Origin of the sequence: Lutibacter sp. A64 (assembly GCF_022429565.1) — a bacterium.
Lineage (GTDB): Bacteria > Bacteroidota > Bacteroidia > Flavobacteriales > Flavobacteriaceae > Lutibacter.
Window position 1 is genome coordinate 1,630,001 of record NZ_CP092487.1, and the last position, 56,554, is coordinate 1,686,554.

The window sequence follows — 56,554 nt, forward strand, 5'->3', positions numbered from 1 at the left end:
AAGAAGGTGAAGAATTTTTATTAAAACCTATGAATTGCCCACATCATTGTGAAATTTATAATAACAAACCTTATTCATATAAAGATTTACCAAAACGTTTTGCTGAATTTGGCACCGTTTATAGATATGAACAAAGTGGAGAATTACACGGTTTAACACGTGTAAGAGGATTTACTCAAGATGATGCACATATCTTTTGTACACCTGATCAATTAGATGAAGAATTTAAAAGTGTAATTGATCTAGTATTATATGTATTTAAATCTTTAAGCTTCGATAACTTTACTGCACAAGTTTCTTTAAGAGATAAAGATAATAAAGAAAAGTATATTGGAAGTGATGAAAATTGGGAGAAAGCCGAAAATGCTATTATAAATGCAACCAAAGAAAAAGGTTTAGACTATGTTATAGAATATGGTGAAGCGGCATTTTATGGTCCTAAATTAGACTTTATGGTTAAAGATGCTTTAGGCAGAAGTTGGCAATTAGGAACTATTCAAGTAGACTATAATTTACCTGAACGATTTGAATTAAGTTATAAAGGTTCGGATAATCAATTACATAGACCAGTTATGATTCATAGGGCTCCTTTTGGATCTATGGAACGCTTTATCGCTGTTTTATTAGAGCATACTGGAGGTAAATTTCCACTTTGGCTTACTCCAGAGCAGGTTATTATACTACCAATCAGTGAGAAATATCAAAAATATGCCGAAAAAGTTTTACATTTGCTAGAAAATTCCGAAATTCGCGCACTTATAGATGATAGGAGTGAAAAAACCGGGCGAAAAATTAGAGATGCTGAATTGAATAAAATTCCATTTATGATTATAGTAGGTGAACAAGAGGAAAATGATGGCACGGTTTCTGTAAGAAAACAAGGAGAAGGAGATATAGGAACATTATCAAATGACGAATTTATTTCGTTTATAAAGAAAGAAATTAATAGTACATTAGAACAATTTTAGTTTAATTTAAATTTTACAGTTATAGCAATTAAAAGAAGATCAGGGGGAAGAAAACCTTGGAGAGTAATTAAGGAAGATCAACATAGGATTAATGAGAAAATCACGTATGTTGATGAAGTACGTTTAGTAGGTGATAACGTAGAAGTAGGCATATACCCTATTTCGAAAGCAAAAGCGTTAGCAAGAGAACTAGAATTAGATTTGGTAGAAATATCTCCCAAAGCTGTGCCTCCCGTTTGTAAGATTATAGATTATAAAAAATTTCTATATGAACAAAAGAAAAGAGAAAAGGCTCAGAAATCTAAAGCTTCTAAAGTAGTTGTAAAAGAAATTAGATTTGGACCTAATACCGATGAGCATGATTTTGAATTTAAAAAGAAACATGCTATTAAATTTTTACAAGACGGAGCAAAATTAAAAACATTTGTGTTTTTTAAAGGACGATCTATAATTTATAAAGATCAAGGACATATTTTACTTTTAAGACTGGCAACAGAATTAGAAGAATATGGAAAAGTAGAGCAAATGCCTAAATTAGAAGGTAAACGTATGATTATGTACATTGCTCCTAAAAAGAAATAATAACTTCAATAGTACTATTTAAACAATAGTAGTTTCAGAAGGAAAAATATTAAGCAAGATAAAATAGTAGAAGAAAGATGCCTAAAATGAAAACAAAATCTAGTGCTAAGAAGCGTTTTAAGCTTACTGGTTCTGGAAAAATTAAAAGAAAACACGCTTTTAAAAGTCACATTTTGACTAAAAAAAGTAAAAAACGTAAATTAAAGTTAACTCACGATGGTTTAGTTCATAAATCTGACGAAGCTAACATTTTACAACAGTTAACTTTAAAATAATAAAGTTACAGGGAATTTAATTATTAACCTTGGAGTTGAGCTAACAAGTGTAAATTAATTTTACCGCCAACTACAAAAAACAAATTGAAATTATGCCAAGATCAGTAAATTCAGTTGCTTCAAGAGCTAAGAGAAAAAAGATATTGAAGCAAGCAAAAGGTTACTTTGGACGTAGAAAAAACGTTTATACAGTAGCAAAAAATGCGGTTGAAAAAGGAATGTTATATTCTTATAGAGACCGTAAAAACAAAAAAAGAACTTTCCGTGCTTTATGGATTCAACGTATTAACGCTGGAGCTCGTCAGTATGGAATGTCTTACTCACAGTTTATGGGAAAAGTTAAAGCTAATAATATTGAATTGAACCGTAAGGTTCTTGCCGATTTAGCTATGAATAACCCAGAAGCTTTTAAGGCAGTTGTAGATCAAGTAAAATAGATTTTTAATTTCTTGCTTATATATAAAAACCCAATCTTACGATTGGGTTTTTTGTATTATAAAAAAGGCTGTTTTTACTTTTCAATTTCACGTAAACTTTCCATTTTCTTTAAAGCCATAAAACTAGTTATCGTTTCAAAATGCTCTTTTATACGCTTGTTTCCAAATTCAAAAACTTTTTCTGCTAAACCATCTAAAAAATCACGATCGTGAGAAACTAGAATTAAAGTTCCATCAAAGTCTTTTAGTGCTTCTTTAATAATATCTTTAGTTCTCATATCTAAATGATTTGTTGGTTCATCTAAAATTAAAACATTTACTGGTTCTAACAATAATTTAATCATTGCTAAACGTGTTTTTTCGCCTCCTGAAAGTACTTTTACTTTTTTTGTTGTATCATCTCCAGAAAACATAAAAGCTCCTAATAGGTTCTTTATTTGCGTTCTAATATCTCCTACTGCAATATGATCTATTGTTTCAAAAACGGTTAATTCTTCATCTAATAATGACGCTTGATTTTGAGCGAAGTAACCAATTTTAACATTATGACCTACTTCTAATTTTCCTTCAAAATCAATTTCATTCATAATAGCTTTTATCATTGTAGATTTACCTTCACCATTTTTTCCAACAAAAGCAACTTTTTGACCTCGTTCTATAACTAAATTAGCATTTTTAAAAACTACATGTTCTCCATAACTTTTAGATAAATCATTCACTACAACAGGATATTGACCACTTCTAGGTGAAGGCGGAAACTTTAATCTTAAAGCAGATGTATCAACCTCATCAACTTCTACTAACTGTAGCTTTTCTAACATTCTAACACGAGATTGTACTTGATTTGTTTTTGAGTATGTCCCTTTAAAACGCTCTATAAACTCAGTATTTTCAGCAATCATTTTTTGCTGTTCATCGTATGCTTTTTGTTGATGTGAGCGTCTATCTTTACGAAGCTCTAAATAATGCGAATAATTTGCTTTATAGTCGTAAATTCTACCCATCGTTACTTCAATAGTTCTATTAGTAATATTATCTACAAAAGCTCTATCGTGTGAAATAACAATTACAGCTTTTGCTGAATTAATTAAAAAATCTTCTAACCATTGTACGCTCTCAATATCTATATGATTTGTAGGTTCATCAAGTAAAATTAAATCTGGTTTTTGCAATAAAATTTTGGCTAATTCTATACGCATACGCCATCCACCAGAAAATTCTGAAGTTGGTCTATTAAAGTCTGAAGCTACAAAACCTAAACCTTTTAGTACTTTTTCAACCTCAGCTTCATAATTTATATCTTCAATAGCATAAAATTTTTCACTTAACTCTGAAACACGCTCAATTAATTTCATATAAGCATCACTTTCGTAATCCGTTCTTGTAGTTAATGCTTCATTAATTTCGTCAATTTCAGCTTTCATTTTAAATATTTCAGAAAAAGCTTTTGAAGTTTCTTCAATTACAGTTGCATTATCTTTAGCTAATAAATGCTGTGGTAAATAGGCAATTTTAGCTTCTTTTGGAGCTGAAATATTACCAGAATTTGGTTTGTGTACACCTGCTACAATTTTTAATAATGTAGATTTCCCTGCTCCATTTTTACCCATTAAAGCGATCTTGTCATTTTCATTTATTGAAAATGAAACATTACTAAAAAGACTTGTACCTCCAAATTGTACCGAAATATCATTAACTGTAATCATTCTTATTATCTATTTTTTGAAAAACGCAAATATACATGGTTTGATTAACATATTAATATGAAAAATTTTTAACTGTCATTTTAAGAGGCGTATAAGTAATCTGTTTGTTTTTGCTATTTATTGAATTGTTGGTAAAAAAATACCAACATTGGCAATAATATTTTGGTATTAAAACAAAAAAAGCAAGAATAAAAAAATATTCTTGCTTTTAAAAAATCTTAAAAATTAATAAGTTATAGTACTTCTCCTAATTCTTTTAATTTCTCTGTATTTTCTGCTAATTTTAATTCTTCTACAATTTTATGAATATCTCCATTAATAACGTTAGATAAATCATATAAAGTTAAGCCAATTCTGTGTTCTGTAACTCTACCTTGAGGATAATTGTAAGTTCTAATTTTTGCGGAACGGTCTCCACTTGCAACTAATGAATTTCTTTTAGCAGAATCTGCAGCTAATTTTTTCTCTAATTCTTGCTCATATAAACGAGAACGCAATACTTTCATTGCTTTTTCCTTATTTTTATGTTGCGATTTTTGATCTTGGCATTGTGCTACTAAACCTGTAGGAACGTGTGTTAAACGCACGGCAGAATAGGTTGTATTTACAGATTGACCTCCTGGTCCTGAAGAACAAAAGTAATCTACACGAATATCGCTTGGTTTTAATTCTACATCAAATTCCTCAGCTTCAGGAAGTACCATTACAGTTGCAGCAGAAGTATGTACACGACCTTGAGTTTCAGTTTGTGGTACGCGTTGCACACGGTGTACACCCGATTCAAATTTCATATCACCATATACATCTTCACCTGAAACACTAAAAATAATTTCTTTAAAACCACCAGAAGTTCCTTCACTTATATCTTCAACTTCGGTTTTCCACCCTTTATCTGAACAATATTTTGTATACATTCTATACAAATCACCTGCAAAAATACTTGCTTCATCACCACCTGTACCTGCTCTAATTTCAACAATAACATTTTTAGCATCATCTGGATCTTTTGGTATTAACATAAACTTAATATCTTCTTCCAGTTTTGGTAATTGAGCTGAAGCTTCTTCCAACTCCATTTTTGCCATTTCTGTCATTTCTGCATCAGAACCATCTGCTATAATTTCTTTTGCTTCTTCAATATTATTTAATAAGCTTTTATACTCTTCAGCAATTTTCATTACTGCGCTTAAATCTTTATATTCCTTATTGATTTGTATGTAGCGTTTTTGGTCTGAGATAATATCTGGCTGGATAATTAAATCAGAAACCTCATCAAAACGTTGTTTTACTATTTGTAACTTATCTAACATTTATTTTTTAATTGGATTGCAAATTTACAATAATTTCTTGAGACTATAATTTTTCATTTATTTTGTTATAAATCACAAAATAAATATTACTATTTGAAATTACTTAATACTTAAACTCTCCGTATTCGCTTTTAATTGTTAATTTTTTAGTTTCAGAAGCTTCTACCCTACCAATTATTTTCGCATTTACGTTAAAACTTTTTGAAATTTCTATTAAATCTTCAGCAATTTCTTGTGGAACGTATAATTCCATTCGGTGTCCACAATTAAATACTTGATACATTTCTTTCCAATCTGTTTTACTTTGCTCTTGAATTAATTTGAAAAGAGGTGGTACTGAAAACATATTATCTTTTATAATATGCAAATTATCTATAAAGTGAAGTATTTTTGTTTGTGCTCCTCCACTACAATGTACCATTCCATGAATTTCTTTTGAAGTATATTTTGCTAGAATTTTTTTTATAATTGGTGCATAAGTTCTGGTTGGAGACAACACTAATTTACCTGCATCTATTGGTGAATTGGCTACTTCATCAGTTAATTTCATAGCTCCTGAGTACACCAAATTATTTGGCACAGCTGCGTCAAAACTTTCTGGATACCTTTCAGCTAAATATTTACTAAAAACATCGTGGCGTGCAGATGTTAATCCGTTAGACCCCATTCCACCATTATATTCTCTTTCATAGCTTGCTTGTCCAAAAGATTCTAATCCAACAATAACATCGCCTGGTTTTATATTTGCATTATCTATTACATCTGCCCTTTTCATTCTAGCAGTTACTGTAGAGTCTACTATAATTGTACGTACCAAGTCTCCTACATCAGCAGTTTCACCTCCGGTAGAATAAATTTCAACACCAAAATCTTTTAAATCTTGTAATAGTTCTTCGGTACCGTTTATAATTTGTGAAATAACTTCACCAGGAATTAAATTTTTATTTCTTCCAATAGTTGAAGATAGCATAATATTTTCTGTTGCTCCAACACACAATAAATCATCAATATTCATAATTAAAGCATCTTGTGCTATGCCTTTCCAAACAGAAATATCTCCTGTTTCTTTCCAATACATATATGCTAAAGACGATTTTGTTCCTGCTCCATCGGCATGCATTATTAAACAATAATTATTGTCTCCAGTTAGATAATCTGGAACAATTTTACAGAAAGCTTTTGGAAACAATCCTTTATCTACATTTTTTATGGCATTATGAACATCTTCTTTAGATGCTGAAACTCCTCTTTGACTGTACCTTTTACTTACTTCTGAACTCATTAGTGCTATGTTTAATTGTTTTGCAAAAGTAATTTTTCTTTTTCAATTTAAGAAACATAAAAAAACCGAATGTTAATTCATTCGGTTTTTATTTAAAAATAATTGTTTTACTCCCAATCTGGCATTAATGCGTTTTCAAATAATTTTACTCTATCGCTATCGCTTTCAGTATTAATACTCATTTTATAGATTGATTTTGTTGATATCCCATCATTAGAGGTATTCACAAATATTATTTCTGCTTCATTTGGAGAAAACCTTGGATCTATATCTATAGTTCCAGTATCTTTATCTAAAGAAATATCTGTTATTGTAGCTTCGCTAAAATTATAAATAAAAATATGTGTATCTAACTGCCTATTGTTTACATTTTGATATTCTGATATATCTAGAGTATATAAAAGTAATTTATTATCTACAGAAATATTAAGCCCTCCAGCGGCTCCTAATACATCTGAAATAATGGTATTTAAAACCGCCCCATCCATATCTATTGTAAAAATGGATGCATTGTAACCTGAAATATCATTTGTTTTTAAGGCTATCATACTTTCATCATTACTCCAATCGCACTCAGTAATAAAACTACCGTCAACAGTTTTATAAATTTGTTTTAGTCCGCTACCATCTTTATTTATTACATATAATTTATCGTAATGCGGATAAATTAATCTATCTCCATTTGAAGACCAAGAATAGTCTATATTATTAAAATTATGTCCAGCTACCGCAACTTCTGAAGTTACTTGTTTTATATCTGAACCATTAAGATTCATGGTAAATAAATGTGTCTCGTTATTAAATGTACTTAAAAAAGCAATTAAATTTACTGCTTGATTTTTTCTAGGTCTCCAACTATTTTGACTTTGACTTGTTAATTGAACTTCGTTTATTTGTTCTCCACTCTCTTCATCAAAATTTGAAGAATAAATTATATTGTTATTATTTACTCCTTTTTTAACATAAAGATACCTGTTATCTGGATCTATTTTGGTTTTAAAAGAATTAACAACACTTAAAACATCATCATTAATTGCATCTGAAACTGCAACTTGCCAAAAATATTTAACTCCGTATTTTAAATCTGAAATTACATAAGTAGTATCTACAATACTTTCAATTAAAATGGTATTGTTATCAATATCATTTTTTATTTCTAATTTGTAGGATAACTCATCATCATCTGGATCTTCTGAGCTCCATATTAACTCAACAGAAAGTTCTAAATCTTCACTTCCATCTTCTGGAGTTATTAATTGAGGTGCTGTAGGCGGTTTATTTAATGAGTTATTATCTTGTAATTCAAAAATTACATTTACTTCTAAATCTTCAATAACTGTAGCTGCTTCAAAAGAAGTTAAATACGCTTCTTTAGTAGCGCTTACAGAATATTCTCCTTCTTCAACATAATTCATAATAAAATAACCATCTAGGTTTGTAAATACTGCATTACCAGTTGGACTTATTGTTATTTTTGCATTTTCTATAGGATCAAAGCTATTGGCTTCAACAACTCGACCTGTTATGGTTCCTTCACCAATATAATCGGTAGTATCTTCACTACAACTAATAAAAAAAGGTAGTGCTAGAATAAATATTAAATTAACTATTTTTTTCATATCTCTTTTATTCAAACATTACAGACTTAACTCTATTATATGGCTTTCCGAGGTAAAAATTAATTCCTAGCCCAATTCTCCAATAAAAATCATTCCATTTTCCTTGTTCAAGACCTTCTAAATTATCAGAAAATAACATGTTTTGCTCTGCAAATACTTTAATTCCAATATTTTTAGCTGGTAAATATTCTAAACCTCCACCTACTAAAAATTTAAAGTAGTTGGTATCAAAATCTTTATCTGAAATAGTTCCAACACCCAGATGTAAAAAAGGAGAAATAGCATCGTAAGGCAAAAAATCATAAGCTAAACTTGTATCAAAAGAATAGAAGTCATTTTTGAATGAATTTTCATTTTCGAGTTGAAAAAAACCAAGACCGAAATTTAAATTTAAACCCGGCTTTTTAAAATAGGTTTTAAAAGCAATGGCTACTCCCATTTTTTTTAATGAATTTGAATAATCATTATTAGCAATAGTTGTACCTCCTTCTATTGAAAGAGCAGAATGCCCTCTTTTATCTTCTAGTTTTCTATCATAAAGCGCAGTTGATTCTGCTTCTTTTTTTTCTATCTCATACTGACTTTTAACAAAATCTACTGTAGGTTTTCCTCCTTTAGGCTCCCAAATTCCATCTATAATTCCTTCAATTATTAAAAGTTCAACTGCTTTATCAATAGCTTCTTTAATTGCGAGTTGAGTAGGTTCGTTTTTTGTAACACCTGTTTCAACTTCTAACAGTCTTTTTACATTTACATATCTAAATAAGTTTGCTGATATACCTTGAGATAAGATAGTTTTAGATACGTATACATTTTTTATGATTCTTCCACTTGATGTAGAAACAGCTCGCAAATAAATTGTAATTCTATCTTGTCTATATTCTGTAGCTCCACCTACTCCAAAATACCTAGCTCCAGAACCTCCCGTAATTATATTTGAATCATAAGATACTACACCTCCTTCTAGAAGAATTCCAGCAAATAATAATGGTGGCATAGCTGTAGATTGATCTTGTGTAGAACCAGCGGCATATTCTTGTCTTGTTGAACGGATTATTTGCCGTTCATTTAAAAGGTTTCCTATATTTTCACGTTCAATTGGATTAAACCAATTTGACTCTTCTAAAGAATTTAGCAATATAGATGTTCCTCCTTGTGTAATTGCCGAACTAAATGTAGATCCGTTTTCTATTAATTTATATTGCCCCGTTTGGTCTCTAAATTTATAAACACCTACAACAGCTTTACTTAAAGGCAAAATAGTATCTAATATACTTTTTCTAGAAGTATTCTCTCCTATTCTTGCATCGCTTGTAATTAATGGTTGATTTAAATAAGTTCCACAACCTACTACTAATACTAACACAATACAAAGACTATATTTTATATACTTTTTCATAAATGTGGGGAATATTAGTAATTAGTTTGGTATAATTATATTTGTTTGTTCTCCGGTTGAAGTATCTAAAATATTTACAGATAAACCATCTGTTGAAGGTGATATTTCAACTACCAAGCTACCAAAAACATAAGTTCCTTCTGTTAGGGAGGTATCTCCAAATTCCTGTTGAAATAAGTCTTGAGATAAAGAACTTAATAATTGTCTGTTTAAAGAATCTGTAAAATTTTCTAAATCCGATCCTTGATCAAAATCAAATCCATTGTCTTCTTCAAAATCATTTTGAGCATTTGCAGAAGCTAATAATTGCTGATAGTTAAATGTTTCTCCCCCAAAAAAAGGGTTTATTGGTTTATATACTATATTTTGAGAATATAGTAGACACGGTACACTTATAAGTAGTGTTACTATAATATATTTTAACTCTTTCATGCTTTTATATTTTAATATTTTTAAAATCTTCCATTATTAAATAATTGTCTTTGTTTAGCATACAGATTTACATTTTTTAAAGTTGCTTTTACAGCTTCTTTTAAAAATTCTTCATCTGGCTTAGACATAAATTCAAACAGTTTTTTATCTTCTGAAGTAATTGTTATAATACTACTTCTACCAAAATAAGGCTTCTCTGATATGGTAATAATAAAAGGGTACAATTTACCCGATGTACTATATTCTTGATAAAAATAATCGTGAAAATCTTTTCCAATTTTTGTTATAACCTCATCAATTACAATTCCTTTAAGTTCAAAATCGACTTCTCTAATTACCTGTTCTTTAACATTTTCTCTTTTTGATTGTAATATATGAAGTGAATCTTTAGATATTACAATATTATTTTGTTTAATAAATAAATATATGCGTAAATCATCACCAGAATCTATACTTAATCTAATTTCTGCAAGGTTTTTACTTTCATTAGGCTCTAAAGAAAATTCACCCTCTTGTCTATTACTTGAATAATTTCCGGCCGTATTTTTTTTTAAGGCTAATAAATTATAGTATAAATCATTTTTAAAAATTGGCTCTTCATTATCCACCTGCGCATTTATAAGAACTAAATTATCAGATTCTTGAATATTTATCTTTCCAATTACAGATTCATTTAACTGGCCATACGCACTATTAAAAATTAACATCAAACAACTGAAAATACTATTTATATAAAGTTGTTTCATAACTATTAATAATTTTTAATAATTAATGTTTTAAAATTTGATTTTTGTAAAATAGACATATTATCTATTAAAGAATTTTGACCATAAATATTAAGAGAATTAGAATTTCCAATCTGCATAACACTTAAATTTGAAGTATTACTATTGTAGTAATTAATAAAACTATAGTAATTATTATCTCCAACCTGTTTAACTACCTGGTTATCACCTTTAATTTGCTTAACTTCAATTATATTATTATCTCCTAATTGGTTTAAATTAATAATCTCATTTGTTTGTTGATTATTATTAGATGTTATAAAATTGTTGTTTGCTTTTAAATTTGAAGCAATATTATTATTTAATTGAAAATATTGATTTATTATAACCGTATTCTCATCAGATAATTGTTGCCCAAAAGATAGATAAGTACTTATGAAAAATAAACCTACAATAATTAATATACGGTTACAGTTTTTCATCTTATTAAAATTTAGTAAAAGAGGGGTTTCCCCCTCTTTTAAATTTAAATAATACTTTTAAATTAGTTCATTTGCTCAACGCAAGCTTTATTTCCAACTCCAAATTGACCAATAGTACTATTGTTACCTCCAAACCATACAGAAGCTGATTGGTCTACAGATGCAAAGTTGTCAGCTCCAATTTGCAATACATAGCTATTATTAGAACTTAAAAATCCAGCATCTTGAGTTACACAAGCTTTGTTATCAAATCCAATTTGATTGACCATAGATGTATTTTCTCCATTAAAACTTGTAGTTTGAGTTTCTACAGATGTATTACCTGCTCCAACTTGATAAGAAGTTGCATCGTTATTGTCTCCATCTTGATCTTGTAAAGCGGAATTATTTCTTCCCCATTGACCAATAGTAGCTACATTATCATCTCCATCTTGAGATTGTTGAGCGTAGTTATTTCGTCTAAATTGAACAACACTTGCTTCATTATCATCACCTGTTTGAGTTTGAATTGAAGTATTCATTTCTCCTCTTTGAAAAGCTATCGCCTCATTATCATCTCCAATAACATATTGTGATGCATAATTCATAGCGCCACGTTGATTAACTGAACCATAATTATCATCACCTAATTGAACAATATCAGAATGATTTCTATATCCACGTTGTTGCACCCAAGCTTCATTTTCTTCTCCATTTTGATAGATATCTGAATAATTTGCAATTCCTATTTGCAAAACATTAGCTTTGTTGTCTATTCCTACTTGGTCTACGTCACTATCATTTGTTGCTAAAATCCCACTTCCTCTAGGGCCTGTTGGAATTTGTGTAATATCACAATCATTACATGCTGCTTGTCCAAAAACTACTGTTGCTGCCATAATAAAAGCAACACTTAAAATTAATTTTTTCATAATAAAAAATTTTTAATGTTAGTAAAAAGTTAGTTTAGAATATTAAATTATACAGTAGGGAAGTATATTTTTAAATTAAAAGTATACTTATACAATCTAAATTCTGTAATCTTAATAAATAGGGTAAAACAATTTTTAGGGTTTAAACTGTGGGGTAATTAAAAATAATTAGCGTACGTACTTTGTTATTTTAAACAAGTCTAAATTACTTCTATATTTCTAATTATCAAAATATTAGACAGTGAAATAAATAAACTGTTTAATTTTAGTAATGAAATACAAGTTTTACACAATAAAAGGTTTTTAAACTCTTAAAAAGAAATATAATAAAAAAATAGCTTAAAAAAAAAGCAGTATCTCACAAAGTGTGTAAGTGTAAAAGTTATTCTGAAATATTTTGCTTCTTAAAAAGCAAAAAATATTTCGGAAATAACTTTTTAAGTAATTAATTTTAACTTTTAAATACACACTTTAATGAAAAAAGAAGATTTATTAAACGATGATTTTTTAAAGCAATTTAAAAATGGAGAAGAGCTTCATAGCTTTTTAAGTGCCTTACAAAAACGAGGTATTGAAAAAATCCTAGAAGGCGAATTAGATAGTCATTTAGACTACGAAAAACACCAAAAGTCCTTAACCGATAATACTCGCAACGGATATTCAAATAAGAAGATTCAAACCAGTTATGGTGAATCAAAAATTAATGTACCTCGCGACCGAGACGCCTCCTTTAATCCAATGCTTATTCCTAAAAGGAAAAGTATGGTTGATGGTCTTGAAAACATTATAGTATCTTTATATGCCAAAGGAATGAGCAACAGCGATATTGAGTCTCAAATAAATGAATTGTATAATTTTAATGTTTCTACATCCACTATTTCAAGAATTACAGACCGTATTACAGATGATATAATCGCTTGGCAAAACCGACCATTAGAGTCCATTTATCTAATTGTTTGGATGGATGGCATTGTTTTTAAGGTTCGTGAGAACTCAAAAGTGATTAACAAAACAATCTACATATCAGTAGGTTTGCGTAGAGATGGCAAAAAGGAAGTATTAGGTCTTTGGCTTGGAAAGAATGAATCGGCAGCCTTTTGGATGAGTGTTTTAACAGATATAAAAGCACGTGGAGTTCAAGATATTTTAATTACAGCAACTGATAACCTGAACGGATTTACCGATACTATTAAAAATGTATTCTCTGAATCTAAAACACAAATTTGCGTTGTGCATCAAATCAGAAATGCTTGTAGATATGTGGTTTGGAAAGATAAAAAGGAGTTTACAAATGATATGAAGCAAATTTACGGAGCACCTACCAAACAAGCTGCACGTGCGGCTCTAAAAGATTTTTCAGACAAATGGAGTCATAAATATTCTTACGCTATAAAAAGCTGGGAGGAAAACTGGGAAGAACTTACTGTTTTCTTTGAGTTCCCTCTAGAAATTAGAAAAATTATTTACACCACTAATCTTATTGAAAATTTAAATGGAAAAATAAGAAAATACACTAAAAATAAGCTCTCATTCCCAACAGATGAAGCCGTAATGAAATCTGTTTTTTTAGCTATAAGAGAGGCAACAAAAAAATGGTCGATGCCAATTCATAACTGGGGGATAATTCTTAACCAATTTTTGACTATATTTGAAAAAAGGGTTCAGATTTAATGAAAAATCTAAACCCAATATTTTTAACTTACACACTTTTTGGGATAGTGTCAAAAAAAACAGCTTTAAAACTCTGTTTTAAAGCTGTTTATAATATATTTTTAATTATTGTTTTTTTACCTAATAAAGAGAAGCTCTCTATATTTTGTTAATGGCCAAATTTCATCATCTACCATTATTTCTAACTTATCACAATGATATCTAATCTCTTCAAAAAATGGTTTTACAGTATTACAATATTCAAATGCTTTTTTAACAGGATCTGTTAATGCATTGGCTTTTTTACGAGCAGCAATCATAGCATCTACTTTAGCATGTATTACTTCTATATGTGACGATATTTTCTTTATTAAGAAAATTTGTTCAGATGCGTACTTTTCAAAATCTTTACCAAAAATTTCTTTTAAACCAGAAACATTTTCAATTAACATATTTTGGTAACGAACTGCTGTTGGAATTATATGATTCCCTGCAATATCTCCAATAACTCTAGAATCTATTTGAATACGTAAAGTATATTCTTCTATTTCAATTTCGTAACGAGCTTCTATTTCTACTTTACTCATTACATTCATTTCTTCAAATAAATCAATTGTCTTTTTTGAAATTTTAGCCTTTAGAGCTTCTGGTGTAGTTTTATTATTGCTTAATCCTCTTTTTTTAGCTTCTTTTTCCCAAGCTTCACCATACCCATTTCCTTCAAATAAAATATTTTTAAAAGATTTAATATATTCTCTTAATACATTAAAAATAGCTTCATCTTTCTTTAATTCTTTACCTTCAATAAGCGCATCTACTTCAAGTTTAAAACTTTTTAATTGTTTTGCTACAATTGTGTTTAAAACTGTCATTGGATTTGCTGAGTTAGCCAAAGAACCTACCGCCCTAAATTCAAACTTATTTCCTGTAAATGCAAAAGGAGAAGTTCTATTTCTATCTGTATTGTCTAATAATACATCTGGTATTTTTCCTACTACATTTAATTTTAAATCTGTTTTTTCTTCAGGAGATAATTTTCCGTTTGTTACTCCTTCTAATTCTTCTAATACTTTTGTAAGCTGTTGACCAATAAAAATAGACATAATTGCTGGAGGCGCTTCATTTGCTCCAAGTCTATGATCATTACTTGCTGAAGCAATTGATGCTCTCAGCAACTCTTCATTATTATAAACTGCTTTTATTGTATTTATAAAAAAGGTTAAAAATTGAAGATTACTCATAGGTGTTTGTCCAGGCGCCAATAAATTTACACCGGCATCATTAGATAAAGACCAGTTATTATGTTTTCCTGAACCATTTACACCTGCAAAAGGTTTTTCGTGTAATAACACTTTTAAATTATGTCTATTTGCAACACGCCCCATAAGATCCATTAATAATGAATTATGATCTACAGCTAAATTTGCTTCTTCATAAATAGGAGCCAATTCAAACTGATTTGGTGCTACTTCATTATGACGTGTTTTAACAGGAATACCTAAATACATACATTCGGTTTCCAAATCTCTAATAAAATTAAATGCTCTAGTTGGAATTGCTCCAAAATAATGATCATCTAACTGCTGGCCTTTTGCTGGAGAATGCCCTAATAAAGTCCTTCCTGTTAAAATAATATCAGGTCTACTACCCGCTAATGCTTTATCAATTAAAAAAAATTCTTGCTCCCAACCTAAAGAAGATGTTACTTTTTTAACATTCTTATCAAAATATTTACAAACAGCCGTTGCTGCCGTATCTACAGCATTTAGAGCTCTTAATAGTGGTGTTTTATAATCTAATGCTTCTCCGGTATATGAAATAAATATTGTTGGAATACATAATGTTGTACCATATATAAATGCTGGTGATGTTGGATCCCAAGCTGTATATCCTCTTGCCTCAAAGGTATTTCTAATGCCTCCATTTGGAAAACTTGAAGCATCAGGTTCTTGTTGCACCAACTCACTTCCCCCAAACTTTTCAATAGCCATACCATTTCCTATTGTTTCAAAAAAAGCATCATGTTTTTCTGCTGTAGCACCCGTTAATGGCTGAAACCAATGAGTATAATCTGTTACACCTTTTGATATTGCCCAATCTTTCATAGAAGAAGCAACTTGATTGGCTATATTTCTATCTATTTTTTTTCCATGCTTAATCGCATTCATTACTCCTTTATATGCATCATTTGTTAAATATTGACGCATTGCTCGTTCATTAAAAACATTTAACCCAAATATTTCTGAACGTTTTTTATCTTCAATAACTTCAACTGGCTTTCTACTCTGTGCTAGTTGTACCGCCTTAAACCTTAATGTTGACATCTCTTTTACTTTTAAAATTGTACGAATATATAAATATTTACTCAACTTTTTTAACTATAACAAATTTACCCCTTTAAAAAATGGGGTATTAATAAAAATAATACTATTTTCACTTTTTTACCCCCTATTATTATTATAGTACTATATAAATAATTAAATTTGCTGATATTTATTTAATTTAAAAATAATAATTTAACTTATATGAGCAAAGCAAAATTAGAGTATATTTGGTTAGATGGTCATCAACCAACTCAAGAATTAAGAAGTAAAACTAAAATTGAAGATGATTTTAGCGGAAAATTAGAGGACTGCGATATTTGGTCTTTTGATGGTTCGTCTACAGAACAAGCTGAAGGTGGTTCTTCAGATTGTTTATTAAAACCTGTAGCTATTTATCCAGACCCTGCAAGACGCAATGGATATTTAGTAATGTGTGAAGTATTAAATGCTGATGGAACTCCACACCCTTCTAATCACCGTTCAACTATTGATGATGATAACGATGACTTCTGGTTTGGTTTTGAGCAAGAATATTTCTTAATGGACTCAAAAACAGATTTACCACTAGGATTCCCTCGTGGTGGATTCCCTGGACCACAAGGTAAATACTACTGTTCAGTTGGTGGTAGATATACTTGGGGTAGAGATTTTGTTGAAGAACACGCAGATTTATGTATAGATGCTGGTTTAAACTTTGAAGGTATCAACCAAGAGGTAGCTCCTGGTCAATGGGAATTTCAATGCTTTGCAAAAAGTGCAAAAAAAGCTGGAGATGAAATCTGGATAGCACGTTACTTATTAAACAGATTAACTGAAAAATACAACTATTATATAGAGTTACACCCAAAACCTGTAAAAGGTGACTGGAATGGTTCTGGTATGCATGCAAACTTTTCTAACACTACACTAAGAACTTGTGGTTCTAAAGAAACTTATGAAAAAATTTGTGAAGCGTTTAGACCTGTAACTGATAACCATATTGATGTTTATGGTGCTTATAACGAAGAACGTTTAACTGGACTGCACGAAACTGCTTCTATTACCGATTTCTCTTACGGAGTATCAGATAGAGGAGCTTCAATTAGAATTCCTATTATTACTGTTGAAAAAGGTTGGAAAGGTTGGTTAGAAGATAGAAGACCAGCTTCAAATGCTGATCCGTACAAAGTAGCTTCTATAATTATTAAAACTGTTAAAGCTGCTAAAATTTAATTCATTTAATTTTTATCTATAAAAAAAGGCTGTTTAAAATTTTAAACAGCCTTTTTTGTGCACTAAACTTAAGTGTATAAATTATTTTTTTGGATGCACAATCTTTAATTCTTCAATTAAATTTGTAGCTCCAGCATATTTGTCTATTATAAATAATACATAACGTATATCTACCATAATACTTCTTACAATATCTGCATCAAAATATAAATCACTCATAGTTCCTTCCCAAGTAGTGTCAAAAGCTAAACCTATTAGATTACCACTTGCATCTACAACTGGACTCCCTGAGTTTCCACCTGTCATATGGTTTGTTGACAATAAATTTACTGGCATTTTACCATTTTCGCCATACTGACCATAATCTTTAGTATTGTATAAATCCTGTAGTTTTTGAGGTACATCAAATTCATAATCACCTGGTTTATATTTTTCCATTACACCTTTTAAAAAGGTTTGAGTGGTATAGGTAACACCATCTTTTGGACTGTAACCTTGAACTAAACCATAATTAACTCTTAAAGTACTATTAGCATCTGGAAAAAAACGTTTGTTTGGAAATACTTCCATTAAAGCCTTCATATATTTTTTTTGAACTGCTTCAATTTCTAAATTTAACTGTTGAAATTTAGGCTCTATTTTAGTATAAAAAACAGTATGTAATTCTTTTCCAAACTGATAAGCTTTATCTTCGTTCAATTTTTTAATAACTTCTTCAGCTGTACCAGATAACAATTCTGTAACTCCTTCTAACGAAGTTAATTTAGAGCTTGCATAAATTTGACTTGTTAACGCAGTAAAATCTACATTTACCATATTTGATGGTAAAAATTCTTTTGGAGATTTATCGGCATACAATTTTACCAATTTTTCAAATACTGGTTTATCAACCTCTGCGCTATAATTTTTAAATTTACCTTCTAAACTCTTTATAATAGCATCTCTTCTACTTGAAAAAGCTGCTTCTCCACCTCTTAAATATACTTGTTCTAATTGAAAAGCGTTAAAAGTAACACCTAACAATTCTACATTTCTATAAGCTGTTTCAATCCAATAATCACGTGCTAAAGAAACACTTTCAATTTCTTTATATAGTTTTTCAAAATCTGATAGCAATGTTTTATAACCTACTAAATCTTTTTCTTCAACAATTTTAGAAAATTCTTTTTCTAATTCTTGTTTTTTCTCTATAGCATGTGTTTGATTGATTCCTTGACTCTCTCCAATCCATTTTTTCCAATAATTAGCTATTGAAGCAAATTTAGATGCATATTTAATTTTAATTGCATCATCTTTTCTCATATAAGAATCAACAATTTTTAAAGCATTTTCTCTAATTTCAATTTTAGCAGGATTTAATACATTAACAATTTGATCTACACCAATTGCTGGTAAATATTCGTTTGTTCTTCCTGGAAAACCAAAAACTAAGGTAAAATCATTTTCTTCAACACCATCTAAAGAGATTGGTAAATAATGATTTGGTTTATAAGGCACATTATCTTTTGAATATGCTGCTGGTCTATTATTAGCATCGGCATATACTCTAAATAATGAAAAATCTCCTGTATGACGAGGCCACATCCAATTATCTGTATCTGCACCAAATTTACCAATTGATGTTGGAGGTGCTCCAACCAAACGAACATCGGTAAATACTTCTGTTACGAATAATAAATATTGATTTCCTTTAAAAAATGATCTTACATAAGATTCTTGCCAAGCTTCTTTTTCAACTTCTTTATTAACTTTTAAAATATTTTGGTTAATAATTTTCATTTTTTCAGCCTCATTCATAGTATCAGTTACTCCAACAAAAACTGCGTCTGTTACATCATCAATTCTTTTAATAAAAGTTGCGCTTAAACTTTCATTTGGCAACTCTTCACTATAATTCATTGCCCAAAAACCATCTTTTAAGTAATCATTTTCAACCGATGAATGCGATTGAATTACACCGTAACCACAATGGTGGTTTGTTAACAGCAATCCGTTTGGAGATATAATTTCTGAAGTACAACCTCCACCAAAATGTGCTATAGCATCTTTTAAACTAGAGTTATTTACATCATAAATATCTTTTACAGACATTTTCATTCCCAATTGAGCCATTTCTTCGGCATTCATTCCTTCTAACAACGAAGGAATCCACATTCCTCCTTGTATATCACGTGTATCAACTTCTTTTGATACTTGCGCAACTGAATTTAACGATATAAAAGCTATCGCTAATAACACATAAAATTTAATATTTCTCATTTATTTAATTGTTTGAATTTATTGTTGTTTTGGATGTACTAATGTCATTTCCTCTATTAAGTTTTTGGCACCTGCATATTTATCAACAATAAATAACACGTAACGAATATCTACCATTATATTTCTGCAAATATCTGCATCATAATTATAATCACTCATAGTTCCTTCCCAAACTCTATCGAAGTTTAAACCTATTAAATTTCCATTAGCATCAATTGCTGGACTTCCAGAATTACCACCTGTAGTATGATTAGTTCCAATAAAATTTACTGGCATTTTTCCATTTTCAGCATAAATACCAAAATCTTTAGCGTCATATAAATCTTGTAATTTCTGAGGAACATCAAATTCATAATCATTTGGCACAAATTTTTCCATAACACCTTCTAAATAAGTTGTTGTATTGTAATACACACCGTCTCTAGGTTCGTACCCACTAACCTGACCGTAAGTTACACGCAACGTACTATTTGCATCTGGAAAAAAGCGTTTGTTAGGAAAAACTTCCATTAATCCTTTCATATATTGTTTTTGAACAGCTTCTAATTCTAAATTTAATTGTTGAAATTTAGGTTCTATTTTATTGAAAAAAGTAGCGTGAAATTCTTTCCCGAAATTATAAGCAACATCTTCATTTAACTTTTTAATTGCTTCCTCTGGAGACCCAGATAATAATTCTTGAGCTCCTTGTAAAGTGGTTAATTTTGAGTTAGCATATATTGTGTTTGCTAATTCTGAATAATTAAGACCTTCTAAATTTGATGGACTGTATGCTTTTGGTGCTTTTTCAGCATATAAAGCAACTAATTTTTCAAAAACTGGTTTATCTACAACAGGGCTGTAATTTTTATAAGTACCTTCTAATCTTCTTAAAATTGCATTTTTTGCATTCTCAAAACCTTGCTCACCTCCTCTTAAATAAGCTTGTTCTACTTGAAAAGCTCTAAAAGTAATTCCTAATAATTCTACATTTCTATAAGCCACTTCCATCCAGTAATCACGTGCTAAAGAAACACTTTCAATTTCTTTGTATAATTTTTCAAAATCAGATAATAAAGTTGAATAGTTTTCTAAATCTTTAGCTGCTACTATTTTAGAAAAATCTGCTTCTAATGCTCTTTTTTGTTCAATTGCTTTAGATTTTTCAATACCTTGATTTTCACCTATCCATTTTTTCCAATAATTTGCTGTTGAAGCATATTTTGAAGCATATTTAATTTTTATTGCAGGATCTGTACGCATATAAGTGTCTATAACTTTTAATGCATTTTCACGTATTTCTATTTTTGCAGGATTTAAAACATTAACAATTTGATCTACTGCAACTGCTGGTAAATACTCGTTTGTGCTTCCTGGAAAACCAAAAACCAACGTAAAATCGCCTTCTTCAACACCATCTAAAGAAATTGGTAAATAATGGTTTGGCTTGTAAGGTACATTATCTTCTGAATATGGTGCAGGTCTGTTATTTGCATCGGCATAAATTCTAAATAATGAAAAATCTCCTGTATGGCGAGGCCACATCCAGTTATCTGTATCTGCTCCAAACTTACCAATAGATGATGGTGGTGCTCCTACCATACGTACATCTTTAAATTCTTCGGTAATAAATAATAAATATTGATTTCCTTTGTAAAACGCTTTAACATTTGAATTTTGCCAAGTTTCTTTTTGAACATTTTTATTTACTTTTAAAATATTCTGATTGATTAACTTCATTTTAGAAGCTTCATCCATATCGCTAGTAACACCAGCAAAAACTGCTTCAGTTACATCATCAATTCTTTTAATAAAAGTAACAGACATACCTGGGTTTGCTAATTCTTCATCATAGCTTTTTGCCCAAAATCCATTTTTTAAATAATCGTGATCTACAGAAGAGTGTGATTGAATTGCTCCGTAGCCACAATGATGATTTGTTAATAGCAATCCGTTTGGTGAAATAATTTCTGAAGTACAACCACCATTAAAATGAACAATGGCATCTTTTAAACTTGAATTATTTACATCATAAATATCTTTTGCTGTTAATTTACTTCCTAACAGTTGCATTTCGGTTTCGTTAACCCCTTCTAACAATGAAGGAATCCACATCCCTCCTTGTATTTCTCGAGTATCAACAACTGTTTCGCTTGTTACCTTACTAATTTCAGATTCCGTTGTTTCTTGAACAGTTTTACAAGAAACCACTAATAATAAAGCTAATAAAAAATAGAGTTTTATATATTTCATTTGGTTAAATTTTATTTGCACAAATATAACAAACCAAATATTCATTTTTTATGAATAAACTCACAAAAAGTGTTAAATTAGCCGAAATTGAAATTTTATATATGGATACTACACCTTTTTTTACACAAGACACAATTGTTTTTGGAATTTTAATGTTAACTCTTGGTTTTGTTTTTTATACATCTTCTAGTGAAAACAAATTTTGGAAAAAGTTTTATAAATTTATACCCGCCTTATTAATGGCATATATGCTCCCAGCATTTTTTACTACAACTGGTATAATTTCTCCCGAATGGCAAACAGTAAACGAAGCTGGTGAAATAACTAAGCATAGCTCTCAATTGTATTATGTAGCTAGTCGTTTTTTATTACCAGCAGCACTGGTTTTAATGACTTTAAGCATAGATTTAAAAGCTGTATTTAATTTAGGTCCAAAGGCGTTAATTATGTTTCTTACCGGAACAGCTGGAATTATAATTGGCGGACCAATTGCTATTTTATTAGTTTCTCTAGTTTCTCCAGAAACTGTAGGTGGTGCCGGACCAGATGCAGTTTGGAGAGGTTTATCTACCTTAGCAGGTAGTTGGATTGGTGGTGGTGCAAACCAAGCAGCAATGTTAGAAATTTACCATTTTAACACTAAAAATTATGCAAGTTTTGTAATTGTAGATATTGTTGTTGCAAATATTTGGATGGCAATTTTATTATTAGGGATTGGTAAATCTGATAAAATAGATAAATGGTTAAAAGCAGATACTTCAGCTATTGAAACTTTAAAAGATAAAGTTTCTAGTTATGCTTCTAAAATAAGTAGAACGCCTTCTTTAGCAGATTTTATGGTTATTTTAGGTATTGCTTTTGTTGTTGTTGGTGCATCGCATTGGGGAGCAAATGAAATGTCTAACTTTTTAAGTACTAATTTTGAATCTGTTAGTGACAAAACCTCTGCTATGTCTTCTTTTGGTTCTCAATTTTTCTGGATGATTACTATTGCTACAGCTTTAGGTATACTATTATCCTTTACAAAATTAAAACAATATGAAGGAGCTGGAGCTAGTAAAATAGGAAGTGTTTTTATATATATATTAGTAGTTACCATTGGTATGAAAATGGATTTAACCCAAATATTAGACAATCCAGGGTTAATTGTAGTAGGACTTATATGGATGGCTATTCACGTATTTTTATTAATACTTGTAGCAAAACTGATAAGAGCACCTTATTTCTTTTTAGCAGTTGGTAGTAAAGCAAATGTAGGAGGTGCAGCCTCTGCTCCTGTTGTTGCTGCCGCTTTTCACCCATCTTTAGCTACAGTAGGTGTTTTATTAGCTGTTTTTGGGTATGTTGTTGGTACTTACGGAGCAATGCTTACTGCAGAATTAATGAGAATTGTTGCCCCATAATACTATTAAAATTCAATAAAAAATTAGATATTTGTTGCCATAAAAATAATTAAATGAAAAAAATAATTTCTTATATTCTACTTGTTAGCCTTTTTATTTCTTGTGAAAAGAATAAAAGCGGAAATATGATAGTAAATGTAGACATAAATGGTTTAAAAAAAGGAACCGTTTATTTACAAAAATTTGTAGACACCTCTTTAGTTGCTGTAGATTCTGCTAAAATTAACGGTGTTAGTAATTTTGTTTTAGTTGATGATGTTACATCTCCAGAAATGTATTTTTTAACACTCGATAAAAAAGAATATGAAAAAATCCCTTTCTTTGGAGAAAAAGGAACACTTACAATTACTTCTAAATTAGAAAAATTACTTTTATCAGCTAAAATAAGCGGTTCACAAAACCAAGACTTATTAGAGGAATATAAGTCAATGATTCAACAATTTAGAGGAAAAGAATTAGATTTTTTTAAAGAAAGGTTTGATGCTCAAAGAAACAATGATGAAGCTTTAGTTACTAAATTAGATAGTGACCAAGAAAATTTAACTAAACGCAAGTATTTATATACCACAAATTTTGCTTTACAACATAAAGATAAAGAAATAGCACCATATATTGCTTTAACCGAATTACACAATGCCAATATTATGCTATTAGATACCATAAACAAATCTTTATCTAAAGAGATAAAAACTTCTAAATACGGATTAGAACTAGATAAATTTATTTCTGAAATTAAAGATAATGACTAATTCATTATTAAATTTTTAATTAAACAGAAAGAGGTTGATTATCTAAGATTTAGTCAACCTCTTTTTTTTAATAAATTGTAACTTTTTTAAACAAAAGACTACTTATAATTTGAAATTAACCCAACTTGTGAATAAAGAACTAGAACATAAATTTATTTCCGAATTTCAAGAACATCAGAAAATCATACATAAAGTATGTAGTATTTATACAAACAATCAAGAAGCGCATAACGATTTATTTCAAGAAATTACAATTCAACTTTGGAAAGCATACCCAAAGTTTAGAGGCGATTCTAAATTAAGTACTTGGATGTATAGAATTGGATTAAATACAGCAATTACACTGTATAGAAAATCTAAACGAACCATACAAACTCAAGACTTTGATACTGTATTACACAAAATTAAAGCTACAGATTATGATAGTACTGAAGAAGATCAATTAAAGTTAATGTATAAAGCAATACACCAATTATCTGACATTGATAAAGCGCTAATATTCTTGTACTTAGAAGATAAAAACTATAAAGAAATATCTGAAACAATTGGTATTTCTGAAGTAAATGCACGAGTGAAAATGAACAGAATTAAAAAGCGGTTAAAAACAATATTAAATCCGTAAATTATGGATGAATTAGACTTACTAAAAAAAGATTGGAAAAAGCAGGATGCTAAATTTCCAAAGTTATCTTATGAAGAAATTTATAAGATGATTCATAAAAAATCCTCTTCCATTGTAAAGTGGATTTTAATTATCTGTATAGCAGAACTTCTATTTTGGAGTTTTTTAAACTTTCTTGTACCTGAAAAGTATTTAGATATTTATGAGAAATTTCATTTAAAAAATTTCTTATACACCACCCAAATTATACATTATACTGTTGTTATAGTTTTTATATATTTATTTTATAAAAATTATAAAGCTATCTCTATTTTTGAAAGCACTAATAAATTAATGCAAAAAATAATTAATACACGTAAAACCGTAAATTATTACGTGTATTATAATATAGCAATATATATATTATTATCTCTAATTGTTAATATTATAATGTTTTCTAGCCCAGAAATTATGGTAGAAACACTCATCCCAAAAAATAAGGAAATAGATGGAGAACTCTTTTTAACAATTATGTTAATTGCACAAGTTGTAGCGGTTTTTATTATTATTGGTTTGCTTTGGCTATACTATAAAATTATATATGGTATTCTTCTAAAAAAATTATCTAAAAACTATAAAGAATTAAAAAATCTAAATTAGTTTTTGAGGATTACGAGTAACTGCTAATTAACTAATTAGCAGTTACTAGGCACTAAGCTGAAATTACCTATTATCACCATCTAAAATATTACCAATACCACCAAGTATACTTCCTTCTCCTCTAGTTTTACCTCCAGTTTGTGGGGCTAAAGCTAAAACTCTACCCGCTAATCTACTAAATGGTAAAGATTGTACATAAACGGTACCTGGTCCTTTTAAAGTTGCAAAAAACAAACCTTCACCTCCAAAAACTGTGTTTTTTATACCTCCAACAAATTCAATATCATATGATACGTCTTTTGTAAAACCAACAACACAGCCCGTATCAACTTTTAAAACTTCACCAACCTGTAATTGTTTTTTAGACATATTTCCTCCCGCATGTACAAATGCTAAACCATCACCTTCTAACTTTTGCATTATAAAACCTTCGCCTCCAAATAAACCTCTTCCTAATTTTTTTGAAAATTCTACACCAACAGAAACTCCTTTGGCTGCACATAAAAAAGCATCTTTTTGGCATACAAACTTACCTCCTAACTCACTTAAATCTATTGGTATAATTTTACCAGGATAAGGAGCTGCAAAAGAAACCTGCTTTTTTCCAACACCATTATTTGAAAACACTGTCATAAACAAACTTTCACCAGTTAATAGTCTTTTTCCTGCAGAAAATAATTTTCCTAAAATTCCTTCATTTTGGTTAGAACCATCTCCAAAAATTGTGTCCATTGTTATACCATCATTCATCATCATAAAACTTCCAGACTCTGCTACTACTCCTTCCTGTGGATCTAATTCTATTTCAACATATTGCATTTCTTCGCCTTGTATTTCATATTCTATCTCGTGTGCATTCATAATTAATTAAATTTTTAGTTAGTATTTATATTTTAAGGTTAATGCTTCTTTTTTGAACTTTTTAATTTTACACTCCATTCAAATTCGTAAACAGAAACTTGTTCATCATATTCATTAAGCCCAATTGATTTCATAACAATTGTTTGCCCTTCTCCCGTTTCAATTGTTTGTTTTAAAGCTCTATTAATTAAATTTCCATCTTTACAAATAAACCTAATTTTTCCAACAGCTTTTTTAGTAAACTTACCATTATGGTTTGTAACAAGCATAGAAATAGGCTTACCGCATTCTTGTATTTTTTTTATAACTAATGCACCTGTAGAAAGCTCTGCAGCCATTGATTGTACTGCAAAATACATGGATCTAAAAGGATTTTGATTTATCCATTTGTAAGTAACAGTTACAACAGCTTTTTCATTATCTAAATCTTTTAGTTTTACACCACATAAAAATGCTGATGGTAATTTAAACATTAAAAACCGATTCATTTTTTTTACAGTTACTTCCATATAATTATAGATTAATTTTATAACAAGATAGTTAAAAATTTTTAAGGTTAAAAAAGAATTATTTGTTAATAAAATGTTAAAATACAGTACTATGTGTTGCATACTACTAGCTTTTATACATATATTTGCATAAGAAACTAATAAAACTCAAAATTATGATAACTCAAAATGATAAAAATTATAGTGCAATAACACATTTAAGCGGTTTTACTGGATGGTTTTTTCCTTTTGGGAATATTATTGCACCACTTGTTTTATGGTCTGCTAAAAAAAATGAAAGCTCTTATATTGATGTACACGGTAAATCGGCTGTAAATTTTCAACTTAGCTTAATTGTATATGGTTTTTTATTAGCATTATTAATAGTACCTATTGCCATTTTTACTTTAGGACTGGGATTAATTGCTATTGTTTTAGCTTTAATACCTGCTATAATTTTAAAATTTATTTTAATTATTTCAGCAAGTATAAGAGCCAGTAATGGAGAACAATACCAATACCCTTTTACCATAGAATTTATAAAATAAAAATAGGCTTTTAAAAAAAAATCTTAACTTATGAAGATAGAAAACACAAAAGCACAAATGCGAAAAGGGGTTTTAGAATTCTGTATCTTATCCATATTACAACATGGAGATGCGTATACTTCTGAAATTTTATCGCAACTAAAAGATGCTAAACTACTAGTGGTTGAGGGTACAATTTACCCTTTATTAACTAGATTAAAAAATGCTGGTTTACTCAGCTATCGTTGGGAAGAATCAACATCTGGACCACCAAGAAAATATTATGCATTAACCGAAACAGGAAAATTATTTTTAACCGAATTAAATACTACTTGGAGCGCTCTTGTAGAAGCCGTTAACTTAGTAACTACCAATAAACCAACTTAAAATGAACAAAACAATTAATATAAATTTAGGAGGTATTTTCTTTCACATTGATGAATTAGCCTATCAAAAGTTAAAACTTTATTTAGACGCTATTAGAAGATCTTTAAGTGATGATCCACAAGGTAGAGATGAAATTTTAAATGACATTGAACATAGAATTGGCGAGTTACTTTCTGAAAGAATTAAAGATGTACGTCAAGTTGTTAATGAAAACGACATAGATGAAATAACTAAAATAATGGGGAAACCTGAAGATTATTTAGTTGATGAAGAAATATTTGAAGACATGCCTAACTACAAATCTAGAGCAACATCAAAAAAATTATTTAGAGATGCTGATGATAAATTTCTTGGTGGTGTTTGTTCTGGTTTAGCACATTATTTTGGAATGGATTCCATTTGGATGCGTGTTATTTGGTTAATACTAATATTTGGTTTTGGTATAGGATTTTTAATATACCCTTTACTTTGGATATTAATTCCACTTGCTGAAACAACTGCCGAAAAATTACAAATGAAAGGTGAACCTGTTAACATAAGTAATATTGAAAAAAAAATTAGAGAAGAATTTGAAGAAGTTTCCACACGTGTAAAAGATGGTGTAAATGATGTTACTGAAAAAGTAAAAAATTCTGAATTTAAAAAAAAAGTAAGTAATAAAACAAAATCTGGCTTACAAGAAATTTTAGACACTTTAGGTTCAATTTTAATAACATTCTTTAAAATTTTAGGGAAATTCATTGGAGCAATTTTAATACTTATTGCATCAGTAATTCTAATACTACTAATTTTAGGAGCTTTATCTTTAGGAAGCTTTCAAATATTAGATTTTGGTGATGATTTTATAATTCAGCAACCATTCTTTTATGACGCTGCCTTACCAACTTGGTTACTAATAGCGTTCACTTTTATTGCTATAGCTATTCCTTTTGTAGTGCTATTTATGATGGGTTTAAAAATTCTTTCTAACAATATAAAGTCTTTTAATTCAACCACAAAACTATCATTATTAGGTATTTGGATTATTGCACTGCTAGGAATAGCTTTTTCAGGAATTAACTATGCTGCGCAAACTGCTTATGATGGTGTTTTTAACCAAACCGAAGAATTACCAATTACTGTAACGGATACACTAAAAGTAAAAATAATTGGAGATGAAAACCTCTCTACCAGAAACGAGCTTAGAAGACGTTATTCTTATGAAACTGTGTATGATAACGACATTAAAAAATTATATTCTAACGGAATTTATGTTGATATAAAAACAACTGATAAATCAAATGCTTTTGTTAAAATTAGAAAAGAATCTTCTGGTAAAAATAGACAAAATGCAAATTTAAATGCAGAAACCATTGAATATCAATTTAATTTAACCAATCAATATTTATTATTAAATGGTTACTTTTTAACTGATTTTAAAAATATGGCTAAAGAACAATCAGTGGCAATAACTGTTTACATTCCAATAAATACAATTATTTATTTAGACAGTTCTACGCGTACCTTTTTAAACGATGTTGATAATGTTCAGAATATATATGATAGAGATATGCCAAAACATTATTATAAAATGACAGAAAATGGTTTAGAGTGTTTAGATTGTAATGCAGATATTTTTGGCAGTGGTTATAAAAAAGAAAATGAAAACTTTAAATTAAATATAGATAGTAATGGTGTTGAAATTAAAGTAAATGATGGCAATAACAAAGCCGAAATTAAGATTAATGAAAACGGTGTAAAAATTAAATAACTACAATTCAGCAAGCATTATCAACAGTTCAGTAAACTAAATTATAATTCAATTAAAAATGAGTATAAATTTGACTAACCTAAAAAAACAAACCATGAAACCATTAATCAAACTAACAGTAATGCTACTTCTTTTAATTTCAACAACATCGTGTTTTATAGATGGATTTTCAGGAATTAGAGGCAATAGAAATGTAGTTTTTGAAGACAGAACTATTAATTCCAATTTTAATGAAATTAAAGTACAACAAGGTATTCAATTATTTATTACACAAGATAATACTACTGAAATAAAAGTAGAAGCCGATGAAAATATTATAGAATTATTAATAACAGAAGTAAAAGATAATCAACTTAAAATATATTTCGAAAAAAATGTCTACAAAGCAAAAGCTAAAAATGTTTATTTAACAACTGCAGCTATTGATAAAATTAAAGCATCAAGCGGTGCTTCAGTTAAATCTGAAAACACCATTCAAACTCTATCTTTAAGTTTAGATGCTAGTAGCGGAAGTTCAATTAAAGCATTTGTAAATGCCGACACTGTTTCAACTGAAACTTCAAGTGGAGCAACAATTAAACTTGAAGGTAAATCTAAAACTTTCTCTGGCGAAGCAAGTAGCGGTAGTTCTATAGATGCAGATAAATTAATAACAGTTGATGCTTATGCACAAGCTAGCAGTGGTGCAAATATTAATGTAAATGTATCTGGAAAATTAACTGCAAAAGCAAGCAGCGGTGGTGACATTGATTATGAAGGAAGTCCTACCAATATAGACAAAAACACCTCTTCTGGAGGTAGTGTATCAGGAAGCTAATTCCAATTTATATATATAAATTGTTAAGTCAGTTCACTTTAAGTGAACTGGCTTTTTTTGTTAATATATGTGAAAGTTGCTCTAAAAATGATATTTATCACTTTTAATAAAAATTTGATAAGTAATTTTACATCTAATTTTTTATACAAATTTCACTTTTTATTTTAAAAGAGGTATAAATTAATAAATCTATTATAAAATGCAAAAAAAACAACACCCACATTCATTTCATATACCAGTAATGGGGTTGGCTTTTACACTTGACAGTCCAATCAAGGTTGCCCAATATGGTATATCGTCTGTAATTTCTATTGTTGACGATGTTATTATTGAAAAAATGAATAAATATTATTCTGCCAAATTTCAACTTCCATATAAAGAGATTTCAACAAAGGTAGAAGATTATAGAGCTAAACGAATTACTTCTTATCTAAATACTGTAGATACAATTGTAAAACATAAATTTGAAAATCTTAAAAAATCTTTTGAGACTAAAAGTAGTGAGTTTGAAAAGTACATGGATCTTTTACCAGATTTTTCAGAATTAAAACAAAGCTTTACAAATAAAATTAAAAACAATCCTTTAAAAGAAGACATTTATAATTGGATTCAAAATAACCTTACACCAGGTAATATTGATGTAAATATTATGACAAAATTAGATAAAGCTAATTTTAAAGGAAACGAAAAACTTTCTACAGAATTTAACGACGCTCATGCAGCTTTAAGAGGATTTGCTAATAGTAATTTAGAATCTTCAATTGTATTATCTGCAGGTATGAACCCAAGACTGTACAGTTATTTTGAGAATTTTAACGATTTTTTCCCTGATGAAAATGGAAACTTAAAAAAGAAAATAATTTTAAAAGTTAGCGATTATAGATCTGCCTTAATTCAAGGAAAATTTCTTGCTAAAAAAGGACTTTGGGTTTCAGAGTACAGAATAGAATCTGGATTAAATTGCGGTGGACACGCATTTGCTTCAGACGGATATTTATTAGGACCAATTTTAGAAGAATTTAAGAACGATAAAGATGCTTTAATTTCTGATATTCATAAAATTTTAGTTACAGCTTTAGAAAGTAAAGGAAAATATGTACCAACAAAACCACTTCAATTAGAAGTTACCGTACAAGGTGGCGTTGGAAATTCAAAAGAACATGAATTTTTACTTAAAAATTACAAAATAGATTCTGTAGGCTGGGGTTCTCCTTTTTTATTGGTACCAGAAGCTACAACTGTTGATGCTGATTCTATTGATAAATTAAAGAAAGCTACTGAAAAAGATTTGTTTTTAAGTAATGTTTCTCCTTTAGGAGTTCCTTTTAATAGCTTAAAAGATAGTTCTAATGATATAATTAAAAATAACAGAATTGCTGCTGGTAAACCTGGAAGTTCTTGTCCTAAAAAATTCTTAGCCCTAAGTTTAGATGAAAAAGGAAAACCACTTTGTACAGCTTCTAGAAAATACCAGTCGGAGAAATTAGAAACTTTAGCAAAACAAAATTTAGACAGTGCTACCTTTAAAAAAGAAGCTGCTTTAATTACAGATAAAACCTGTTTATGTGAAGGGTTAGCAAATGCAGCTATTTATAACTATAATTTACCTCATAAAGGAGAAAACCAAGGTGTTGCTATTTGTCCGGGACCTAACTTAGCATATTTTACTAAAGAACTTACTTTAAAAGAAATGGTTAGTCATATTTACGGTAAAACAAATGTTATTAAAACTAAAGATAGACCACATTTTTTTATGAAAGAACTTGCAATGTATGTCGATTATTTTTCAAATAAAGTAGATGAAATTCAAGATACATTTACAAAAAAACAAGAAAAATATTTAACAAATTTTAAAAGTAATTTAAATGATGGTATTGCTTATTATCAACAATTATTTTCTGATAAAGCAACTATTTTTGAAGAAAGCAATGAACGCTTATTAAAAGACCTTGAACAATTAAAAAATAAATTATTTAAAATAAAAATTCCAGCATTACAAGCTAGTTAAAACAAATTAATATTCTTTAACTTTTGAAAACGCAATATATTTATACTTCATAATATATTGCGTTTTTATTGAGTATATTCTATGCTTATTTAACAGTGTAACTTATGTAAACTTTGCATACCCCCTTAAAAATACGTATATTTGCAATCTATGAAAGATCTTAATCAAGAAAAAAATCATCGTATTTTTACCTTTAACTATTTAGTTTTCCGAAATCAATCGGAAAAATTTATTCCACCTGCTTTTTAATTATTTAACCAACTTCATATTTAGTTAAAAATAACTATCAATTAATTTGAGTGCTCTTAAATTAAAAAGGTTATTATATATAAACTTTTTAGTTTCGAATATTAACGTACACTTATATTCAATTTCTATTAATAATAAAAAATACTTTTAAAAGTCTCATTTTACATATACTATACAGCAGATAAATTTACCGTTAAAAATAATACAAAGACATGAAATTACTTTATATAAAAAGAACACGAAAAACAGAAAGTAGATACTCACCCAAAATGGGAAGACTAATTACAACTGTAACTTATATTAAAAAATATTTTTTAGGACTACCTTTAAAAACAATACATAAATATAGAGAAACCTACTATGGTGAAATAAAAGATTGCGAAGATTGTAATTTATTTATTTAAAGTCTTTTATAATTGTATTAAGAGCCACAGTGAAAATCTTCCAGAGTTTTATTTTCAAGAATTTTTAAAGTACTATCCCTAACTTGAACCATAAGTCTGTTTAAGCTACAACTCTCTTCGCTTGTACAATCATCACATTTTTCGTAGTAATTTAAACTTACGCATGGCAACATAGCAATTGGACCTTCTAAAATTCTAATAATGGTAGAAATTTTAATTTCATTTGGTTTTTTTAATAAATAATAGCCTCCACCTTTTCCCTTTTTTGAAGCTAGAATTCCATTTTTTTTAAGTGTTAATAAAATACTTTCTAAAAATTTTTTAGAAATACTCTCAGACTCAGAGATATCTGAAATTAAAACTGGCACATTAATTTCTTGTTTAGAAAGGTAGCTTAAAGCTTTTAAGCCATATTTTGTTTTCATTGAAAGCATAACTAAAAGTACAAATTAAATACTTAAAAAACCTTGGTTTTATTGAGTATTACAAATTTAAAGAAAACCCAAATATTTTAAATATAAATGATTAATTAATTTTTAGGAAGAAAGACTTCTGCCATCATACAACGAGCACTTCCACCACCACAAGCCTCAATTGTATTTAAAGGACTGTGTAATATTTTACAGTATTTTTCAATACTATCTATTTGATTTTTAGTCAAACAATTATAAGCTGAAGTTGACATTACCATAAATTTGGTATTACTACTTCCACAAACTTGTAACATATTACCTGCAAAATTATTAACCTGAGCTTCTGTAATTGCAATTACTTCTTTACCATCATCTTTTAAATGTTTTAAAACATTTTTACGCTCTTTTTTATCGTCAATACTTTCTAGACAAATAATAGCAAAAGATTCAGCCAAAGCCATCATTACATTTGTATGGTAAATTGGTAGCCGATTGCCATCTATAGTTTGGTTAGCAATAAAAGGAACAGGTGTATATTCAAAATCTTCACAAAATTCAATAAATAAATCTTCATCTGCTCTTGGTGACAAAGCACAATATGCCTTTTTATTTATTCTATCCAATAACAGACTTCCTGTACCTTCTAAAAAGACTTCTTCATCTTCTGCTGAAGTATAATCCATAATATTATTAATTACAAATCCTTTTTCTTCAAGAATATCAAAAACTTCTTCTCTTCTTTCTAAACGTCTATTTTCGGCAAACATTGGATAGACACCAACATCTCCATTTTGATGAAAAGACACCCAATTATTTGGAAAAATTGAATCTGGCGTGTCATTATCTTTCGTATCATTTACTACTATAACATCTACTCCTATAAATTGTAACTTTTTCACAAAATTATCAAATTCTTGCAATGCATTTGATTGAAGTTTTTCTGGTGTTATATTTTCAAGTAATTTTTGATAGTAATTATTTACAGCAGTCTGTTCATTCATTCTAAATGAAACAGGACGAATCATTAAAATTGAATTTGTTATTTGTTTCATGTCTCTATACTATTTTATAACCTTACCATTACTACGCATATTACAAGTTTACAATTAGTAATTTGCTTTTTTAGGTGGCTATTTAAAACTAATTTGTTTTTAATAATTTAAAAGCTTGTTGTTTATTTACTCTATCTCTTATTAAAGGCATTGTTGAGCATCTTAATAAACCTTCTTGTTTAGATATTTCTGCATAAGGCACTTCTTCAACAATAAAACCTTGTGCGCGTAACCAGCTATTTAATCTAAAAAAGTTTTTTTCAGAAACAACCACTTCATTAGAAATTGAAAATACATTAGAAAACATTTGATACATTTCATCTGCTGAAATCTCAAACAAATTTTCTTTTCCAAATAATTTTACTAAAAAATTATAATCTTCTTCATTTTTAAATCCTTCTTTATGAATAATTGCCTTGTCTTTTCCTACTGGTTGAAAACAACAATCTAAATGAAGTGCATTTTTTTTAGCATTGGTATTAGATTTTACCAATTCAAAAGCTTTTACTATTTTATTAGGAAATAATTCTTTAATAAAATTAACTCCTTTCATATTTGTTCTCGCCGTAATTATATCTGCATAATCTGCCCCGGTATACGTTCCAATAAATATATAATTCTTCCAAAGCATAACATCTCCACCTTCAAAATGAACATCATCTGATGTTGTTATAATATTTTCAGGATTAATAGTATCTAATACATAATTTATTGCTTCAATTTCCTTTTCTCTATCTGGTAAAATATTAGATTTAATTAACTTGTCATCAATAACAAAAGCAATATCCCTAGAAAATATTTGGTTGTAATTTTTTATAATATTTGGTCGAAATACTTTAACATTATATTTCTCAAAAACTGCATTTAAAGCTTCCATTTCCATAACCATATCTTTTTCTAAAGGATAGGTTCCTGCTTTAATATGTTCTATAGATTTTGGGTCGTAAGCATCTTCAATTTTAGGGGTTTCTCCACAAGACTTTGCTGTACCTAATATAACGGCTCTAAGACGGGAGGTTTCATCCTGAACATTTAATTTTATCATATTCAAAAATATTTTGCTGTAAAAATAAGAAAACCTCATAATTAATATGAGGTTTTCTTATTTATTTAAAATAATATATTTTATCTTTCATCTTCAGGAACAAACGGTCGTAATGTAGAACCAATATATAATTGTCTTGGTCTACCAATAGGTTCTTTTCTTAAACGCATTTCTCTCCATTGTGCAATCCACCCTGGTAAACGACCTAATGCAAACATAACTGTAAACATTGGAATTGGAATTCCTAATGCTCTGTATATGATACCTGAATAGAAATCTACATTAGGATATAAATTACGAGATTTAAAATAATCGTCTTCTAAAGCAACTTTAGCTAAACCTCTTGCAATATCTAATACTGGATCATCAATACCTAAATCTGCTAAAACTTCGTCTGCAGCCACTTTTATAATATTTGCACGTGGATCAAAGTTTTTATAAACTCTATGTCCAAATCCCATTAATCTAAATGGATCATTTTTATCTTTAGCTTTCTCAATATATTTTTGATAATCACCTCCATCAGCTTTAATTTCTTCTAACATTTCAATTACAGCTTGGTTTGCACCTCCGTGTAATCTACCCCATAAAGCTGAAATACCCGCTGAAATAGAAGCAAATAAACCTGCGTGAGATGAACCTGCTATTCTAACTGTTGATGTTGAACAGTTTTGTTCGTGATCGGCATGTAATATTAATAATTTATCTAAAGCATTTACTATTACAGGGTTTGATTTATAGGTTTCATTTGGTAAATCAAACATCATTTTCAGAAAGTTTTCTACATATCCTAAAGAACTGTCACCATATTCTAGAGGTAAACCTTCTTCTTTTCTATAAGCCCAAGCAGCTAAAACAGGTAATTTTCCTAAAATTTTAACTATAGCATTATACATTTCTTCTTCAGAATCTACATTTACACTTTTTGGATTAAAAGCGGTTAATGCACTAGTTAAAGCAGAAACTACCCCCATTGGGTGTGCAGATTTAGGGAATCCATCTAAAATCTTTTGGACATCTGTATCTACCAAAGAATTTTTTTGTATATCTCTGTGAAATTTATCATTTTGTTCTTTTGTAGGTAATTCTCCAAAAATTAACAAATATGCTACCTCTAAAAAGTCTGATTTTTCAGCTAACTCTTCAATAGAATATCCTCTATAACGTAAAATTCCTTTTTCACCATCTAAAAAAGTAATAGCACTTTCGCAAGAACTTGTATTTTTAAATCCATTGTCAATAGTAGTAACTCCTCCAGTTACACTTCTTAGTGTTGAAATATCAATGGCAAGTTCATTTTCTGTTCCCTCCAATATTGGAAACTCATATTTTTTACCCCCTACTTCTAATATTGCTTTTTCTGCCATATTTAATTTATATCATATTAATTAATAAACTTGTTTTCACTATGAGCGAATTTAATAATTTTTAGACTATTGTAAAAGAATTTTGAATAATGTTTTGTTAATATTGTATATATTTTTGTTACAAAAGCAAAAAAGCTGAGTAAAAACTCAGCTTTTTATAATAAAATAAACTTTTTGATTAAAGAACTTTAAAAGCTTTTGCTTGTGGATAGTAAGCAACACTTCCTAATTCTTCTTCAATTCTTAACAATTGGTTGTATTTTGCCATTCTATCTGAACGAGAAGCAGAACCAGTTTTAATTTGACCACAGTTTAAAGCTACAGCTAAATCTGCAATTGTATTATCTTCAGTTTCTCCAGAACGGTGAGACATTACAGAAGTATAACCTGCATTGTGAGCCATATTTACAGCTGCTATAGTTTCAGTTAAAGTACCAATTTGATTAACTTTAATTAAAATTGAGTTAGCAATACCATTTTCAATACCTTTAGCTAAACGCTCTACATTAGTAACAAATAAATCATCTCCTACTAATTGAACTTTATCTCCAATTAATTCAGTTAAATATTTAGTACCATCCCAGTCATTTTCATCCATACCATCTTCAATAGAAATAATAGGATATTTAGACGCTAATTCAGCTAAATATTCAGCTTGTTCTTTTGAAGTTCTAACAACACCTTTATCTCCTTCGAATTTAGTGTAATCGTATTTTCCATCAATAAAGAATTCTGCAGAAGCACAGTCTAAAGCTAATTTAACTTCTTCTCCTGGTTTATAACCTGCATTTTCAATTGCTTTTAATACAGTTTCAATTGCATCTTCTGTTCCATCAAAAGTTGGAGCAAATCCACCTTCATCACCTACAGCAGTACTTAAACCACGGTCGTGAATTAAACCTTTAAGGTTATGGAAAATTTCACTTCCCATTTTAATTGCTTCTGTAAAGTTTTTAGCTGCAACAGGCATAATCATAAACTCTTGAAATGCAATAGGTGCATCTGAGTGAGAACCACCATTAATGATGTTCATCATTGGAACTGGTAATGTATTTGCGCTAACACCTCCAACGTATCTATATAAAGGCATTTCTAATTCGTTAGCTGCTGCTTTTGCAACTGCTAAAGAAACACCTAAAATAGCGTTTGCTCCTAATTTAGATTTGTTTTTTGTTCCATCTAATTCAATCATTGTTTGATCGATGAAATTTTGTTCAAAGATAGAAGTACCAATAAGTTCTTCTGCAATAATTTCATTTACATTTTTTACAGCTTTAAGAACTCCTTTACCCATATAATCTTTTCCACCATCTCTTAATTCCATAGCTTCATGTTCTCCAGTAGAAGCTCCTGATGGAACTGCTGCTCTACCTAAAACACCATTTTCTGTTACTACATCAACTTCTACAGTTGGATTTCCTCTTGAATCAAATATTTGACGTGCATGAACACTTAAAATTATACTCATTTTTCTATTATTTTATTTAATTATTTTCTACTTCAAATTTACAAAATAAAGACTAATCTCAAACGTATTTTGAGACCTTTTATACGATAACGTTTTCGTCTTTACATTCAAAAAAAAAGCCACTAACTATCTTAATTTGTGGCTTTTATAAATTATTTCTTATGTGATTGTATATTCTCTATAAATTGATCAAAAAGATATGATGAATCATGAGGACCTGGACTTGCTTCTGGATGGTATTGAACTGAAAAACAATTTTTATTTTTCATTTTCATTCCAGCTAAAGTATTGTCATTTAAATGCAAATGTGTTATTTCAAAATCTTTATGTTCTTCAACATCTTCTTTACTTACAACAAACCCGTGGTTTTGAGACGTTATTTCTCCTTTACCTGTTAACACATTTTTAACTGGGTGATTAATACCTCTATGACCATTATGCATTTTATAAATATTAATTCCATTAGCCAATGCAATAATTTGATGACCTAAGCAAATACCAAATAAAGGTAAGTTTTGTTTAATTATTTCATTTGCTACCTCTTGAGCTTCTTTAAGTGGCGTTGGATCTCCAGGTCCGTTAGATAAAAAATAACCATCTGGGTTAAAAGCTGCCATTTCTTCAAAGGTGGCATTGTATGGAAACACTTTTATATAGCATCCTCGTTTAGATAAATTTCTTAAAATATTTTTTTTAATACCTAAGTCTAAAGCTGAAATTTTATAAGGTGCATTTTCATCTCCATAAAAATAAGCTTCTTTTGTAGAAACCTTAGAAGCCAACTCAAGACCTTTCATATCTGGAACACTAATTAATTGCTCTTTTAAAGCTTCAATATCAAGATTTGTAGATATTACGGCATTCATTGCTCCTTTATCTCTAATATAACTAACAACAGCACGTGTATCAATGTCTGAAATAGCCATTAAATTTTCTTTTTCGAAATAATTTTCAAGAGTACCATCTGCATTAGCTCTAGAATAGTTGAAGCTAAAGTTTTTACATACTAATCCTGAAATTTTTATTGAATCAGATTCTACTTCATCCGCATTTACCCCATAATTTCCAATATGAGCATTAGTAGTTAACATTAACTGTCCAAAATAAGAAGGATCCGTAAATACTTCTTGATACCCTGTCATTCCAGTATTAAAACAAATTTCACCGAAAGCAGTCCCGTCTTTTCCTATAGATTTACCTTCAAAAACAGTTCCGTCAGCTAATAATAAGATTGCTTTTTTTTGTTGTTTATATTTCATACTTAGTACTACTTAATTTTTTTATTTTTTTGTAAAAATAATATAAATATTATATTAATGATGTAAAATATTAATTCAAATGAAAAACTAATTTAATTACAACTGATAATAATAATTAAAGATTTTAGAGACATCTTCTTCTTTTTTATATGACAATTTATTTTTCTTTACAAAAGAAACTATTTCATTTTGTTTAGATTTAAAAATTTTCAGAATGTCTTTTTTCTTTAGTTCAACTTGAATTAAATCATCTTTAAGATAAAAGAAATAGTTATAGATTAATTTCTTTTGTCCTGGTTTTATAACTTTATTGGTAATTACATGAACTTCTGGTTTAGTTTCTTTTATAAAGTGTTCTTTTAAAAACATATAATCAGAATTACCGTTGTTTAAGTTTTCATAAAATTTATTGTCAATATTAACAAAGCTTCTTCCCGAAATAAGAACTTTATCTAGATTATAAAAAGTAAATAAAGAGTCTTTAGTAATTTGAGAAACAAATTCACCTTGAAGGGTATCTAAGTTTAAATTTTTTATTAAAAATTCACTACCATTAAATACTATTGTAGCGTTATTCTCCCATTTTTCAAATAAATAAAATTTGTTATTTTGTGAATTAGCATCAGAAAATAATGAATTTGATATTAATTGAGTTTTCCCATTCGCTATTCCATAATCGATAAAATCAGGTATTTGAGCTGTAATGCTAAAAGAACAGTTAAGTAAAATAAAAAGTAATACACTAAAAATTTTCATAATATAATATTTAAAGGTTAAGTTGACAATATATAAAAAAAAAGGATAAACTATTAAATAGCCTATCCTTCTTAAATTATTAATCAACGATAAATAAATTCATTAATTATCATTTTTTGTTTCCTCTGTAGTTTCAACAGCTGCATTTTCAACTTTTTTAGATCTTCCTCTACGAGTAGTTTTCTTTTTAGCTTTAGCATTTGGATTGTAAATAGTATTATAATCAACAAATTCTATCATTGCCATTGGAGCATTATCACCTTGACGGTTACCTAATTTTATAATACGTAAATAACCTCCTGGTCTATCTGCAACTTTTACAGATATTTCTTTAAATAATTCTGTAACTGCAAATTTACTTCTTAAATAACTAAATACAACTCTACGATTATGCGTAGTATCTTCTTTAGATTTTGTGATTAGAGGCTCTACAAATTGTCTTAAAGCTTTAGCTTTAGCAACAGTAGTATTAATACGCTTGTGTTCTATTAAAGAACAAGCCATATTAGCAAACATCGCTTTTCTATGTGCTGTTTGTCTTCCTAAGTGGTTAAATTTCTTTCCGTGTCTCATCTGTATATATTGTATTAATTAAAACCTAAGTTTTAAATTAATCTTTATCTAATTTATATTTACTCAAATCCATTCCAAAACTTAAACCTTTGTTATGAACTAATTCGTCCAACTCAGTTAAAGATTTTTTACCGAAATTACGGAACTTCATCAAATCATTTTTATTAAATGATACCAAATCACCTAATGTATCAACTTCTGCAGCTTTTAAACAATTTAGTGCTCTTACAGATAAATCCATATCAACTAATTTTGTTTTTAATAACTGACGCATATGTAAAGATTCTTCATCATATGTTTCAGTTTGTGCTATTTCATCAGCCTCTAAAGTAATACGCTCATCAGAGAATAACATAAAGTGGTGAATTAATATTTTAGCTGCTTCTGTTAATGCATCCTTAGGTGCTATTGATCCATCAGTAGTAATATCAAAAACTAATTTTTCGTAATCAGTTTTTTGCTCTACACGGAAGTTTTCAACAGCATATTTTACATTTATAATTGGTGTAAAAATAGAATCTGTAAAAATAGTTCCTAATGCAACTCCAGATTTTTTATTTTCTTCGGCTGGTACAAAACCTCTTCCTTTTTCTATTGTAATTTCGAAATCTAAAGAAACAGATTTTTCCATATTACAGATAACTAAATCGTGATTTAACACCTGAAAACCTGAAATATATTTTTGTAAATCTCCTGCAGTTAATTGCTCTTGATTAGATATTGAAACATTTACAGTTTCTCTATCTGAATCTTCAATTTGTTTCTTAAAACGAACTTGTTTTAAGTTTAAAATAATTTCGGTTACATCTTCTACAACACCTTTAACTGTAGAAAACTCGTGTTCAATACCTTCAATACGAAGTGATGTTATTGCAAAACCTTCTAACGAAGATAAAAGCACTCTTCTTAAAGCATTACCAACAGTTAGTCCAAAACCTTGTTCTAACGGTCTAAATTCGAATCTACCATTAAAATCGGTAGAATCAATCATAATTACTTTATCGGGCTTTTGAAAATTTAAAATTGCCATAATTGAATTGGTATCTTTAAAATTATTTAGAGTATAACTCTACTATTAATTGTTCCTTAATGTTTTCTGGAATTTGAATTCTTTCTGGTACACTAACAAAATTACCTTGTTTTGTATCTGAATTCCAAGTAAGCCATTCGTAAACATCATTTCTATTAGCTAAAGAATCTTCAATAGCTAGTAAAGATTTTGATTTTTCTCTAACAGCCACAACGTCTCCAGCTTTTAAAGAATAAGAAGGAATGCTAACTAACTCTCCATTTACAGTAATATGACGGTGAGAAACTAATTGACGAGCAGCACTACGGCTAGGAGCAATTCCTAATCTATATACTACATTATCTAAACGAGATTCACAAAGTTGTAATAAAATTTCACCTGTTACACCTGTTGAAGCTGAAGCTTTTTTGAATAAATTAGAAAATTGTTTTTCTAAAATACCATAAGTATATTTTGCTTTTTGCTTTTCAGCTAATTGCATAGCGTATTCAGATTTTTTTCCTCTACGTCTATTGTTTCCGTGTTGTCCTGGAGGATAATTTCTTTTTTCAAAAGATTTATCATCTCCAAATATTGCTTCGCCAAATTTACGAGCAATTTTAGTTTTTGGTCCTGTATATCTTGCCATTTTGTTTTGTTAATGATAGGGATTATGAATTAAGGCTAATCCTTCGATAATCTAAATTCCTATCTGTTAAAATATTAATTAATTATACTCTTCTTCTCTTTGGAGGTCTACAACCATTGTGTGGTAATGGAGTAACGTCGATAATCTCTGAAACTTCAATTCCTAAATTGTGAATTGATCTAATTGCAGATTCTCTACCATTACCAGGTCCTTTTACATAAACTTTTACTTTTCTCATACCTGCTTCATGTGCAACACGTGCGCAATCTTCAGCAGCTAATTGAGCAGCGTAAGGTGTATTCTTCTTAGAACCTCTAAAACCCATTTTCCCAGCTGATGACCAAGAAATTACATCACCTCTTTTATTAGTAAGTGAAATAATAATATTATTAAATGAAGCTGTGATGTGTGCTTCACCCACAGTTTCAACTATAACTTTACGTTTTTTTGAACTTGCTTTCGCCATATTTTTTAGTTTAGTTGTTAGTTCTTAGTTTTTAGAATCCTAAACATTTCTATTTCGAACAGATTCATCTAACTTCTAATTACTATGTTCTAACGCCTTTAATTATTTAGTTGCTTTTTTCTTATTAGCTACAGTCTTACGTTTACCTTTTCTAGTTCTAGAATTGTTTTTAGTTCTTTGACCTCTTAATGGTAAACCAGATCTGTGACGAATACCTCTGTAACATCCAATATCCATTAATCGCTTAATGCTTATTTGAATTTCAGAACGTAATTCACCTTCAATGGTTAATGTACCAACAGCTTCACGAATTGCGTGAATCTCCTCATCAGTCCAATCTTGAACTTTAGTACTTTCGTTTACTTTTGCTGCTGCTAAAATTTCTTTAGCTTTGCTTTTTCCTATTCCAAAAATATATGTTAATGCAATAACACCTCTTTTATTTTTAGGAATATCAATACCTGCTATTCTTGCCATAATTATCCTTGTCTTTGTTTAAATCTAGGATTCTTTTTGTTGATTACATATAATCTGCCTTTTCTACGCACAATCTTGCACTCGGCACTTCTCTTTTTTACTGAAGCTCTAACTTTCATCCGTTTATACTTTAATATCTGTAAGTAATTCTTGCTTTTGTTAAGTCATAAGGACTCATTTCTAACTTTACTTTATCTCCAGGTAATAATTTAATATAATGCATACGCATTTTACCTGAAATATGAGCTGTTACAATGTGTCCATTTTCCAACTCTACACGAAACATTGCATTAGACAATGCTTCTGTAATTGTTCCGTCTTGTTGTATTGCTGGTTGTTTTGCCATTATTTTACTGCTTTTCTTTTTGTTCCTTTTTTCATTAAACCATCATAATGACGATTTAATAAATGAGAATTTATTTGTTGAATAGTGTCAATTGCAACCCCAACCATAATAAGTAAAGAAGTACCACCATAAAATAATGCCCAAGATTGAGTTAATCCAAATTTAACAACAATTGCAGGTAAAATAGCTACTAAAGCTAAAAATAAAGAACCTGGAAAAGTAATTAATGATAATACTCTATCTAACATATCAGCCGTATCTTTACCTGGTCTAATACCTGGTATAAATCCACCACTTCTTTTTAAATCATCAGCCATTTTATTTGTTGGTATTGTAATCGCGGTGTAAAAATAACTAAAAATTATTATTAATATAGCAAATAATACATTATACCATAAACCAAACATATCTGAGAACTGAATACCGATTTCTTTAATAGTATCGTTACTAGATCTCTGTAATAATGCTGGAGCAAACATAATTGCTTGCGCAAATATAATTGGCATTACACCTGATGAATTTAATTTTAAAGGAAGATAATCTCTTGCACCTGTAACATTCTTAATGTTTCCAGCAACAGTTTTTCTAGCATACTGAACTGCAATTCTACGTACAGCAGTTACTAAATAAACACATACCATTATAACTAAGAACCAAACTATTAATTCAATTAAAATCATAATTGCACCACCATTTGATGCTGTAAGTTTAGATACAGCTTCTTGAATGAAAGATGCAGGAAAACGTGCAATAATACCAATCATAATTAATAATGAAATACCATTACCAATACCTTTATCGGTAATTTTTTCACCTAACCACATTGCAAATACAGTTCCAGCAGTTAAAATTACCATTGAAGTTATCCAAAACATACTTCCGCTAATATAGAATGCTGAAGCTGGGATTAATTGATAAATATTGGTAATATATGCAGGTCCTTGTACCATTGTTATAGCAATAGTTAACCAACGTGTGATTTGATTGATTTTCTTTCTTCCACTTTCACCATCTTTTTGCAGTTTTTGCAAATAAGGAACTGCAATACCCATTAACTGAACAACAATTGATGCTGAAATATAAGGCATAATACCCAAAGCAACAATTGAAGCTTGTGCAAATGCACCTCCAGTAAACATATCAAGTAATCCTAAAATTCCTCCTCCACTTGTTTGATTTTCTAATGCAGCTTGTGCAACAGTAATATCAATACCCGGAAGTGGAACTTGAGCCGCAAAACGATAGATAGCCATAAAACCAAGTGTTAATAGGATCTTATTTCTAAGTTCTTCTATAGTCCAAATGTCTTTAATGGTTTGAATAAATTTTTTCATCTATATAATATTATAACGTTTCGGCCGTACCACCAGCACTTTCAATTGCAGCTTTTGCAGTTGCAGTATATTTATGAACAGTTATGTTTAATTTAGCTTTTAATTCTCCGTTTCCTAATATTTTAACTAAGTCATTTTTCCCAGCTAATCTATTTTCAATTAAAATGTCTAATGTAACTGTATCTGTAATTTTACCATTGTCAACTAATTCTTGAAGTTTATGTAAGTTAATACCTACATATTCTTTACGATTCATGTTAGTAAAACCAAATTTAGGTACACGTCTTTGTAAAGGCATTTGGCCACCTTCAAAACCAACTTTTTTAGAATATCCTGAACGTGATTTAGCTCCTTTATGACCTCTTGTTGCAGTTCCTCCTTTACCAGAACCCTGTCCTCTACCAATTCTTTTGCCCTGAGATTTAACAGATCCTGCAGCAGGTTTTAAGTTATTTAATGTCATCTTTTATAAAATGTTATTTAACTTCTTCAACAGAAATTAAGTGTTTAACTGTATTTACCATTCCAAGGATTGCTGGAGTAGCCTCATGTTCAACTACTTGGTCAATCTTACGTAAACCTAGTGCCTCAAGAGTTCTTTTTTGATTCTGAGGACGTCTAATTTTACTTTTAACTTGTGTTACTTTAATTTTTGCCATCGTACTCCTTGTTTTATCCTTTAAATACTTTTTCTAAAGAAATTCCTCTTTCTTTTGCAATCATACTAGCACTACGTAATTGTAATAAAGCATCAAATGTAGCTTTTACAACGTTATGTGGGTTAGATGATCCTTGTGATTTTGAAAGTACATCATGTACTCCAACAGAATCAAGTACCGCACGTACTGCACCACCAGCAATAACTCCTGTACCGTGTGAAGCTGGTTTTAAAAATACTCTTGCTCCTCCAAATTTACCTTTTTGTTCGTGAGGTAATGTTTGTTTAATAATTGGAATTCTTACTAAATTTTTCTTAGCATCTTCAATTGCTTTAGCAATTGCTGATGCAACATCTTTAGACTTACCTAATCCGTGTCCAACAACTCCATTTCCATCTCCAACTACAACAATAGCTGAAAATCCAAATGCTCTACCCCCTTTTGTTACTTTAGTAACTCTTTGTACACCTACTAGGTGATCTTGAAGTTCTAACCCGCTAGGTTTTACTCTTTCTACGTTTTTGTATTTATGATACATAATTTACTAAAATTTTAAACCTGCTTCTCTTGCAGCGTCTGCTAGAGCCTTCACTCTACCGTGATACAAAAATCCATTTCTATCGAATGCAACAGCTTCGATTCCAGCTTTAGAAGCTTTTTCTGCAATAGCTTTTCCTACTATTTTTGAAACTTCTATTTTTGAACCTGTAGCCTCAATATCTTTATCTCTTGATGATACTGATACTAGAGTAGTACCATTATTATCATCTACTAATTGAGCATATATTTCTTTATTGCTTCTAAATATAGATAATCTAGGTTTAGTAGCCGTACCGAAAACAATTTTTCTAATTCTATGCTTAATTCTTACTCTTCTTTCAAGCTTTGATAATGCCATAATATAATAAACTTATTATGCAGATTTACCTGCTTTTCTTCTTAATATTTCTCCTACAAATTTAACTCCTTTTCCTTTGTATGGTTCTGGTTTACGCATAGAACGAATCTTTGCAGCAACAGCACCAACAAGTTGTTTGTCGAATGAAGTTAATTTTACGATAGGGTTTTTCCCTTTTTCTGAAACAGTTTCAACTTTTACTTCTGGAGCCACATCAATAATTATATTATGTGAAAAACCTAAAGCTAAATCTAAAACTTGACCTTGGTTGCTAGCTCTATAACCAACACCAACAAGTTCTAACTCTTTAGTCCATCCTTGTGAAACACCTTTTACCATATTATTTAATAAAGATCTGTATAAACCATGTTTTGCTTTATGGCTTTTACTATCTGAAGGACGTTCAACTACAATTGAACCGTCTTCAACTTTAACAGTAATATCATCTTTAATTTCTTGCGTTAACGCTCCCAATTTACCTTTTACAGTAACTACATTATCTTTAATATCAAATGTAACTCCTTCTGGTAAAGCAATTGGATTATTTCCTATTCTTGACATCTTTGTTTAGTTCTTTATTAATATACGTAACATAAAACTTCTCCACCAACATGCTCTTCACGAGCTTGTTTATTTGTCATTACACCCTTAGATGTAGACACTATAGCAATACCTAGTCCGTTTAATACACGAGGCATATCATTTGCTCCAACATATTTACGTAAACCTGGTGTACTTATACGTTGTAATTTTTTTATAACAGAAGCTTTTGTAGCTTTATCATATTTTAGGGCAATTTTTATAGTACCTTGGAAACCTGCATCATCAAATTTATAACTTAAAATATAACCTTGATCAAAAAGAATTTTAGTTATTTCTTTAGTAATTTTTGAAGCCGGAATTTCAACGACTCTATGACTTGCCATAATTGCATTTCTAACTCTAGTTAGATAGTCCGCGATTGGATCTGTAATCATAATCTATTAATTTACGGTTTCGGTTTTCCTTGCACTCTGCAACGAACCTAAAACCAATTATTTAAAATTTTACCAACTAGCTTTTTTAACTCCTGGTATTAAACCTTGGTTTGCCATTTCACGGAATGTTACACGTGAAATACCAAATTGTCTCATGTACCCTTTTGGTCTTCCAGTTAATTTACAACGATTGTGCACACGTATTGGTGATGCATTTTTCGGTAATTTTTGCAATGCTTCATAATCTCCAGCTTCTTTTAAAGCTTTACGTTTTTCAGCATATTTAGCAACTAACTTTTTTCTTTTAACCTCACGGGCTTTCATTGATTCTTTAGCCATTCCTTAATTCTTTTTAAATGGTAAACCTAATTCACTTAATAATGATTTTGCTTCTTTATCAGTATTGGCAGATGTTACAAATGTAATATCCATACCTCCAATTTTGTTTACTTTATCAATATCAATTTCTGGGAAAATGATTTGTTCAGTAATTCCTAAATTGTAGTTTCCTCTACCATCAAAACCATTTGCTTTGATTCCGTTAAAATCTCTTACACGAGGTAAAGATGCAGTTACTAACCTGTCTAAAAATTCGTACATTTTAGTACCACGTAAAGTTACTTTTGCACCAATTGGCACACCTTTACGTAATTTAAAAGCTGCAACGTCTTTTTTAGATACAGTTGATACTGCTCTTTGACCAGAAATAGTAGTCAATTCATCAACGGCATAATCAATTAATTTCTTATCAGCTACAGCTGCACCAACACCTTTACTAATTACAATTTTTTGTAATTTAGGTACTTGCATAATGTTTTTGTAACTGTATTCTTCAGTAAGTGCTTTTACAACTCTACTGGTATACTCTTCTTTAAGTCTTGGTATATAAGCCATAATTAAATTGCTTTATCAGATTTTTTAGAGAACCTAACTTTTTTATCACCTTCTACTCTATAACCAACTTTAGTAACGTTATCTCCTTCAAGTAACATTAAGTTAGATATATGAATTGAAGCTTCTTTTTTCACAATACCTCCTTGTGGGTTTTGCGCACTAGGTTTTGAATGTTTAGATATCATATTAACACCTTCAACAATCGCTCTGTTTTTATTTGGAAAAATTGTAACAACTTTCCCTTCTTCTCCTTTATGGTCTCCTGCCATTACTCTAACAGTATCTCCTGATTTTATCTTTAATTTCATCTCTTATAATTTATTAAAGCACTTCAGGTGCTAATGATACAATTTTCATAAATTGTTTTTCACGAAGTTCTCTTGCTACAGGACCGAATACACGAGTTCCTTTCATATCTTCAGTATCAGCATTTAATAATACACATGCATTATCATCAAAACGAATATAAGATCCGTCTTTTCTTCTGATTTCTTTCTTCGTTCTAACAACTACTGCTTTAGAAACCTGTCCTTTTTTAACAGACCCATTTGGTGTAGCATCTTTTATACTTACAACAATTTTATCTCCTATAGAAGCATAACGTTTTTTAGTTCCTCCTAAAACTCTTATTACTAAAACCTCTTTAGCTCCAGTATTATCTGCGACTCTTAATCTTGATTCTGTCTGTAACATAATTATTTAGCTCTTTCTAGGATTTCTACTAATCTCCAACGTTTTGATTTACTCATTGGACGTGTTTCCATTATTTTAACAGTATCTCCAATATTGCAATCATTTTTCTCATCGTGTGCAACATACTTTTTAGTACTTAACACGAATTTTCCGTACATAGGGTGCTTCATTTTTTTAACCTCAGCAACAACAATAGATTTCTCCATTTTATTACTTGAAACTACGCCTATTCTCTCTTTTCTAAGATTTCTTTTTTCCATCTTTTACTACTGAATACAATTATTGTAATTCTCTTTTTGTTAATTCTGTAGCTACACGCGCTACAGTTCTTCTAAGTACTCTCAATTGCAGTGGAGTTTCCAACGGCGAAATTGAATGAGCCATTTTAAGATCTGTATAACTTTTCTTTAAACTTCCAAGTTGTTCTTGTAACTCTTCAGTTGATAATTCTATAATTTCTGATTGTTTCATTTTCTTAATCGGTTATTAAGCGTTATCAAAATCTCTAGCTACAACAAACTTTGTTTTAACAGGTAGTTTTTGTGCTGCTAAACGTAAGGCTTCTTTTGCAACATCTGCAGGAACACCTCCAACTTCAAACATAATTCTACCAGGCTTTACAACTGCTACAAAATATTCTGGAGCACCTTTACCTTTACCCATACGTACTTCTAATGGTTTTTTAGTAATAGGCTTGTCCGGAAATATTTTTATCCACAATTGTCCTTGCCTTTTCATATGACGCGTAGCTGCAATACGAGCTGCCTCAATTTGACGAGAAGTAAGTAGGTTTTGTTCTAAAGATTTAATACCAAACATTCCATTGGAAAGTTGATGTCCTCTTTGAGAATTTCCAGTCATATTCCCTTTCGCCTTCTGTACTTTACGATATTTAACTCTCTTTGGCTGTAACATTTTTAACTTCTAAATTTTAAAAATTTATTTTCTTCTACGATTTTGTGGTCTTTTAGAATTTCCTCTATCATTACCGCCCTTTCCTTGTTTTTTAGAAAGACCTACTAATGGTGATAATTCTCTTTTTCCATAAACTTCGCCTTTCATAATCCATACTTTAACGCCTAAACGTCCGTATGTAGTATGAGCTTCAACAAGTGCATAGTCTATATCAGCTCTAAATGTTGAAAGAGGGATTCTTCCATCTTTATAATGTTCAGAACGTGCCATTTCAGCTCCGTTTAAACGACCTGATATTTGTATTTTAATACCTTCTGCATTCATCCTCATAGTTGCAGCGATAGCCATTTTAATTGCTCTTCTGTATGAAATTCTGTTTTCAATTTGACGAGCGATACTTGCAGCTACTAATCTTGCATCTAATTCTGGACGCTTAATTTCGAAAATATTAATTTGTACTTCTTTACCAGTAATTTTTTTAAGCTCTTCTTTTAACTTGTCTACCTCTTGACCACCTTTCCCAATAATAATACCAGGTCTAGCAGTAGTGATAGTAACGGTTACAAGTTTAAGTGTACGCTCTATAATTACAGTTGAAACACTTGCTTTTGATAATCGGGCATGTACATACCTTCTTATTTTATCATCTTCAGCTAATTTATCACCGTAGTCTCTTCCTCCATACCAGTTAGAATCCCATCCTCTGATAATTCCTAAACGATTTCCTATTGGATTTGTTTTTTGTCCCATTTCTACTTATGATTAATTGCTTACATTTTTACTTCCTAAAACTAAAGTCACATGATTAGAACGTTTTCTAATACGATGTGCGCGACCTTGCGGTGCTGGTCTTAGTCTTTTTAACATTCCTGCGCTGTCTACAAAAATTTCTTTTACAAATAGACCTGCATCTTCTATATTTGAATCTTCATTTTTAGCTTGCCAGTTTGCAATTGCACTTAACAATAATTTTTCAAGATTAATAGATGCTTCTTTTGAATTAAATTTTAAGATTTGAAGTGCTTTTTCTACTTCTACTCCTCTAACTAAATCCGCTACCAAACGCATTTTTCTTGGTGATGTAGGACAACCTGTAAGCTTAGCAAAAGCTAATTGCTTCTTCTCCTCTTTTATCTGCTGTGCTCTTAATTTTTTTCGAACTCCCATGATTACCTACTATTTTTTACCTTTATTTTTTGCACCAGCGTGTCCTCTGTATGAACGTGTTGGTGAAAATTCTCCTAATTTATGCCCTACCATGTTTTCAGTTACATAAACTGGTACAAACTGACGTCCGTTATGAACTGCAATTGTTTGTCCAACAAAATCTGGAGTAATCATACTGGCTCTTGACCATGTTTTGATTACTGCTTTATTTCCAGTTTCAATTTTATCTTGTACTTTCTTCTCAAGTTTATGAAAAACGTAAGGTCCTTTTTTTAATGAACGTGCCATATCTAATTATTTTTTTCTACGTTCTAAAATATATTTATTACTCGCCTTAGTCTTAGATCTAGTTTTGAAACCTTTTGCAGGTATACCATTTTTAGATCTTGGATGTCCTCCAGAAGACTTACCTTCACCACCACCCATTGGATGATCGACAGGATTCATTACTACTGGTCTAACTCTTGGTCTTCTTCCTAACCAACGTGTTCTACCAGCTTTACCAGAAACTAACAATTGATGATCTGAATTTGATACTACACCAATTGTAGCCATACAAGTAACAAGAATTAATCTTGTTTCACCTGATGGTAATTTAACTGTTACATATTTGCCTTCTCTAGCAATTAACTGTGCAAAAGAACCAGCACTACGTGCTAAAACAGCTCCTTGACCAGGACGTAATTCTATACAAGAAATTGTAGTTCCTAAAGGTATTTGGCTTAATAACATTGCATTTCCAACATCAGGAGTAGCTCCTTCACCAGAAATTACTGTTTGCCCAACTTTTAAACCGTTTTGAGCAATAATATAACGCTTTTCACCATCCCTGTAAGCAACTAAGGCAATAAATGCAGTACGATTTGGATCGTACTCTATAGTTTTTACTGTAGCAGGAATACCCGTTTTATTTCTTTTGAAATCTATAATACGGTATTTCTGTTTATGACCTCCACCAATATGGCGCATTGTCATTTTCCCTCCACTGTTTCGACCTCCAGATTTTTTTTTCGGAGCAAGTAAACTTTTCTCCGGCTTATCAGTAGTTATGGTGTCGAACCCATTTACTACTCTAAAACGCTGACCTGGTGTTATTGGTTTTAATTTTCTAACTGACATTTTTATCTTTTCTTAGATATTGCTATAAAAATCAATACTTTCTCCTTCAGCTAATTGAACTATTGCTTTTTTATAAGCTCCTTTCATTGCTTGTACAATTCCACTTTTAGTGTATTTTGTATTGCGTTGAACTGGATAATTCATAGTCTTTACACTTTCAATTGCAACACCATAGGCTTTTTCTACAGCATTTTTAATTTCTAGTTTATTAGCTTTTTTATTTACAACAAAAGCATAGCGATTATATAATTCACTATCATTTGTTGCCTTTTCCGTGATAATAGGTTTAATTAAAATACTCATATCTGCTACCTATTTACTTAAATTAGATTCAATTCCTTCTAAAGATCCTTCTGAAAGAATAACTTTATTGGCATTCAACAATTCGTAAGTACTTAACCCTGTATTGATTACAGTTTTAGCACGTTTTAAATTGCGCGATGACAAATATACATTATTATTTGGTTCAGCAAAGACAAATAGCGATTTTTTGTTCTCAATACCAAATGCTTGCAAAATTGCAGTAAAGTTTTTAGTTTTTGGAGCATCAAAATTAAAGTCTTCTACAACTATAATATTGTTCTCTTTTGCTTGAATACTTAACGCAGATTTACGAGCTAATTTTTTTAAATTTTTGTTTAATTTAAAAGAATGATCTTGTGGTCTTGGTCCAAAAATACGTCCACCTCCTCTAAAAACTGGAGATTTAATACTACCTGCACGAGCTGTACCTGTACCTTTTTGTTTTTTAATTTTTCTAGTACTTCCAGAAATTTCAGCTCTTTCTTTAGCTTTACTAGTTCCTTGTCTTTTATTAGCCAAAAACTGTTTTACATCTAAGTAAACAGCGTGATCATTTGGCTCAATTCCATATACAGCATCAGAAAGTTCAACTTTTCTACCTGTATCTTTTCCTTGTATGTCTAAAACTGATACTTTCATTATTTCTGAATGATTACATAAGCGTTTTTATGACCAGGAATTGCTCCCTTAACCACTAGTAAGTTCTTTTCAGCAACTACTTTTAAAACTCTTAAATTTTGAACTGTTACATTTTTTCCTCCCATTCTACCTGCCATACGCATTCCTTTGAATACACGTGCAGGATAAGATGCCGCTCCAATTGAACCTGGCGCTCTTAAACGGTTATGTTGACCGTGAGTAGCTTGACCTACACCACCAAAACCATGACGCTTTACAACACCTTGAAATCCTTTACCTTTTGAAGTTGCAGATACATCTACAAACTCTCCTTCAGTAAATAATTCAACTGTTAGTTCATCACCTAATTTGTGCTCCTCATCAAAATCCTGAAACTCGACAACTTTTTTCTTGGCAATGGTCCCTGCTTTTTTAAAGTGACCATCTAAAGCTTTATTAGAGCTTTTTGCCTTCTTGTCATCGAAACCAAGTTGAAGGGCATTATACCCATCTACTTCTTCGGTTCTGACTTGGGTAACTACGCACGGACCTGCTTCGATTACTGTACAAGGAATATTCTTCCCGTTTTCATCGAATAAGCTGGTCATTCCGATTTTTCTTCCTATTAACCCAGACATTTCTATTTAATTAAATTAATTATTATTTTATTTTTATTTCAAAAAAACAGGGCTGAAAATAATTCAGCCCTGAATTTATTTTCTTTCGTTTTTCCCTCGACTACCGCTTAGGACATGTTACCAAATTTCTTTGGCATTAAGAAATTATACTTTAATTTCTACTTCAACTCCACTTGGAAGTTCTAATTTCATTAAAGCATCAATAGTCTTAGATGATGAACTATAAATGTCTAATAATCTTTTGTAAGAACTTAATTGGAATTGCTCACGTGATTTTTTATTAACGTGTGGTGAACGTAATACTGTAAAAATCTTTTTATGAGTTGGTAATGGAATTGGTCCATTTACAACTGCTCCAGTATTTTTTACCGTTTTTACAATTTTTTCAGCAGATTTATCTACTAAATTGTAATCGTACGATTTTAATTTTATTCTAATTTTTTGACTCATCGTTTATAATTTAGAGATTAACCCTTTGCTTTTGCTATTACTTCTTCTGAAATATTTGTAGGACAAGCTTCATAATGTGAAAATTCCATTGAAGATGATGCTCTACCAGAAGATAATGTTCTTAATGTTGTAACATATCCAAACATTTCAGATAATGGAACGTTAGCTTTTACAACTTTAGCTCCAGATCTATCTTCCATAGCATTAACTTGACCTCTTCTTCTATTTAAATCACCAACAATATCTCCCATATTTTCTTCTGGAGTTACTACAGCAATTTTCATAATAGGTTCTAATATTACAGATTTAGCAGCTTTTGCAGCAACTTTATATCCCATTTTAGCAGCTAATTCGAATGATAATTGATCTGAATCCACTGCGTGGAAAGAACCATCATATAAAGTAACTTTTAAGCTATCCATTTCATATCCAGCTAAAGGACCGTTTTTCATAGCTTCTTTAAATCCTTTTTCAACTGAAGGTATAAATTCTTTTGGAATGTTACCACCTTTAATTTCATTTATAAATATCAAGCCTGTTTCCTCTTCACCTGCAGGTTCTAACGTAAATTTGATATCTGCGAATTTACCACGACCACCAGATTGTTTTTTATAAACTTCTCTATGATCAGCTTTCATTGTAACAGCCTCTTTATATTCTACTTGAGGTTGTCCTTCGTTTACTTCTACTTTAAACTCACGTTTTAAACGATCTACAATAATCTCTAAGTGTAACTCACCCATACCAGAAATAATTGTTTGACCAGAAGATTCATCAGTTTTAACTGTAAAAGTTGGATCTTCTTCAGCTAATTTACCTAATGCCATACCTAATTTATCAACATCTGCTTTTGTTTTAGGTTCAACAGCAATACCAATTACAGGATCTGGAAAGTCCATAGATTCTAATACAATTGGGTGATTTTCAGCACACATTGTATCTCCTGTTTTAATATCTTTAAATCCAACACCTGCTCCAATATCACCTGCTTCAATATAATCTATAGCATTTTGTTTATTTGAGTGCATTTGGTAAATTCTAGAAATACGTTCTTTTTTACCTGAACGGCTATTTAATATATATGACCCTGCATCTAAACGCCCTGAATATGCTCTAAAGAAAGCTAAACGACCAACATAAGGGTCTGTTGCAATTTTAAATGCTAAGGCTGCAAATGGTTCATTTACACTTGGCTTACGCAATTCTTCTAATTCAGTATTTGGATTAATACCCCTAACACCTTCTTTATCAGTTGGTGAAGGTAAATATCTACATACTGCATCTAATAAGAATTGTACTCCTTTATTTTTAAATGATGACCCACAAACCATTGGTATAATAGACATATCCATTACAGCAGCACGTAATGCAGCATGAATTTCGTCTTCAGTTATAGAATCTTCATCTTCCATATATTTCTCTAAAAGATCTTCATCATAAGCAGCAACTTCTTCAATTAGTTTACCACGTAATTCATGAGCTTCATCTTTTAATTCTTCAGGAATATCAACTACATCAAAAGTAGACCCCATAGTATGATCGTGAAATATAATTGCACGATTTTTCACTAAATCTACAATCCCTCTAAATTCGTCTTCATCACCAATGTTAATAACAATAGGCACTGCATTAGAACCTAACATTTCTTTAACTTGAGTACAAACATTTAAAAAGTTAGCTCCTTGACGGTCCATTTTGTTAACGAAACCAATTCTTGGAACTTTATAGTTATCAGCTAATCTCCAGTTAGTTTCTGATTGTGGCTCAACACCATCAACTGCACTAAATAAGAAAACCAATCCATCTAACACACGTAATGAACGGTTTACTTCAACCGTAAAATCAACGTGGCCCGGAGTGTCAATTATATTAAAATGATACCCTTTAGCATCTGCTGTTGGAACACCATTTTCTGTAGGAAACTGCCACTCACAAGTAGTAGCTGCAGAAGTAATTGTAATACCTCTTTCCGCTTCTTGCTCCATCCAGTCCATTGTTGAAGCACCATCATGTACTTCACCAATTTTATGATTTACTCCTGTATAAAAAAGAATACGCTCTGTAGTTGTTGTTTTACCAGCATCAATATGAGCTGCAATTCCAATATTTCTTGTATATTTTAAATCTCTTGCCATTGTCTATTTATTAAAATCTTAGGTGAGAGAATGCTTTATTAGCATCAGCCATTTTATGAACATCCATTCTTTTCTTAACAGCAGCACCTTCTTCTTTTGCAGCAGCTAAAACCTCTGCAGCTAAACGCTGAGCCATTGACTTTTCATTTCTTTTTCTTGAATAAG

68 protein-coding genes (2 of these 68 cut by a window edge) are annotated in these 56,554 nt (G+C 30.0%); 16 read left to right on the plus strand and 52 right to left on the minus strand.

Annotated features, from left to right (window positions below):
- The 4 genes from thrS to rplT form a co-directional block, all read left to right on the plus strand.
- On the plus strand, nt 1-968 hold the 3' portion of the coding sequence (thrS, locus tag MKD41_RS06825) for a threonine--tRNA ligase (protein ID WP_240244687.1). 973 nt of this gene lie to the left of the window's left edge; the window shows 968 of its 1,941 coding nt (coding positions 974-1,941); its start codon lies off the left edge, out of view; its stop codon occupies nt 966-968.
- 66 nt (nt 969-1,034) lie between these two features.
- Complete coding sequence (gene infC / locus MKD41_RS06830; RefSeq protein ID WP_256451682.1) at nt 1,035-1,550, plus strand: translation initiation factor IF-3; 516 nt, start codon at nt 1,035-1,037, stop codon at nt 1,548-1,550.
- Nucleotides 1,551-1,627: 77 nt separating this feature from the next.
- Nucleotides 1,628-1,825, plus strand: a complete 198-nt coding sequence (gene rpmI / locus MKD41_RS06835; RefSeq protein WP_134248853.1) for a 50S ribosomal protein L35 — start codon at nt 1,628-1,630, stop codon at nt 1,823-1,825.
- Between the two features lie 92 nt (nt 1,826-1,917).
- On the plus strand, nt 1,918-2,262 hold the full coding sequence (rplT, locus tag MKD41_RS06840; RefSeq protein WP_134248852.1) for a 50S ribosomal protein L20: 345 nt from the start codon (nt 1,918-1,920) through the stop codon (nt 2,260-2,262).
- A 74-nt stretch (nt 2,263-2,336) separates the two neighbouring features.
- Here the strand turns inward: rplT and MKD41_RS06845 are convergent, their stop codons facing one another.
- The 9 genes from MKD41_RS06845 to MKD41_RS06885 form a co-directional block, all read right to left on the minus strand.
- The gene (locus MKD41_RS06845; protein ID WP_240244688.1) at nt 2,337-3,968 is read right to left on the minus strand and encodes an ABC-F family ATP-binding cassette domain-containing protein; all 1,632 of its coding nucleotides are present in this window, start codon (nt 3,966-3,968) and stop codon (nt 2,337-2,339) included.
- Nucleotides 3,969-4,201: 233 nt separating this feature from the next.
- Nucleotides 4,202-5,278, minus strand: coding sequence for a peptide chain release factor 1 (gene prfA, locus MKD41_RS06850; RefSeq protein WP_240244689.1), 1,077 nt, complete (start codon nt 5,276-5,278; stop codon nt 4,202-4,204).
- A gap of 103 nt (nt 5,279-5,381) precedes the next feature.
- Nucleotides 5,382-6,560, minus strand: a complete 1,179-nt coding sequence (locus MKD41_RS06855) for an AIR synthase related protein (RefSeq protein ID WP_240244690.1) — start codon at nt 6,558-6,560, stop codon at nt 5,382-5,384.
- Between the two features lie 107 nt (nt 6,561-6,667).
- A complete protein-coding gene (locus MKD41_RS06860; protein WP_240244691.1) occupies nt 6,668-8,179 on the minus strand; it encodes a carboxypeptidase regulatory-like domain-containing protein in 1,512 nt (503 codons plus the stop codon).
- Nucleotides 8,180-8,186: 7 nt separating this feature from the next.
- Nucleotides 8,187-9,578 (minus strand): CsgG/HfaB family protein, encoded by a 1,392-nt coding sequence (locus tag MKD41_RS06865; RefSeq protein WP_240244692.1) that lies wholly within the window; start codon nt 9,576-9,578, stop codon nt 8,187-8,189.
- A 21-nt stretch (nt 9,579-9,599) separates the two neighbouring features.
- Nucleotides 9,600-10,010 (minus strand): curli production assembly/transport component CsgF, encoded by a 411-nt coding sequence (locus MKD41_RS06870; RefSeq protein WP_240244693.1) that lies wholly within the window; start codon nt 10,008-10,010, stop codon nt 9,600-9,602.
- A gap of 20 nt (nt 10,011-10,030) precedes the next feature.
- Entirely contained in the window at nt 10,031-10,756 is a 726-nt protein-coding gene (csgH, locus tag MKD41_RS06875; RefSeq protein ID WP_240244694.1) for a curli-like amyloid fiber formation chaperone CsgH, read from the minus strand.
- A gap of 5 nt (nt 10,757-10,761) precedes the next feature.
- The gene (locus MKD41_RS06880) at nt 10,762-11,217 is read right to left on the minus strand and encodes a hypothetical protein (RefSeq protein WP_240244696.1); all 456 of its coding nucleotides are present in this window, start codon (nt 11,215-11,217) and stop codon (nt 10,762-10,764) included.
- Nucleotides 11,218-11,279: 62 nt separating this feature from the next.
- Nucleotides 11,280-12,128 (minus strand): hypothetical protein, encoded by an 849-nt coding sequence (locus MKD41_RS06885; RefSeq protein ID WP_240244697.1) that lies wholly within the window; start codon nt 12,126-12,128, stop codon nt 11,280-11,282.
- Between the two features lie 474 nt (nt 12,129-12,602).
- Here MKD41_RS06885 and MKD41_RS06890 point away from each other — a divergent pair, with 474 nt between their 5' ends.
- Nucleotides 12,603-13,799, plus strand: a complete 1,197-nt coding sequence (locus MKD41_RS06890) for an IS256 family transposase (protein WP_240241912.1) — start codon at nt 12,603-12,605, stop codon at nt 13,797-13,799.
- Between the two features lie 116 nt (nt 13,800-13,915).
- Here the strand turns inward: MKD41_RS06890 and MKD41_RS06895 are convergent, their stop codons facing one another.
- On the minus strand, nt 13,916-16,102 hold the full coding sequence (locus tag MKD41_RS06895) for a glutamine synthetase III family protein (protein ID WP_240244698.1): 2,187 nt from the start codon (nt 16,100-16,102) through the stop codon (nt 13,916-13,918).
- A gap of 201 nt (nt 16,103-16,303) precedes the next feature.
- Between MKD41_RS06895 and MKD41_RS06900 the strand changes: the two genes are divergently transcribed.
- Entirely contained in the window at nt 16,304-17,314 is a 1,011-nt protein-coding gene (locus MKD41_RS06900) for a glutamine synthetase beta-grasp domain-containing protein (protein WP_240244699.1), read from the plus strand.
- Between the two features lie 81 nt (nt 17,315-17,395).
- On the opposite strand, the gene MKD41_RS06905 is transcribed toward MKD41_RS06900, so the two are convergent.
- Nucleotides 17,396-19,573 (minus strand): S46 family peptidase, encoded by a 2,178-nt coding sequence (locus MKD41_RS06905; RefSeq protein WP_240244700.1) that lies wholly within the window; start codon nt 19,571-19,573, stop codon nt 17,396-17,398.
- Between the two features lie 18 nt (nt 19,574-19,591).
- On the minus strand, nt 19,592-21,805 hold the full coding sequence (locus MKD41_RS06910) for a S46 family peptidase (protein WP_240244701.1): 2,214 nt from the start codon (nt 21,803-21,805) through the stop codon (nt 19,592-19,594).
- 101 nt (nt 21,806-21,906) lie between these two features.
- Here MKD41_RS06910 and MKD41_RS06915 point away from each other — a divergent pair, with 101 nt between their 5' ends.
- The 4 genes from MKD41_RS06915 to MKD41_RS06930 all read left to right on the plus strand — a co-directional run bounded on the left by MKD41_RS06915 (nt 21,907) and on the right by MKD41_RS06930 (nt 25,218).
- Nucleotides 21,907-23,208, plus strand: a complete 1,302-nt coding sequence (locus MKD41_RS06915) for a DUF819 family protein (protein ID WP_240245014.1) — start codon at nt 21,907-21,909, stop codon at nt 23,206-23,208.
- A 53-nt stretch (nt 23,209-23,261) separates the two neighbouring features.
- Nucleotides 23,262-23,957, plus strand: coding sequence for a DUF4369 domain-containing protein (locus tag MKD41_RS06920; protein ID WP_240244702.1), 696 nt, complete (start codon nt 23,262-23,264; stop codon nt 23,955-23,957).
- Between the two features lie 127 nt (nt 23,958-24,084).
- On the plus strand, nt 24,085-24,579 hold the full coding sequence (locus MKD41_RS06925; RefSeq protein ID WP_240244703.1) for an RNA polymerase sigma factor: 495 nt from the start codon (nt 24,085-24,087) through the stop codon (nt 24,577-24,579).
- Nucleotides 24,580-24,582: 3 nt separating this feature from the next.
- Nucleotides 24,583-25,218 carry a hypothetical protein gene (locus tag MKD41_RS06930; protein ID WP_240244704.1) on the plus strand — a complete coding sequence of 212 codons (636 nt, stop codon included), beginning with the start codon at nt 24,583-24,585 and terminating at the stop codon, nt 25,216-25,218.
- Nucleotides 25,219-25,281: 63 nt separating this feature from the next.
- Here MKD41_RS06930 and MKD41_RS06935 read toward each other — a convergent pair whose 3' ends face one another.
- Together MKD41_RS06935 and MKD41_RS06940 are read right to left on the minus strand one after the other, a co-directional pair.
- Complete coding sequence (locus MKD41_RS06935) at nt 25,282-26,079, minus strand: TIGR00266 family protein (protein ID WP_240244705.1); 798 nt, start codon at nt 26,077-26,079, stop codon at nt 25,282-25,284.
- A gap of 38 nt (nt 26,080-26,117) precedes the next feature.
- Nucleotides 26,118-26,588 (minus strand): DUF4442 domain-containing protein, encoded by a 471-nt coding sequence (locus MKD41_RS06940; RefSeq protein ID WP_240244706.1) that lies wholly within the window; start codon nt 26,586-26,588, stop codon nt 26,118-26,120.
- Between the two features lie 155 nt (nt 26,589-26,743).
- On the opposite strand from MKD41_RS06940, the gene MKD41_RS06945 reads away from it, so the two are divergent.
- The 6 genes from MKD41_RS06945 (at nt 26,744) to MKD41_RS06970 (ending at nt 32,709) form a co-directional block, all read left to right on the plus strand.
- Nucleotides 26,744-27,115 (plus strand): DUF4870 domain-containing protein, encoded by a 372-nt coding sequence (locus MKD41_RS06945; RefSeq protein ID WP_240244707.1) that lies wholly within the window; start codon nt 26,744-26,746, stop codon nt 27,113-27,115.
- Between the two features lie 30 nt (nt 27,116-27,145).
- Nucleotides 27,146-27,481 (plus strand): PadR family transcriptional regulator, encoded by a 336-nt coding sequence (locus tag MKD41_RS06950; RefSeq protein ID WP_240228334.1) that lies wholly within the window; start codon nt 27,146-27,148, stop codon nt 27,479-27,481.
- A gap of 1 nt (nt 27,482) precedes the next feature.
- The gene (locus MKD41_RS06955; RefSeq protein WP_240244708.1) at nt 27,483-29,231 is read left to right on the plus strand and encodes a PspC domain-containing protein; all 1,749 of its coding nucleotides are present in this window, start codon (nt 27,483-27,485) and stop codon (nt 29,229-29,231) included.
- A gap of 94 nt (nt 29,232-29,325) precedes the next feature.
- Nucleotides 29,326-30,048: a head GIN domain-containing protein gene (locus MKD41_RS06960; protein ID WP_240244709.1), complete on the plus strand. Its 723-nt coding sequence runs from the start codon at nt 29,326-29,328 to the stop codon at nt 30,046-30,048.
- A gap of 199 nt (nt 30,049-30,247) precedes the next feature.
- Nucleotides 30,248-32,056, plus strand: a complete 1,809-nt coding sequence (locus MKD41_RS06965) for a hypothetical protein (protein ID WP_240244710.1) — start codon at nt 30,248-30,250, stop codon at nt 32,054-32,056.
- Nucleotides 32,057-32,517: 461 nt separating this feature from the next.
- Nucleotides 32,518-32,709 (plus strand): hypothetical protein, encoded by a 192-nt coding sequence (locus MKD41_RS06970; RefSeq protein ID WP_240244711.1) that lies wholly within the window; start codon nt 32,518-32,520, stop codon nt 32,707-32,709.
- A 17-nt stretch (nt 32,710-32,726) separates the two neighbouring features.
- On the opposite strand, the gene MKD41_RS06975 is transcribed toward MKD41_RS06970, so the two are convergent.
- From MKD41_RS06975 to rpsG, 38 genes are all read right to left on the minus strand, one after another.
- Nucleotides 32,727-33,143, minus strand: a complete 417-nt coding sequence (locus MKD41_RS06975) for an RrF2 family transcriptional regulator (protein WP_240244712.1) — start codon at nt 33,141-33,143, stop codon at nt 32,727-32,729.
- 95 nt (nt 33,144-33,238) lie between these two features.
- On the minus strand, nt 33,239-34,174 hold the full coding sequence (gene ctlX / locus MKD41_RS06980; RefSeq protein ID WP_240244713.1) for a citrulline utilization hydrolase CtlX: 936 nt from the start codon (nt 34,172-34,174) through the stop codon (nt 33,239-33,241).
- 88 nt (nt 34,175-34,262) lie between these two features.
- A complete protein-coding gene (locus MKD41_RS06985) occupies nt 34,263-35,219 on the minus strand; it encodes a dimethylarginine dimethylaminohydrolase family protein (protein WP_240244714.1) in 957 nt (318 codons plus the stop codon).
- An 80-nt stretch (nt 35,220-35,299) separates the two neighbouring features.
- The gene (locus tag MKD41_RS06990; RefSeq protein WP_240244715.1) at nt 35,300-36,586 is read right to left on the minus strand and encodes a citrate synthase; all 1,287 of its coding nucleotides are present in this window, start codon (nt 36,584-36,586) and stop codon (nt 35,300-35,302) included.
- Nucleotides 36,587-36,764: 178 nt separating this feature from the next.
- Nucleotides 36,765-38,054 (minus strand): phosphopyruvate hydratase, encoded by a 1,290-nt coding sequence (gene eno / locus MKD41_RS06995; RefSeq protein ID WP_240244716.1) that lies wholly within the window; start codon nt 38,052-38,054, stop codon nt 36,765-36,767.
- 152 nt (nt 38,055-38,206) lie between these two features.
- Nucleotides 38,207-39,313 (minus strand): glutamine-hydrolyzing carbamoyl-phosphate synthase small subunit, encoded by a 1,107-nt coding sequence (gene carA, locus MKD41_RS07000; RefSeq protein WP_240244718.1) that lies wholly within the window; start codon nt 39,311-39,313, stop codon nt 38,207-38,209.
- 96 nt (nt 39,314-39,409) lie between these two features.
- Complete coding sequence (locus MKD41_RS07005) at nt 39,410-40,069, minus strand: hypothetical protein (RefSeq protein WP_240244719.1); 660 nt, start codon at nt 40,067-40,069, stop codon at nt 39,410-39,412.
- A 102-nt stretch (nt 40,070-40,171) separates the two neighbouring features.
- Nucleotides 40,172-40,642 carry a 50S ribosomal protein L17 gene (gene rplQ / locus MKD41_RS07010; protein WP_240244720.1) on the minus strand — a complete coding sequence of 157 codons (471 nt, stop codon included), beginning with the start codon at nt 40,640-40,642 and terminating at the stop codon, nt 40,172-40,174.
- Between the two features lie 37 nt (nt 40,643-40,679).
- Complete coding sequence (locus MKD41_RS07015; protein ID WP_240244721.1) at nt 40,680-41,672, minus strand: DNA-directed RNA polymerase subunit alpha; 993 nt, start codon at nt 41,670-41,672, stop codon at nt 40,680-40,682.
- Between the two features lie 22 nt (nt 41,673-41,694).
- Nucleotides 41,695-42,300, minus strand: a complete 606-nt coding sequence (gene rpsD, locus MKD41_RS07020) for a 30S ribosomal protein S4 (RefSeq protein WP_240244722.1) — start codon at nt 42,298-42,300, stop codon at nt 41,695-41,697.
- A gap of 82 nt (nt 42,301-42,382) precedes the next feature.
- Complete coding sequence (gene rpsK / locus MKD41_RS07025) at nt 42,383-42,766, minus strand: 30S ribosomal protein S11 (RefSeq protein ID WP_134248819.1); 384 nt, start codon at nt 42,764-42,766, stop codon at nt 42,383-42,385.
- A gap of 102 nt (nt 42,767-42,868) precedes the next feature.
- Nucleotides 42,869-43,243, minus strand: a complete 375-nt coding sequence (gene rpsM, locus MKD41_RS07030) for a 30S ribosomal protein S13 (protein WP_240244723.1) — start codon at nt 43,241-43,243, stop codon at nt 42,869-42,871.
- 2 nt (nt 43,244-43,245) lie between these two features.
- Nucleotides 43,246-43,362, minus strand: coding sequence for a type B 50S ribosomal protein L36 (ykgO, locus tag MKD41_RS07035; RefSeq protein WP_073370549.1), 117 nt, complete (start codon nt 43,360-43,362; stop codon nt 43,246-43,248).
- 11 nt (nt 43,363-43,373) lie between these two features.
- Nucleotides 43,374-43,589, minus strand: a complete 216-nt coding sequence (infA, locus tag MKD41_RS07040) for a translation initiation factor IF-1 (RefSeq protein WP_068206835.1) — start codon at nt 43,587-43,589, stop codon at nt 43,374-43,376.
- A complete protein-coding gene (secY, locus tag MKD41_RS07045) occupies nt 43,589-44,923 on the minus strand; it encodes a preprotein translocase subunit SecY (RefSeq protein WP_240244724.1) in 1,335 nt (444 codons plus the stop codon). The genes infA and secY overlap by 1 nt, the downstream gene beginning before the upstream one ends.
- Nucleotides 44,924-44,933: 10 nt before the next feature.
- Nucleotides 44,934-45,386, minus strand: a complete 453-nt coding sequence (gene rplO / locus MKD41_RS07050) for a 50S ribosomal protein L15 (RefSeq protein ID WP_240244725.1) — start codon at nt 45,384-45,386, stop codon at nt 44,934-44,936.
- Nucleotides 45,387-45,399: 13 nt separating this feature from the next.
- Nucleotides 45,400-45,582: a 50S ribosomal protein L30 gene (rpmD, locus tag MKD41_RS07055; protein WP_240244726.1), complete on the minus strand. Its 183-nt coding sequence runs from the start codon at nt 45,580-45,582 to the stop codon at nt 45,400-45,402.
- Nucleotides 45,583-45,595: 13 nt separating this feature from the next.
- Nucleotides 45,596-46,120, minus strand: coding sequence for a 30S ribosomal protein S5 (gene rpsE, locus MKD41_RS07060; protein WP_240228358.1), 525 nt, complete (start codon nt 46,118-46,120; stop codon nt 45,596-45,598).
- A gap of 6 nt (nt 46,121-46,126) precedes the next feature.
- Complete coding sequence (rplR, locus tag MKD41_RS07065) at nt 46,127-46,480, minus strand: 50S ribosomal protein L18 (RefSeq protein ID WP_240244727.1); 354 nt, start codon at nt 46,478-46,480, stop codon at nt 46,127-46,129.
- A gap of 15 nt (nt 46,481-46,495) precedes the next feature.
- Nucleotides 46,496-47,041: a 50S ribosomal protein L6 gene (gene rplF, locus MKD41_RS07070; protein WP_240244728.1), complete on the minus strand. Its 546-nt coding sequence runs from the start codon at nt 47,039-47,041 to the stop codon at nt 46,496-46,498.
- A gap of 17 nt (nt 47,042-47,058) precedes the next feature.
- Nucleotides 47,059-47,457 carry a 30S ribosomal protein S8 gene (gene rpsH, locus MKD41_RS07075; RefSeq protein WP_240244729.1) on the minus strand — a complete coding sequence of 133 codons (399 nt, stop codon included), beginning with the start codon at nt 47,455-47,457 and terminating at the stop codon, nt 47,059-47,061.
- A 69-nt stretch (nt 47,458-47,526) separates the two neighbouring features.
- Nucleotides 47,527-47,796, minus strand: a complete 270-nt coding sequence (rpsN, locus tag MKD41_RS07080; protein WP_240244730.1) for a 30S ribosomal protein S14 — start codon at nt 47,794-47,796, stop codon at nt 47,527-47,529.
- A 3-nt stretch (nt 47,797-47,799) separates the two neighbouring features.
- Nucleotides 47,800-48,351 carry a 50S ribosomal protein L5 gene (gene rplE / locus MKD41_RS07085; protein ID WP_240244731.1) on the minus strand — a complete coding sequence of 184 codons (552 nt, stop codon included), beginning with the start codon at nt 48,349-48,351 and terminating at the stop codon, nt 47,800-47,802.
- A gap of 2 nt (nt 48,352-48,353) precedes the next feature.
- Complete coding sequence (rplX, locus tag MKD41_RS07090; RefSeq protein ID WP_240244732.1) at nt 48,354-48,659, minus strand: 50S ribosomal protein L24; 306 nt, start codon at nt 48,657-48,659, stop codon at nt 48,354-48,356.
- 13 nt (nt 48,660-48,672) lie between these two features.
- Entirely contained in the window at nt 48,673-49,044 is a 372-nt protein-coding gene (gene rplN, locus MKD41_RS07095) for a 50S ribosomal protein L14 (protein WP_134248807.1), read from the minus strand.
- A 2-nt stretch (nt 49,045-49,046) separates the two neighbouring features.
- A complete protein-coding gene (rpsQ, locus tag MKD41_RS07100; RefSeq protein ID WP_240244734.1) occupies nt 49,047-49,304 on the minus strand; it encodes a 30S ribosomal protein S17 in 258 nt (85 codons plus the stop codon).
- Nucleotides 49,305-49,323: 19 nt separating this feature from the next.
- Complete coding sequence (rpmC, locus tag MKD41_RS07105; RefSeq protein ID WP_240244735.1) at nt 49,324-49,515, minus strand: 50S ribosomal protein L29; 192 nt, start codon at nt 49,513-49,515, stop codon at nt 49,324-49,326.
- A gap of 15 nt (nt 49,516-49,530) precedes the next feature.
- On the minus strand, nt 49,531-49,959 hold the full coding sequence (gene rplP / locus MKD41_RS07110) for a 50S ribosomal protein L16 (RefSeq protein WP_240228367.1): 429 nt from the start codon (nt 49,957-49,959) through the stop codon (nt 49,531-49,533).
- Nucleotides 49,960-49,983: 24 nt separating this feature from the next.
- Nucleotides 49,984-50,709, minus strand: coding sequence for a 30S ribosomal protein S3 (gene rpsC / locus MKD41_RS07115; protein ID WP_240244736.1), 726 nt, complete (start codon nt 50,707-50,709; stop codon nt 49,984-49,986).
- 12 nt (nt 50,710-50,721) lie between these two features.
- Entirely contained in the window at nt 50,722-51,126 is a 405-nt protein-coding gene (gene rplV, locus MKD41_RS07120; RefSeq protein ID WP_240244737.1) for a 50S ribosomal protein L22, read from the minus strand.
- A 9-nt stretch (nt 51,127-51,135) separates the two neighbouring features.
- Entirely contained in the window at nt 51,136-51,414 is a 279-nt protein-coding gene (gene rpsS / locus MKD41_RS07125) for a 30S ribosomal protein S19 (RefSeq protein WP_134248801.1), read from the minus strand.
- Between the two features lie 6 nt (nt 51,415-51,420).
- A complete protein-coding gene (rplB, locus tag MKD41_RS07130; RefSeq protein WP_240244738.1) occupies nt 51,421-52,245 on the minus strand; it encodes a 50S ribosomal protein L2 in 825 nt (274 codons plus the stop codon).
- A gap of 12 nt (nt 52,246-52,257) precedes the next feature.
- Entirely contained in the window at nt 52,258-52,548 is a 291-nt protein-coding gene (gene rplW / locus MKD41_RS07135) for a 50S ribosomal protein L23 (RefSeq protein ID WP_240244739.1), read from the minus strand.
- A 9-nt stretch (nt 52,549-52,557) separates the two neighbouring features.
- Nucleotides 52,558-53,187: a 50S ribosomal protein L4 gene (rplD, locus tag MKD41_RS07140; protein ID WP_240244741.1), complete on the minus strand. Its 630-nt coding sequence runs from the start codon at nt 53,185-53,187 to the stop codon at nt 52,558-52,560.
- On the minus strand, nt 53,187-53,804 hold the full coding sequence (gene rplC / locus MKD41_RS07145) for a 50S ribosomal protein L3 (RefSeq protein ID WP_240244742.1): 618 nt from the start codon (nt 53,802-53,804) through the stop codon (nt 53,187-53,189). The genes rplD and rplC overlap by 1 nt, the downstream gene beginning before the upstream one ends.
- 144 nt (nt 53,805-53,948) lie before the next feature.
- A complete protein-coding gene (gene rpsJ, locus MKD41_RS07150) occupies nt 53,949-54,254 on the minus strand; it encodes a 30S ribosomal protein S10 (RefSeq protein WP_070237956.1) in 306 nt (101 codons plus the stop codon).
- 17 nt (nt 54,255-54,271) lie between these two features.
- Nucleotides 54,272-56,389, minus strand: coding sequence for an elongation factor G (gene fusA / locus MKD41_RS07155; RefSeq protein ID WP_240244743.1), 2,118 nt, complete (start codon nt 56,387-56,389; stop codon nt 54,272-54,274).
- A gap of 10 nt (nt 56,390-56,399) precedes the next feature.
- Nucleotides 56,400-56,554, minus strand: the end of a protein-coding gene (rpsG, locus tag MKD41_RS07160) for a 30S ribosomal protein S7 (RefSeq protein WP_240244745.1). The gene runs 322 nt beyond the window's last position; only the last 155 of its 477 coding nucleotides appear in the window; its start codon lies off the right edge, out of view — the gene reads right to left on this strand; its stop codon occupies nt 56,400-56,402.

Excerpts from the sequence above, each read along its gene's own strand:
- MKD41_RS07005 (WP_240244719.1), bottom strand. The coding sequence starts at position 40,069 with ATGAAAATTTTTAGTGTATTACTTTTTATTTTACTTAACTGTTCTTTT.
- rpmC (WP_240244735.1), bottom strand. The coding sequence starts at position 49,515 with ATGAAACAATCAGAAATTATAGAATTATCAACTGAAGAGTTACAAGAA.
- MKD41_RS06900 (WP_240244699.1), top strand. The coding sequence starts at position 16,304 with ATGAGCAAAGCAAAATTAGAGTATATTTGGTTAGATGGTCATCAACCA.
- MKD41_RS06960 (WP_240244709.1), top strand. The coding sequence starts at position 29,326 with ATGAAACCATTAATCAAACTAACAGTAATGCTACTTCTTTTAATTTCA.
- rpsH (WP_240244729.1), bottom strand. The coding sequence starts at position 47,457 with ATGATTACAGATCCAATCGCGGACTATCTAACTAGAGTTAGAAATGCA.
- rpsD (WP_240244722.1), bottom strand. The coding sequence starts at position 42,300 with ATGGCAAGATATACAGGACCAAAAACTAAAATTGCTCGTAAATTTGGC.
- MKD41_RS06885 (WP_240244697.1), bottom strand. The coding sequence starts at position 12,128 with ATGAAAAAATTAATTTTAAGTGTTGCTTTTATTATGGCAGCAACAGTA.
- rplD (WP_240244741.1), bottom strand. The coding sequence starts at position 53,187 with ATGAAAGTATCAGTTTTAGACATACAAGGAAAAGATACAGGTAGAAAA.
- carA (WP_240244718.1), bottom strand. The coding sequence starts at position 39,313 with ATGAAATATAAACAACAAAAAAAAGCAATCTTATTATTAGCTGACGGA.
- MKD41_RS06865 (WP_240244692.1), bottom strand. The coding sequence starts at position 9,578 with ATGAAAAAGTATATAAAATATAGTCTTTGTATTGTGTTAGTATTAGTA.
- MKD41_RS06860 (WP_240244691.1), bottom strand. The coding sequence starts at position 8,179 with ATGAAAAAAATAGTTAATTTAATATTTATTCTAGCACTACCTTTTTTT.
- MKD41_RS06950 (WP_240228334.1), top strand. The coding sequence starts at position 27,146 with ATGAAGATAGAAAACACAAAAGCACAAATGCGAAAAGGGGTTTTAGAA.
- rpsN (WP_240244730.1), bottom strand. The coding sequence starts at position 47,796 with ATGGCTAAAGAATCAATGAAAGCCCGTGAGGTTAAAAGAAAAAAGTTA.
- rplR (WP_240244727.1), bottom strand. The coding sequence starts at position 46,480 with ATGGCATTATCAAAGCTTGAAAGAAGAGTAAGAATTAAGCATAGAATT.
- MKD41_RS06945 (WP_240244707.1), top strand. The coding sequence starts at position 26,744 with ATGATAACTCAAAATGATAAAAATTATAGTGCAATAACACATTTAAGC.
- MKD41_RS06910 (WP_240244701.1), bottom strand. The coding sequence starts at position 21,805 with ATGAAATATATAAAACTCTATTTTTTATTAGCTTTATTATTAGTGGTT.
- rplT (WP_134248852.1), top strand. The coding sequence starts at position 1,918 with ATGCCAAGATCAGTAAATTCAGTTGCTTCAAGAGCTAAGAGAAAAAAG.
- rplX (WP_240244732.1), bottom strand. The coding sequence starts at position 48,659 with ATGAAATTAAAGATAAAATCAGGAGATACTGTTAGAGTAATGGCAGGA.
- MKD41_RS06940 (WP_240244706.1), bottom strand. The coding sequence starts at position 26,588 with ATGGAAGTAACTGTAAAAAAAATGAATCGGTTTTTAATGTTTAAATTA.
- MKD41_RS06990 (WP_240244715.1), bottom strand. The coding sequence starts at position 36,586 with ATGGCAGAAAAAGCAATATTAGAAGTAGGGGGTAAAAAATATGAGTTT.
- MKD41_RS06985 (WP_240244714.1), bottom strand. The coding sequence starts at position 35,219 with ATGATAAAATTAAATGTTCAGGATGAAACCTCCCGTCTTAGAGCCGTT.
- rpsK (WP_134248819.1), bottom strand. The coding sequence starts at position 42,766 with ATGGCGAAAGCAAGTTCAAAAAAACGTAAAGTTATAGTTGAAACTGTG.
- rplW (WP_240244739.1), bottom strand. The coding sequence starts at position 52,548 with ATGAGTATTTTAATTAAACCTATTATCACGGAAAAGGCAACAAATGAT.
- MKD41_RS06855 (WP_240244690.1), bottom strand. The coding sequence starts at position 6,560 with ATGAGTTCAGAAGTAAGTAAAAGGTACAGTCAAAGAGGAGTTTCAGCA.
- ctlX (WP_240244713.1), bottom strand. The coding sequence starts at position 34,174 with ATGAAACAAATAACAAATTCAATTTTAATGATTCGTCCTGTTTCATTT.
- rplE (WP_240244731.1), bottom strand. The coding sequence starts at position 48,351 with ATGGCTTATATACCAAGACTTAAAGAAGAGTATACCAGTAGAGTTGTA.
- rpsC (WP_240244736.1), bottom strand. The coding sequence starts at position 50,709 with ATGGGACAAAAAACAAATCCAATAGGAAATCGTTTAGGAATTATCAGA.
- rplQ (WP_240244720.1), bottom strand. The coding sequence starts at position 40,642 with ATGAGACACGGAAAGAAATTTAACCACTTAGGAAGACAAACAGCACAT.
- rpmD (WP_240244726.1), bottom strand. The coding sequence starts at position 45,582 with ATGGCAAAAATTAAAGTAACACAAGTTAAAAGTAAAATTAGACGTCCT.
- rplN (WP_134248807.1), bottom strand. The coding sequence starts at position 49,044 with ATGTTACAGACAGAATCAAGATTAAGAGTCGCAGATAATACTGGAGCT.
- rpsM (WP_240244723.1), bottom strand. The coding sequence starts at position 43,243 with ATGGCAAGAATAGCAGGTATTGATATTCCTAAAAATAAAAGAGGTGTT.
- rplV (WP_240244737.1), bottom strand. The coding sequence starts at position 51,126 with ATGGGAGTTCGAAAAAAATTAAGAGCACAGCAGATAAAAGAGGAGAAG.
- infA (WP_068206835.1), bottom strand. The coding sequence starts at position 43,589 with ATGGCAAAACAACCAGCAATACAACAAGACGGAACAATTACAGAAGCA.
- ykgO (WP_073370549.1), bottom strand. The coding sequence starts at position 43,362 with ATGAAAGTTAGAGCTTCAGTAAAAAAGAGAAGTGCCGAGTGCAAGATT.
- secY (WP_240244724.1), bottom strand. The coding sequence starts at position 44,923 with ATGAAAAAATTTATTCAAACCATTAAAGACATTTGGACTATAGAAGAA.
- MKD41_RS06965 (WP_240244710.1), top strand. The coding sequence starts at position 30,248 with ATGCAAAAAAAACAACACCCACATTCATTTCATATACCAGTAATGGGG.
- rpsJ (WP_070237956.1), bottom strand. The coding sequence starts at position 54,254 with ATGAGTCAAAAAATTAGAATAAAATTAAAATCGTACGATTACAATTTA.
- eno (WP_240244716.1), bottom strand. The coding sequence starts at position 38,054 with ATGAGTATAATTTTAAGTGTTCATGCACGTCAAATATTTGATTCAAGA.
- csgH (WP_240244694.1), bottom strand. The coding sequence starts at position 10,756 with ATGAAACAACTTTATATAAATAGTATTTTCAGTTGTTTGATGTTAATT.
- rplB (WP_240244738.1), bottom strand. The coding sequence starts at position 52,245 with ATGTCAGTTAGAAAATTAAAACCAATAACACCAGGTCAGCGTTTTAGA.
- rplO (WP_240244725.1), bottom strand. The coding sequence starts at position 45,386 with ATGACATTAAATAACTTAAAACCTGCTGCAGGATCTGTTAAATCTCAG.
- MKD41_RS06845 (WP_240244688.1), bottom strand. The coding sequence starts at position 3,968 with ATGATTACAGTTAATGATATTTCGGTACAATTTGGAGGTACAAGTCTT.
- MKD41_RS06975 (WP_240244712.1), bottom strand. The coding sequence starts at position 33,143 with ATGCTTTCAATGAAAACAAAATATGGCTTAAAAGCTTTAAGCTACCTT.
- MKD41_RS07015 (WP_240244721.1), bottom strand. The coding sequence starts at position 41,672 with ATGGCAATTTTAAATTTTCAAAAGCCCGATAAAGTAATTATGATTGAT.
- MKD41_RS06920 (WP_240244702.1), top strand. The coding sequence starts at position 23,262 with ATGAAAAAAATAATTTCTTATATTCTACTTGTTAGCCTTTTTATTTCT.
- MKD41_RS06870 (WP_240244693.1), bottom strand. The coding sequence starts at position 10,010 with ATGAAAGAGTTAAAATATATTATAGTAACACTACTTATAAGTGTACCG.
- MKD41_RS06915 (WP_240245014.1), top strand. The coding sequence starts at position 21,907 with ATGGATACTACACCTTTTTTTACACAAGACACAATTGTTTTTGGAATT.
- rpmI (WP_134248853.1), top strand. The coding sequence starts at position 1,628 with ATGCCTAAAATGAAAACAAAATCTAGTGCTAAGAAGCGTTTTAAGCTT.
- MKD41_RS06930 (WP_240244704.1), top strand. The coding sequence starts at position 24,583 with ATGGATGAATTAGACTTACTAAAAAAAGATTGGAAAAAGCAGGATGCT.
- MKD41_RS06955 (WP_240244708.1), top strand. The coding sequence starts at position 27,483 with ATGAACAAAACAATTAATATAAATTTAGGAGGTATTTTCTTTCACATT.
- fusA (WP_240244743.1), bottom strand. The coding sequence starts at position 56,389 with ATGGCAAGAGATTTAAAATATACAAGAAATATTGGAATTGCAGCTCAT.
- rpsE (WP_240228358.1), bottom strand. The coding sequence starts at position 46,120 with ATGTATCATAAATACAAAAACGTAGAAAGAGTAAAACCTAGCGGGTTA.
- rplF (WP_240244728.1), bottom strand. The coding sequence starts at position 47,041 with ATGTCAAGAATAGGAAATAATCCAATTGCTTTACCAGAAGGAGTTACA.
- MKD41_RS06880 (WP_240244696.1), bottom strand. The coding sequence starts at position 11,217 with ATGAAAAACTGTAACCGTATATTAATTATTGTAGGTTTATTTTTCATA.
- rpsS (WP_134248801.1), bottom strand. The coding sequence starts at position 51,414 with ATGGCACGTTCATTAAAAAAAGGACCTTACGTTTTTCATAAACTTGAG.
- MKD41_RS06935 (WP_240244705.1), bottom strand. The coding sequence starts at position 26,079 with ATGAATGCACACGAGATAGAATATGAAATACAAGGCGAAGAAATGCAA.
- MKD41_RS06970 (WP_240244711.1), top strand. The coding sequence starts at position 32,518 with ATGAAATTACTTTATATAAAAAGAACACGAAAAACAGAAAGTAGATAC.
- rplC (WP_240244742.1), bottom strand. The coding sequence starts at position 53,804 with ATGTCTGGGTTAATAGGAAGAAAAATCGGAATGACCAGCTTATTCGAT.
- rplP (WP_240228367.1), bottom strand. The coding sequence starts at position 49,959 with ATGTTACAGCCAAAGAGAGTTAAATATCGTAAAGTACAGAAGGCGAAA.
- MKD41_RS06895 (WP_240244698.1), bottom strand. The coding sequence starts at position 16,102 with ATGTCAACATTAAGGTTTAAGGCGGTACAACTAGCACAGAGTAGAAAG.
- prfA (WP_240244689.1), bottom strand. The coding sequence starts at position 5,278 with ATGTTAGATAAGTTACAAATAGTAAAACAACGTTTTGATGAGGTTTCT.
- MKD41_RS06905 (WP_240244700.1), bottom strand. The coding sequence starts at position 19,573 with ATGAGAAATATTAAATTTTATGTGTTATTAGCGATAGCTTTTATATCG.
- rpsQ (WP_240244734.1), bottom strand. The coding sequence starts at position 49,304 with ATGGAAAAAAGAAATCTTAGAAAAGAGAGAATAGGCGTAGTTTCAAGT.
- MKD41_RS06890 (WP_240241912.1), top strand. The coding sequence starts at position 12,603 with ATGAAAAAAGAAGATTTATTAAACGATGATTTTTTAAAGCAATTTAAA.